Annotated in this window: 52 protein-coding genes (2 of these 52 cut by a window edge); 30 read left to right on the top strand and 22 right to left on the bottom strand. The window is 73.8% G+C overall.

Annotated features, from left to right (window positions below; translation table 11 throughout):
* Positions 1-253, top strand: the 3' end of a protein-coding gene (locus AC07DW_RS20565) for a cellulase family glycosylhydrolase (RefSeq protein WP_478859090.1). 1424 nt of this gene lie to the left of the window's left edge; the window shows 253 of its 1677 coding nt (coding positions 1425-1677); the start codon falls outside the window, past its left edge; its stop codon occupies positions 251-253.
* 78 nt (positions 254-331) lie between these two features.
* On the opposite strand, the gene AC07DW_RS20570 is transcribed toward AC07DW_RS20565, so the two are convergent.
* The 3 genes from AC07DW_RS20570 to AC07DW_RS20580 form a co-directional block, all read right to left on the bottom strand.
* Complete coding sequence (locus AC07DW_RS20570) at positions 332-1672, bottom strand: heparan-alpha-glucosaminide N-acetyltransferase domain-containing protein (RefSeq protein WP_478859091.1); 1341 nt, start codon at positions 1670-1672, stop codon at positions 332-334.
* Positions 1673-1786: 114 nt separating this feature from the next.
* A complete protein-coding gene (locus AC07DW_RS20575; RefSeq protein ID WP_478859092.1) occupies positions 1787-2881 on the bottom strand; it encodes a mandelate racemase/muconate lactonizing enzyme family protein in 1095 nt (364 codons plus the stop codon).
* Positions 2882-2975: 94 nt separating this feature from the next.
* Positions 2976-4268, bottom strand: a complete 1293-nt coding sequence (locus tag AC07DW_RS20580) for a hypothetical protein (protein ID WP_478859093.1) — start codon at positions 4266-4268, stop codon at positions 2976-2978.
* Positions 4269-4400: 132 nt separating this feature from the next.
* Here AC07DW_RS20580 and AC07DW_RS20585 point away from each other — a divergent pair, with 132 nt between their 5' ends.
* The 4 genes from AC07DW_RS20585 to AC07DW_RS20600 are packed head-to-tail and all read left to right on the top strand — an operon-like array spanning position 4401 to position 9151.
* On the top strand, positions 4401-5525 hold the full coding sequence (locus tag AC07DW_RS20585) for a DegT/DnrJ/EryC1/StrS family aminotransferase (RefSeq protein ID WP_478859094.1): 1125 nt from the start codon (positions 4401-4403) through the stop codon (positions 5523-5525).
* Positions 5522-6280 carry a hypothetical protein gene (locus tag AC07DW_RS20590; RefSeq protein WP_478859095.1) on the top strand — a complete coding sequence of 253 codons (759 nt, stop codon included), beginning with the start codon at positions 5522-5524 and terminating at the stop codon, positions 6278-6280. The genes AC07DW_RS20585 and AC07DW_RS20590 overlap by 4 nt, the downstream gene beginning before the upstream one ends.
* The gene (locus tag AC07DW_RS20595; protein ID WP_478859096.1) at positions 6280-7038 is read left to right on the top strand and encodes an amidohydrolase family protein; all 759 of its coding nucleotides are present in this window, start codon (positions 6280-6282) and stop codon (positions 7036-7038) included. The genes AC07DW_RS20590 and AC07DW_RS20595 overlap by 1 nt, the downstream gene beginning before the upstream one ends.
* Positions 7039-7072: 34 nt before the next feature.
* A complete protein-coding gene (locus tag AC07DW_RS20600; protein WP_478859097.1) occupies positions 7073-9151 on the top strand; it encodes a YncE family protein in 2079 nt (692 codons plus the stop codon).
* A 138-nt stretch (positions 9152-9289) separates the two neighbouring features.
* Here AC07DW_RS20600 and AC07DW_RS20605 read toward each other — a convergent pair whose 3' ends face one another.
* A complete protein-coding gene (locus tag AC07DW_RS20605) occupies positions 9290-10261 on the bottom strand; it encodes a dihydrodipicolinate synthase family protein (protein ID WP_478859098.1) in 972 nt (323 codons plus the stop codon).
* A gap of 96 nt (positions 10262-10357) precedes the next feature.
* Here AC07DW_RS20605 and AC07DW_RS20610 point away from each other — a divergent pair, with 96 nt between their 5' ends.
* On the top strand, positions 10358-11326 hold the full coding sequence (locus AC07DW_RS20610; RefSeq protein WP_478859099.1) for an LLM class flavin-dependent oxidoreductase: 969 nt from the start codon (positions 10358-10360) through the stop codon (positions 11324-11326).
* 5 nt (positions 11327-11331) lie between these two features.
* Here the strand turns inward: AC07DW_RS20610 and AC07DW_RS20615 are convergent, their stop codons facing one another.
* The 8 genes from AC07DW_RS20615 to AC07DW_RS20650 all read right to left on the bottom strand — a co-directional run bounded on the left by AC07DW_RS20615 (position 11332) and on the right by AC07DW_RS20650 (position 19150).
* Entirely contained in the window at positions 11332-12678 is a 1347-nt protein-coding gene (locus tag AC07DW_RS20615) for an MFS transporter (protein ID WP_478859100.1), read from the bottom strand.
* Positions 12675-13310, bottom strand: coding sequence for an ArsR/SmtB family transcription factor (locus AC07DW_RS20620; RefSeq protein WP_478859101.1), 636 nt, complete (start codon positions 13308-13310; stop codon positions 12675-12677). Before AC07DW_RS20620 ends, AC07DW_RS20615 begins: the two co-directional genes overlap by 4 nt.
* A gap of 91 nt (positions 13311-13401) precedes the next feature.
* Positions 13402-14532, bottom strand: a complete 1131-nt coding sequence (locus AC07DW_RS20625; protein ID WP_478859102.1) for a DegT/DnrJ/EryC1/StrS family aminotransferase — start codon at positions 14530-14532, stop codon at positions 13402-13404.
* Positions 14529-15305 carry an amidohydrolase family protein gene (locus AC07DW_RS20630; RefSeq protein ID WP_478859103.1) on the bottom strand — a complete coding sequence of 259 codons (777 nt, stop codon included), beginning with the start codon at positions 15303-15305 and terminating at the stop codon, positions 14529-14531. Before AC07DW_RS20630 ends, AC07DW_RS20625 begins: the two co-directional genes overlap by 4 nt.
* On the bottom strand, positions 15302-16009 hold the full coding sequence (locus tag AC07DW_RS20635) for an amidohydrolase family protein (protein ID WP_478859104.1): 708 nt from the start codon (positions 16007-16009) through the stop codon (positions 15302-15304). Before AC07DW_RS20635 ends, AC07DW_RS20630 begins: the two co-directional genes overlap by 4 nt.
* Entirely contained in the window at positions 16006-16809 is an 804-nt protein-coding gene (locus AC07DW_RS20640; protein ID WP_478859105.1) for a carbohydrate ABC transporter permease, read from the bottom strand. Before AC07DW_RS20640 ends, AC07DW_RS20635 begins: the two co-directional genes overlap by 4 nt.
* Positions 16809-17888 (bottom strand): carbohydrate ABC transporter permease, encoded by a 1080-nt coding sequence (locus AC07DW_RS20645; RefSeq protein WP_478859106.1) that lies wholly within the window; start codon positions 17886-17888, stop codon positions 16809-16811. Before AC07DW_RS20645 ends, AC07DW_RS20640 begins: the two co-directional genes overlap by 1 nt.
* Positions 17885-19150 carry an ABC transporter substrate-binding protein gene (locus AC07DW_RS20650; RefSeq protein WP_478859107.1) on the bottom strand — a complete coding sequence of 422 codons (1266 nt, stop codon included), beginning with the start codon at positions 19148-19150 and terminating at the stop codon, positions 17885-17887. Before AC07DW_RS20650 ends, AC07DW_RS20645 begins: the two co-directional genes overlap by 4 nt.
* Positions 19151-19481: 331 nt before the next feature.
* Between AC07DW_RS20650 and AC07DW_RS20655 the strand changes: the two genes are divergently transcribed.
* The 10 genes from AC07DW_RS20655 to AC07DW_RS20700 all read left to right on the top strand — a co-directional run bounded on the left by AC07DW_RS20655 (position 19482) and on the right by AC07DW_RS20700 (position 31429).
* Positions 19482-19880, top strand: coding sequence for a cell division protein SepF (locus AC07DW_RS20655; protein ID WP_478859108.1), 399 nt, complete (start codon positions 19482-19484; stop codon positions 19878-19880).
* Between the two features lie 74 nt (positions 19881-19954).
* Positions 19955-21124: an AAA family ATPase gene (locus AC07DW_RS20660; protein ID WP_478859109.1), complete on the top strand. Its 1170-nt coding sequence runs from the start codon at positions 19955-19957 to the stop codon at positions 21122-21124.
* Complete coding sequence (locus AC07DW_RS20665) at positions 21121-21501, top strand: nucleotide pyrophosphohydrolase (RefSeq protein WP_478859110.1); 381 nt, start codon at positions 21121-21123, stop codon at positions 21499-21501. The genes AC07DW_RS20660 and AC07DW_RS20665 overlap by 4 nt, the downstream gene beginning before the upstream one ends.
* A 125-nt stretch (positions 21502-21626) precedes the next feature.
* On the top strand, positions 21627-22097 hold the full coding sequence (locus tag AC07DW_RS20670) for a DUF6099 family protein (protein WP_478859111.1): 471 nt from the start codon (positions 21627-21629) through the stop codon (positions 22095-22097).
* Positions 22098-22311: 214 nt separating this feature from the next.
* Positions 22312-23235 (top strand): LLM class F420-dependent oxidoreductase, encoded by a 924-nt coding sequence (locus tag AC07DW_RS20675; RefSeq protein ID WP_478859112.1) that lies wholly within the window; start codon positions 22312-22314, stop codon positions 23233-23235.
* Positions 23236-23298: 63 nt separating this feature from the next.
* Positions 23299-24765 carry a 3' terminal RNA ribose 2'-O-methyltransferase Hen1 gene (locus tag AC07DW_RS20680; protein ID WP_478859113.1) on the top strand — a complete coding sequence of 489 codons (1467 nt, stop codon included), beginning with the start codon at positions 23299-23301 and terminating at the stop codon, positions 24763-24765.
* A complete protein-coding gene (locus AC07DW_RS20685; RefSeq protein ID WP_478859114.1) occupies positions 24762-27344 on the top strand; it encodes a polynucleotide kinase-phosphatase in 2583 nt (860 codons plus the stop codon). Before AC07DW_RS20680 ends, AC07DW_RS20685 begins: the two co-directional genes overlap by 4 nt.
* Positions 27345-27503: 159 nt before the next feature.
* Entirely contained in the window at positions 27504-28742 is a 1239-nt protein-coding gene (locus tag AC07DW_RS20690; protein WP_478859115.1) for an arginine deiminase, read from the top strand.
* Positions 28743-28849: 107 nt separating this feature from the next.
* Entirely contained in the window at positions 28850-29848 is a 999-nt protein-coding gene (argF, locus tag AC07DW_RS20695) for an ornithine carbamoyltransferase (RefSeq protein ID WP_478859116.1), read from the top strand.
* A 141-nt stretch (positions 29849-29989) separates the two neighbouring features.
* Positions 29990-31429, top strand: a complete 1440-nt coding sequence (locus AC07DW_RS20700; RefSeq protein ID WP_478859117.1) for an amino acid permease — start codon at positions 29990-29992, stop codon at positions 31427-31429.
* On the opposite strand, the gene AC07DW_RS20705 is transcribed toward AC07DW_RS20700, so the two are convergent.
* Complete coding sequence (locus tag AC07DW_RS20705; protein WP_478859118.1) at positions 31401-31823, bottom strand: ATP-binding protein; 423 nt, start codon at positions 31821-31823, stop codon at positions 31401-31403. The two genes, AC07DW_RS20700 and AC07DW_RS20705, sit on opposite strands and share 29 nt — an antisense overlap.
* A gap of 447 nt (positions 31824-32270) precedes the next feature.
* Here AC07DW_RS20705 and AC07DW_RS20710 point away from each other — a divergent pair, with 447 nt between their 5' ends.
* Together AC07DW_RS20710 and AC07DW_RS20715 are read left to right on the top strand one after the other, a co-directional pair.
* On the top strand, positions 32271-33098 hold the full coding sequence (locus tag AC07DW_RS20710) for an enoyl-CoA hydratase family protein (RefSeq protein WP_478859119.1): 828 nt from the start codon (positions 32271-32273) through the stop codon (positions 33096-33098).
* Positions 33099-33104: 6 nt separating this feature from the next.
* A complete protein-coding gene (locus tag AC07DW_RS20715; RefSeq protein ID WP_478859120.1) occupies positions 33105-35381 on the top strand; it encodes a bifunctional salicylyl-CoA 5-hydroxylase/oxidoreductase in 2277 nt (758 codons plus the stop codon).
* Here AC07DW_RS20715 and AC07DW_RS20720 read toward each other — a convergent pair.
* Both AC07DW_RS20720 and AC07DW_RS20725 read right to left on the bottom strand, forming a co-directional pair.
* Positions 35359-36177, bottom strand: a complete 819-nt coding sequence (locus AC07DW_RS20720) for a PaaX family transcriptional regulator (protein ID WP_478859121.1) — start codon at positions 36175-36177, stop codon at positions 35359-35361. The genes AC07DW_RS20715 and AC07DW_RS20720 overlap by 23 nt on opposite strands.
* Positions 36178-36181: 4 nt before the next feature.
* On the bottom strand, positions 36182-37819 hold the full coding sequence (locus AC07DW_RS20725) for an AMP-binding protein (protein WP_478859122.1): 1638 nt from the start codon (positions 37817-37819) through the stop codon (positions 36182-36184).
* Positions 37820-37916: 97 nt separating this feature from the next.
* Between AC07DW_RS20725 and AC07DW_RS20730 the strand changes: the two genes are divergently transcribed.
* The 10 genes from AC07DW_RS20730 (at position 37917) to AC07DW_RS20775 (ending at position 48061) form a co-directional block, all read left to right on the top strand.
* On the top strand, positions 37917-39029 hold the full coding sequence (locus AC07DW_RS20730; protein ID WP_478859123.1) for an acyl-CoA dehydrogenase family protein: 1113 nt from the start codon (positions 37917-37919) through the stop codon (positions 39027-39029).
* Positions 39026-39424, top strand: coding sequence for a RidA family protein (locus tag AC07DW_RS20735; RefSeq protein ID WP_478859124.1), 399 nt, complete (start codon positions 39026-39028; stop codon positions 39422-39424). The genes AC07DW_RS20730 and AC07DW_RS20735 overlap by 4 nt, the downstream gene beginning before the upstream one ends.
* 287 nt (positions 39425-39711) lie before the next feature.
* Positions 39712-39969 carry a hypothetical protein gene (locus AC07DW_RS20740; RefSeq protein ID WP_478859125.1) on the top strand — a complete coding sequence of 86 codons (258 nt, stop codon included), beginning with the start codon at positions 39712-39714 and terminating at the stop codon, positions 39967-39969.
* An 89-nt stretch (positions 39970-40058) separates the two neighbouring features.
* Positions 40059-42500, top strand: a complete 2442-nt coding sequence (locus tag AC07DW_RS20745; RefSeq protein ID WP_478859126.1) for a collagenase — start codon at positions 40059-40061, stop codon at positions 42498-42500.
* Between the two features lie 75 nt (positions 42501-42575).
* The gene (locus tag AC07DW_RS20750; protein WP_478859127.1) at positions 42576-43748 is read left to right on the top strand and encodes an NAD(P)/FAD-dependent oxidoreductase; all 1173 of its coding nucleotides are present in this window, start codon (positions 42576-42578) and stop codon (positions 43746-43748) included.
* Positions 43745-44038: a (2Fe-2S)-binding protein gene (locus AC07DW_RS20755; protein WP_478859128.1), complete on the top strand. Its 294-nt coding sequence runs from the start codon at positions 43745-43747 to the stop codon at positions 44036-44038. Before AC07DW_RS20750 ends, AC07DW_RS20755 begins: the two co-directional genes overlap by 4 nt.
* A complete protein-coding gene (locus AC07DW_RS20760; RefSeq protein ID WP_478859129.1) occupies positions 44028-45437 on the top strand; it encodes an FAD-dependent oxidoreductase in 1410 nt (469 codons plus the stop codon). The genes AC07DW_RS20755 and AC07DW_RS20760 overlap by 11 nt, the downstream gene beginning before the upstream one ends.
* The gene (locus AC07DW_RS20765) at positions 45434-46330 is read left to right on the top strand and encodes a dihydrodipicolinate synthase family protein (protein ID WP_478859130.1); all 897 of its coding nucleotides are present in this window, start codon (positions 45434-45436) and stop codon (positions 46328-46330) included. Before AC07DW_RS20760 ends, AC07DW_RS20765 begins: the two co-directional genes overlap by 4 nt.
* Positions 46331-46332: 2 nt before the next feature.
* Positions 46333-47334: a proline racemase family protein gene (locus AC07DW_RS20770; RefSeq protein ID WP_478859153.1), complete on the top strand. Its 1002-nt coding sequence runs from the start codon at positions 46333-46335 to the stop codon at positions 47332-47334.
* A 37-nt stretch (positions 47335-47371) separates the two neighbouring features.
* Positions 47372-48061, top strand: coding sequence for a GntR family transcriptional regulator (locus tag AC07DW_RS20775; protein WP_478859131.1), 690 nt, complete (start codon positions 47372-47374; stop codon positions 48059-48061).
* Between the two features lie 125 nt (positions 48062-48186).
* Here AC07DW_RS20775 and AC07DW_RS20780 read toward each other — a convergent pair whose 3' ends face one another.
* The 6 genes from AC07DW_RS20780 to AC07DW_RS20805 all read right to left on the bottom strand — a co-directional run bounded on the left by AC07DW_RS20780 (position 48187) and on the right by AC07DW_RS20805 (position 53616).
* The gene (locus tag AC07DW_RS20780; RefSeq protein ID WP_478859132.1) at positions 48187-49092 is read right to left on the bottom strand and encodes an alpha/beta hydrolase fold domain-containing protein; all 906 of its coding nucleotides are present in this window, start codon (positions 49090-49092) and stop codon (positions 48187-48189) included.
* A 29-nt stretch (positions 49093-49121) separates the two neighbouring features.
* Entirely contained in the window at positions 49122-49682 is a 561-nt protein-coding gene (locus tag AC07DW_RS20785) for a quercetin 2,3-dioxygenase (protein WP_478859133.1), read from the bottom strand.
* Between the two features lie 115 nt (positions 49683-49797).
* Positions 49798-50124, bottom strand: a complete 327-nt coding sequence (locus AC07DW_RS20790) for an alpha-amylase (protein ID WP_478859134.1) — start codon at positions 50122-50124, stop codon at positions 49798-49800.
* A 482-nt stretch (positions 50125-50606) separates the two neighbouring features.
* A complete protein-coding gene (locus tag AC07DW_RS20795) occupies positions 50607-51251 on the bottom strand; it encodes an L-threonylcarbamoyladenylate synthase (RefSeq protein ID WP_478859135.1) in 645 nt (214 codons plus the stop codon).
* Positions 51248-51883 (bottom strand): carbonic anhydrase, encoded by a 636-nt coding sequence (locus AC07DW_RS20800; RefSeq protein ID WP_478859136.1) that lies wholly within the window; start codon positions 51881-51883, stop codon positions 51248-51250. The genes AC07DW_RS20795 and AC07DW_RS20800 overlap by 4 nt, the downstream gene beginning before the upstream one ends.
* Positions 51884-52086: 203 nt before the next feature.
* Complete coding sequence (locus AC07DW_RS20805) at positions 52087-53616, bottom strand: helix-turn-helix domain-containing protein (protein WP_478859137.1); 1530 nt, start codon at positions 53614-53616, stop codon at positions 52087-52089.
* A gap of 480 nt (positions 53617-54096) precedes the next feature.
* Here AC07DW_RS20805 and AC07DW_RS20810 point away from each other — a divergent pair, with 480 nt between their 5' ends.
* Positions 54097-54531: a protein-tyrosine phosphatase family protein gene (locus AC07DW_RS20810; RefSeq protein WP_478859138.1), complete on the top strand. Its 435-nt coding sequence runs from the start codon at positions 54097-54099 to the stop codon at positions 54529-54531.
* Here the strand turns inward: AC07DW_RS20810 and AC07DW_RS20815 are convergent.
* Complete coding sequence (locus AC07DW_RS20815; RefSeq protein ID WP_478859139.1) at positions 54465-55187, bottom strand: class I SAM-dependent methyltransferase; 723 nt, start codon at positions 55185-55187, stop codon at positions 54465-54467. The two genes, AC07DW_RS20810 and AC07DW_RS20815, sit on opposite strands and share 67 nt — an antisense overlap.
* A 278-nt stretch (positions 55188-55465) precedes the next feature.
* Between AC07DW_RS20815 and AC07DW_RS20820 the strand changes: the two genes are divergently transcribed.
* On the top strand, positions 55466-55889 hold the 5' end (the start) of the coding sequence (locus AC07DW_RS20820) for an aconitate hydratase (RefSeq protein ID WP_478859140.1). 2411 nt of this gene lie beyond the right edge of the window; only the first 424 of its 2835 coding nucleotides appear in the window; the start codon lies at positions 55466-55468; the stop codon falls past the right edge of the window.

Raw genomic sequence — 55889 nt, forward strand, 5'->3', positions numbered from 1 at the left:
CCGCAACACCGGCACCTCCGCCATCAGCGGCTGGACCCTCGGCTTCGCCTTCCCGGCCGGTCAGACCGTCACCACCATGTGGGGCGGCACCCCGACCCAGAACGGCTCCGCCGTGACGGTCGCCGCCGCGTCCTACACCTCGACGATCCCCGTCAACGGAACGGTCACGGTCGGCTTCACCGGCACCAAGCTCTCCGCCAACCCCGCCCCGACGGAGTTCACGCTCAACGGCACGGCCTGCGCGACCGGTTGACCGGGCGTTCGACAACCGACCGGCGGGGACCGATCCCCGCCGGTCACCTGCCCGGACAACGGCGCGCCCGCCGGGCCGTCACGGACGACGACCGCCCGGTGTCCGCCCGGACGCCCTCGGCATGAGCACGTGCAGCGCCCACTCCAGCGGCCCGCGCCTCAACGGCGTCGCGCGGAAGGCGAACGCCCAGACGGCGCACGCCACCAGGGACACCCCGCAGAAGGCGCCCAGCGCGGGCCAGCCGTGGTGCGGGTGGAGCTCGGCGCGCGCGACGACGTGGACCGCGTACACCGACAGGCCCATCGTGCCGACGACCGCCAGCGGGCGCAGCAGGGCCTCCATGGCGCCGCCTCGGCACACCGCGACCGCCAGGCCCAGCAGCAGCAGGCTCGCGCCGATGTTGGCGACCGTCTCGAACGGGGTCTGACTGTACGGCCCGTCGACCAGCAGCCACGCCCACGACGTGCTGGGGATCGCCCCCGCCTGCCGGTTCAGGACGGCCTGCACCGGGTCGGGGGCGTTCACGGCGTACGCGTGGCTCTGCGCGACCGCCCGCAGCAGCGCCTCGCGCCCGCCGCCCGGCCCGAGGGCCAGGGCCGACAGGCCGTGCCCGGCGAGTGCGAGCAGCGCCCCCCAGCCGAGGAGCCGGCGCCCCGCACCGGGTCGGCGCAGGTCCGCGAGCCGCCCCAGGGCCATGCCGACGACGACGTACGGGAAGTAGGTCAGCCACGGGTACGCCCCCGACAGCAGCAGCGTGTCCAGCGCGTCGGTGAACCCGGACCAGCTCGTCACGGCCTCGAAGCCCGGGTAGCGCCCCCGGCCGATGACGCGGTAGCCGAAGTGCGGTCCCAGGACGTACGACAGGACGGGTCCGGCGACCACCGATACCGCCGCGACCGCCGTGAGCGCGCGGGTGCCGAGCCTCGCGAGGGGTTCGGCGGCCAGGAAGTACAGCGCGAAGAACGTGAGGATCACGGCGATCCCCGACCGCAGCTCCGTCAGCGCCAGCCCGAGCGCCGCGAGCACCGCGCACTTGACGAGCGTCCCGCGCCACGCCCCGGCCGGCTGCGGGCGCGGCCGGGTGCCGCCACGCGAGAGCGTCAGCGAAAGCCCCGCGATCAGCGTGAAGATGGCGGGCGCGCGCCCGTCGAACGCCACCAGGAGGTGGCCCGCCCCCTCCGGCTCGGCGGGCGGGCCGATGTGTGCGGCGAACATGGCGAACACGGCGACGGCACGCGCCACGTCCACGCTCACCAGCCGCCGCCCCGGCGGCGCGCTCCCCTCGGACGGCGACGCCCCGGTCGTGGCCGGCACCGCGTCAGCCGCGGCCGGTGCCGGAGTCGTTGCCGATGCCGGGTCGGCCGTGGTCGGCGGCTCGCCGGTCGTGGATGTGTGCGTCGCCGACGCCGCCGTGGACATGTGCGTCACCGTGCTGATCCGCCCCCGCGTTCTTCGTCCCCTTGTCGGTTCATTTGTATACGCATGGGCGGGGCCGCCCTCGGCCGGGGTGCACGGCCGGACGCGCGAGGGCCCTCAGCCGGCCGTGCCCTCCAGCCCGTGCCCCAGCCCCGGCGCGAGCGGCAGCTCCACCAGCCCCGTGCCCGGCGTCCCGGCGAACGCCGCCGGTGCCAGGGGCTCCTCCTCCACCAGCAGCGGGCCCACCAGGTCCGCCGGGACCGTGGCGTGCGGCAGCGCCGCCGACAGGTGCGCGGCGGCCAGTGTCGCCACGCCCAGCTCCGGCATGGTGCCGATCTTCACCGCGAGCCCCGCCGTCTGGGCCAGCGCCGCGATCTGGCGCGCCCGGTACAGCCCGCCCACCTTCAGGATCTTGATGTTCAACACGTCGGCCGCGCCCCGGCGCACCACCTCCAGCGCGTCGTGCGCCGACTGCACCGACTCGTCCGCCATCACCCGCACCCCGCCCCGCGCCCGCAGTGCCGCCATGCCCTCCAGGTCCCAGCGGGGCAGTGGCTGCTCCACCAGGTCCAGCCCGGCGTCCGCCAGCCGGCCCACCGCGCGGGCCGCCTCGCTCGGGGCGTACCCCTCGTTGGCGTCGAGCGACAGCTCCACCGACTCGGGCACCGCCTTGCGGACGGCGGCCACCAGCTCCACGTCGAGCGCCGGGTCCTCCCCGCCCTTGAGCTTGATGTGCCGGAAACCGGCCGCCGCGTACCGGGCCGCCTCCTCCGCCATCTCGTCGAGGGTGCCCAGCCCCACCACCCAGGTCGTCGGCACCTCGGCGGTCACCCGCCCGCCGCCCAGCAGCAGGTGGGCCGGCCACCCGGCGTCCCGCGCCGCGAGGTCGTGCAGCGCCAGGTCGAGCGCCGCCTTGGCCAGGTGCTGGCCCCGGATGGCGGTGTCCATCGCGGCATGGGCGCCCGCCAGGTCGCGCGGGTCGCGCCCGACGAGTGCCGGCGCGACATGCTCGGTCACCGCCGCGGCGAGCCCCGCGAGGGTCTCGCCGGTGTACGCGGTCATCGGCGACGCCTCGCCGAAACCCGACGCCCCGTCGGCCGTCCGCACCTCCACGACGAGGCTGACGAGGTCGGGGCTGGTGCCGCTGCTGATGACGAACGGGCGGCGGTAGCGGGCCCGGACGACACGGGTGTGGAACGAGGCGATTCTCACGCGCGAGCTCCTTGGTCTCCGCCGTACGGCGCTCCCACCGCGGCGGCTGCGATGTCGGGATGTGGGGCCCGGGCCGCAAGCGGTGGGGCCAGGGCTAGAGGTGGACCCGGTAGACGATCGGGGGGCGGCCGGTCCGCCCCTCCTGACGGCTTCCGGTCGGTACGGCGACGCCCGCCCGCTCCAGGCGCTTGAGGATGCGGCGGGCGGTGCGCTGCTGGACGGACAGGTGCTCGGCGACACGGTGGGCGGTGATGCCCGTGTCCCCGTCGGCGGCGGCCAGTTCCCGCAGCCGGTCCAGGGTGTTCGGGTGCAGACCGACCCGGCGGGCCAGCAGCGCGGGGTTGTCCGGCGAAGGCGAAGGCGACGGCTCAGGCGACGACGGCGTCCGCGGCCCGGCGGTCTCGGCCCCTGCGTCCGCCCCAGCGGGGGAGTCCGGCGCGATGACGATGTCCACGTCGTCCACCAGCGACACCACCCCGGCCGCGGGGCCGACCGAACGCGCCCGGCCGGCGGCCCGCCGGGCCAGCGCCTCCGCCTCCGCCGCCGTACGCCCCAGGCCGAAGCCCACGTGCGCGGAGCCGTGCCGGGAGGCCAGGGCGTCGAGGAACGGGATGCGGGTGAACCGTTCCGTCGCCGTCTCCAGCACCCCACGGGTCGTCACCACCAGCCGCCGCCCGTCCGGCAGCTCGGCCAGGCTGCCGCCGAGCACCCGTATGTCCTCCGGCAGCCGCGCGTCCACCCCCGTGCCCGGCGGCAGGTCGACGATGCCCAGCGCCACCTGGGCGTCACCGCTGTGCCGCCCGGCCGTGTCGAGGACCAGCGCCTGGAGGGTGGCCAGTATGGAGTGCCGGGACGGGGCGAGGCGTACCGCGTGCGTGTGCTGCTCCAGCACGTGGAACGCCGAGCCGAGACAGGTGATGGCCACCCTGGTCTTCTTCGTGTCCCTGGCGTCCAGGTGGAAGTCGACGATGTCCCCGGACGTCAGCCCCGGCCGGTAGGGCAGCACCCGCACCCGGTCCGTGGGGAGCTTGGCCTCCGCCATCGTCTCCAGCACCTCCTCGCGGCGCAGCGTGTCGATCGACACCCGCGACACGTCGTGCCCGAGCCGCAGCAGTTCGACCAGCGCCCGCAGCAGCGTGGCGCCGTTGTACGGCACGTACATCGCCGGCCGGTCCAGCGCGCCCGCCGCGTCAGCCAGCGCGTGCGGCACGACGCCGGTGAACAACAGTGCGTCCGCCCGGGATCCCGCGCCCGCCACCACTTGGGTCGTCTCGACCTCGTGACGGTACGGCAGCGGCAGCAGCCGGGCGGATCCGGCGCGGCCGGCGACCGCGACCACCTTGTGGACCAGGTCCTCGGGACCTATCACGCCGACCGTGAGCGGCATGGTCCGGTCTCCGTTCTGCCGGGTGGACTCGCGGGTGCGACTTGCTCGGTGACGCCTGATTGACGGCCGTCGACGGGGGTTCTACTTTCGGCCCAGGCCATAATCGCGTGCTGCCGAGAGGATAATCCCCCGATGCCGCAACGGGAAATGCCGCTGCCCACAGTTCTGGATCCCCGGGGAAGGACGTTCGGCGAGGAGGAACGCGCAGCGGTGCTCCGGGTCCTCGACTCGGCCGTCCTGTGCGGGGCGTTCGGCCGGGAGGCCCGGGAGCTGGAAAGCGAGATGGCCCGGCTGTACGGGCGCGCCGGGGCCGTCTCCTCCAGCTCGGGCACCGCCGCCCTGCACCTCGCCGTCGCCGCCGCCGGAGTGGGCCCCGGCGACGAGGTCGTCACCACGCCGATCTCCGACTTCGGCACCGTCGCCCCGATCCTCGCCCAGGGCGGGCGGGTCGTCTTCGCCGACGTACGGGAGGACGACGGGAACCTCGACCCGGACGCCGTCGAGGCGGCGATCACCCCGCGCACCAAGGCCGTCATCGCCGTCCACCTCTTCGGCGGTGCCGCCGACACCGTACGGCTGCGGGAGATCTGCGACCGGCACGGGCTGCTGCTCATCGAGGACTGCGCGCAGGCGTGGCTCGGCGAGGACGGCGAGGGGCGGCTGCTCGGCACCACCGGCGACATCGCCTGCTTCAGCCTCCAGCAGTACAAGCACATCACGGCCGGCGACGGCGGTCTGAGCATCACCGACGACCCCGCGCTCGCCACCCGGATGCGGCTGTTCATGGACAAGGGCTGGGACCGCGCCGAGGGCCGCATCCACCGCACCATGGGCCTGAACTACCGCATGACCGAGCTGGTCGCGGCGGTCGCCCGCGTCCAGCTCACGCGCGTCGCCGGTGTCGTCGCCCGCCGCCGCGCGAGCGCCCGGGCCCTCGCCGCGGCCGTCGCCGCCCTGCCCGGGGTGACGGTGGCCCGGCCGTACCCCGGACACGCCTGGTGGGTCGTCCCGCTGCTCGTCGACGACAACGCCCGCTGGGCCGCGGCACTGGGGGAGCTCGGCGTCCCCGCCCTGCCCGGCTACCTGGAGCGGCCGCTGTACGCCAATCCGGCACTGTCCGGGTACCCACCGGGCCTGTGTCCTCGCGCCGAGCGGCTCATCGACCGTACGTTGCTGGTTCTGCCGTGGAACGAGGCCTACCGCGAGGACGACGTCGAACGGATCGCGCAGGCGCTGGGGAAGGTCGCCGCATCATGAGCGTGTCGCCGCACGGGACGTACGAGTGGCTCAGGCCCGCCCCGGAGGAGCACGTCGGCTGGGACGTCGACGTCCTGTACGGGCCGTGGCCCCGCCACCACCGGGACACCGGCCTCGACGAGGTGCGGGCCCATCTGCGCTCGTCCCCCGTCGCGGGCGCCCTGGCGCTGTCCACGCGCGGCCCGCTCTACGACGACGCGGCCGGCAACGCCGAGACGCTGCGCGACCTCGCCGGCTGCCCCGAACTCCTGCCCGTCGGCACCGTGGACGTGCGTGACGCGGTGACCGCCGAGGACCGGCTGGACGAACTGACCGCCGCGGGCGTCCGCTTCCTGCGGCTGTTCACCCTCGAACAGGCGGCCGAGCCCGGCTTCCCCGGTTACCGGCACGTGGCCCGGCTGGCGATCGACCGCGGCATGGTGCTCCTCCACGACGGCGACCCGCGCCGCTTCGGACCGCCCCTCATGGACCGCGGCGCCGACGTGATCTTCCTCGACCTGCACGCCTACCTGCTCGCCGACTTCCTCCTCATGGCCCGCGACGAGCCCGGTTTCCGGGCCACCACCCGCATGCTGTCCGGCCCCGACTCCATCGAACGGGTCGTCGACACCGTCGGTCCGCGCCACCTGGTCTTCGGCTCCCGCACCCCGTTCATGGACATCTCGCCGCAGACGCTGAAACTGCGGTACGCCGACATCTCGCCCGACGACCGCGCCGCCATCGCCACCAAGAACGTCGAGGAGCTGCTCGCCTGATGCCGATCATCGATGTGCACGCGCACGTGGGCCGCTGGCAGTTCCACCTGACGACCGGCGACGCGGACACCAACCTCGCCCAGATGGACCGCTACGGCATCGACCTCCAGATCGTCTCGGCGTCAGAGGCCGTGGTGTACGACGCGGTCGCCGGGAACGCGGCGCTCCGGAGAGCCCTGGACACCCGGCCCCGGCTGCACGGGTACGCCGTCGTCAACCCGAACCGCGTCGAGGAGAGCGCCGCCGACCTCCGGCGCTGCCTGGACACCGGCCGGTTCGTCGGCGCCAAGATCCACACCCACTACCCGGGGCGGATGCCGGGCACCCGCGAGATGGCCGAGGCGTTCGACGCGGTCGCCGAAGCCGGCGTACCCCTCCTGCTGCACACCTGGGGGCGGGAGGTCACCCTCCTGCCGGAGCTCGTGGACGCCCGGCCCGGACTGCGCGTGATCATGGGCCACGCGGGCGGTGACGCCTGGCGCGAGGCGGCGCACGCCGCGGCCGCCTGCGACCGCCTCTACCTGGAGCACTGCCGTACGGCCACCGACGCGGGACGGATCGCGTACGCCCGCGAGGCCGGCGTCCCGGTCGAGCGGATGCTCTTCGGCACCGACGCGACACTGATCGACCCCTGCGTGTCCCTGGGCGTGATCCGGGACGCGCGGTTCACGGAGGAAGAGCTGGAGCGAGTGCTGTGGCGCAACGCGGCGGAGCTGTTCGGCCTGAAGGTCGGCACGGCACTGCCACCGGTCGTGTGAGGCGATCCGAACCACCGGAACAGGAGAGGGACGCATGGAACGCAGGCGACTGCTCAACGCCGGAGCCGGGGTCACCCTGGCGGCAGTGGCGGGACAGACCATCACCCCCAGCGCGGCACACGCCGCCACGACACCAACGGCCGACACCGCACCGGCGGACGGCACGGGCACGGCCGGTCACCGCTGCTCCGGCGCCCCGGTCACCACGTACGGCGTCGCGTCCCTGACGGCGGCGATCGTGGGCACCACCGTCCTCGGCGACCACGCCTACGTCGTCGCCCGGGGCCAGAACCCCACCCTCGTCGGCGAGATCGACCTGACGACGAGAAAGCTGACCAGAACCTTCCGGCTCGACCGCGGCGACGGCGGCTGGGCGGCCACCGTCTCCGGCGGCCAGGTGTACATCGGCACCTACCCCTTCCCCGACATCCACCGCATCGACCCCACCACCGGCACCGTCACCCGCATCGGCACAGTGGGCCCGGCCGGCGGCTTCGTCTGGTGCCTCACCACCGCCCCCGACGGCACGGTGTACGCCGGCACCAGCCCGCGCGGCGAGGTCTGGGAGTACAAGCCCGGGACCGGCACGCTCCGCAACCTCGGCGCCGCCATGGCCGGCGAACAGTACGTCCGGGCCATCGCCGCCGACGACACGTACGTCTACGCCGGCACCCTGCCGCGCGGGTTCATCGTCGCCTACGACCGGGCCACCGGCGTCAGACGGAACATCACCCCGACCCCGTACGGCGGCGCTTCCGCGCTCCTCGCGCGCGGCGGCCGGGTTCTCGGCTCCTTCGGCCGGTCCATCGTCGACCTCGCCCCCGACGGCAGCGACGCCCACGTCATCCCCATCCCCGCCCCCGAGCGCATCGCCGACGCCATGGCGGTCACCGCCGACGGCACCCTGTACTGCGTCGGCCGCCCCACCGGCACCGTCTACCGGCGCGCCGGCGACACCCTCGTCAAGGTCGCCGCCCCCGCCACCGGCGACGAACACCGCGCCCTCGTCCCCCTCCCGGACGGCAGGATGCTGGGCGCGGTGGGCAGCGGCCGGCTGTGGTGGCTGGACCTGGCCACCGGGAAGTCGGAGATCGTCGAGCTGATCGACATCGGCCTGTCCGGCCCCGACCCCGTCCAGTCCATCGCGTACGAGTCCGGCGGCACCGTCCACGTCGGCGGGCACTACTCCCTGACGACCCACCGGCCCGCGCACGGCACCTCCAAGCGCATCCGCATCCCCGGCGAGCCCAAGCAACTGCGCGTGGTCGGCGGCAAGGTGTACGCGGCGATGTACCCGAGCACCGAGTTCCTGGAGATCGACCCCCGCCGGGGCAAAGTCCGCTCCATGGGCTTCATCGAGAGCGACCAGCAACGCCCCACCGACATGGCGTACGTACCCGAACAGGACCTCCTGCTGGTGGCGAGCGCGCCCCCGGCCGGCGGCCTCAAGGGCGCCCTCACCCTGGTGGAGCGCTCACGCGGCCGGCTCACCGTCCACAAGGACGTCATCACCGACCAGAGCGTGATGTCCGTCGCGGTCGACGACCGCATCGGCCACCGCACCGCCTACCTCGCCGGCGACACCTGGGGCGGCGGCAGCGTCACCCCGACCCGGCCCAACGCCACCGTCGTCGCCTACGACCTGCGCCGCCGCACCGTGCTGTGGGAGGTCACCCCCGTCGAGGGCAACGCCAGCTTCCAGCACATCGAGGTCCACAACGGCATCCTGTACGGCCTCTACAAGCGCCAGTCGGGCAACTGGTTCGCCATGGACATCGAGTCCCGGACCATCCTCAGGACCGGCAAGCTCCCCAGCTACGGCGAGATCAGCGTCCACTTCGGCCAGGTGTACGCCTCCGTCTTCGGCGGCTCCGTCTACCGGCTAGGGCCGCTGCAGTCCGGCGACGCCGAGGCCGAACTCGTCCTCGGCGGCCTGGGCGACGGCTGGTACAACCCGCCGCAACTGGCGTGGGAACGGGCCACGTGGCACGCCTGGGGCGTCGCCACCCGCGCCCTCGCCCGGCTCCGGCTCGACCCGCTGTGCCCGTCGGGAACCCCGTCGGAGCTCACCGCGCAGTACGAGGCGGTCCTGAAGGGCCTCCTCGCCAACTGACGGCCCCACGGTGCCCCCGGCCACGAGCCGGGGGCACCCGCCGCTCACCGGCGGCCCGGGGAAGACGCCGGGGACGCGCGGGGGACACCCCGGGGCGGCCCCGGGAATCCGCCGGGGACACGCCCGTTCACCGGCGGCTCAGGCGCGGTCCGGGACCGGCTCCTCGGCGAGCGCCTCCAGGCAGTCCTCGACCGCCCGCCGCTCGCCCTCCGGCAGGCGCGGGCCGTACGGGTCGTGCGCGGCCCCCTCCGGGATCAGGCCCTCCCACACCGCCGCCCACAGCATCCGCTGCACATAGCCCTCGATGGGCGCGAGGAACGTGACCGCCGCGAACCGGTCCAGCCGCGCCGACGCCCGCACGAACCCCTCGTGGTCACCCGCCCGCCAGCACGCGAGCACCGCGCTCGTCAACGGCACCCGGGCCGCCGCGATCCCCACCAGCGCCGTGTCCGCCCCCCACATCAGCGACGGCCCGAACATCCGGTCCTCGCCGGTGACGACCAGGCGGCCGCTCGGCCGGGCGGCGCCGATCGCGTCCTGACAGGCCATCGCCCGGTCCAGCGTCGCCAGCTTGATCCCCACCGCGGACGGCAGCGCCAGCAGCCGCTCCACCAGCCGGGACGGGTACGGATACCCCCCCGCCTCCCCGTGCAGGAAGAACCCGAGCACCGGCAGCCCGCTCACCGCCGCCACCCGCTCGTGCAGCTCCACCGCGGCGTCGTCGTCCCCGTCCAGCTGCGCCAGCGGATAGACCATCACCGCGTCCGCGCCGCCCTCCGCGGCCGCCACCGCCATCGCCACCGTCGCGTCCACCGCGTCCGCGAGGCCCACCGCCCCGGCCGCGCGCGGCACCCCGACGCCCGCCACCACCGGCGCGTCCACGGCCGCCCGCCACACCGCGAGGACCCGGCGCCGGTCCCGCTCCGACAGGTACAGCCCGCGCCCCGTGTGGGCCCACACCGCCACCCCGCCGACCGGCTCCGCCGCGATCCGCTCCGCGTACCCCCGCAGCGCCCCGGCGTCCACCACGCCGGCCGCGTCCATCGGGGTCGCCACCGCCGGAACGACGGTCCCGCGCAACCGCCGTACCAGGTCCTCGCAAGCCGACATGGGTGCGCTCCCGTCTGTCGCGGCCGTCCTCGACACGCTAGCCTTTACGGTCCGGACCGTAAAGGAAGGGCCACCGACGAAAGGGACGGCGCTCTGATGCGACTCGGTCTGTACGTCAACCTCTACGCCGACCGGGCCGACCGGCCGCGTCTCGCCGACGCCGTCGAGCAGGTGCGCCTCGCCGAACAGGCGGGCTTCGCCTGGGCGGTCCTCGGCGAACGCCACCTCCACCGGCCCGGTTACCACGAGGCGCTCACCTCATTGGCCTACCTCGCCGCCCACACCGACCGGATCGGGCTCGCCACCGCCGGCCTCATCGCACCCGTCCACCACCCGGTGATGCTGGCCGAGACGCTCGCCCACATCGACGTCCTGTCGGGAGGCCGCCTCACCGCCGGGTTCGTCCTGGGCTACCGCCCCGAGGAGTTCGCCCTGTACGGCACCCGGCCGCAGGAGCGCGTGTCGCGCTTCGAGGAGTGCCTGGAGCTCGTCACCCGGCTGTGGACCGAGGAGAAGGTCACCCACCAGGGCCGCCGGTACGCGGTCGAGGACGCCTTCCTCTCGCCCCGGCCCGCGCAGCGCCCCCGGCCCCGCATCTGGAACGGGGGCCGTGTACCCGCCGCCCTGGAGCGCACCGCCTGGACCTGCGACGGCTGGACGACCTCCTTCAACGAGACCGACGAGGAACTGCCGAAGAAGATCGCCGCCTACCGGGCCTTCCCCCGCGGCCCGCGCTCCCTGGGAGCCGAGGTCATCGTCTGCCGCGAGGGGTACGCCGCGCCCACCACCGCCCAGGCCCGCTCCGCCCTGGAGGGCCCGCTGCGCGGGCTGTACGACGCGTACGGCGACTGGAAGCGCACCTCCGCCGACGCCGCCCGCTACGCCCAGCCGTGGGAGGACATCGCCGCCCGGTCGGTCATCGGCTCGGCCGCCGAATGCGCCGAACGGATCGGCCGCTACGCGGAGATGGGCGCCGACGGGATCGTCCTGCGCGTCCAGCCGCCCGGCATGCCGCAGGCGGACGCGCTCCGCGCCATCGAGGCGTTCGGCGCGTTCACGTCGTAGTGGCCTCAGCGCCCCGGCAGGGCCTCGCCCGTGGGAGGCGCGTGCCCGGCCCCGGCCGGCGGCGCGGTCACGGGCTCCACCCGTACGGCCCACAGGGCCGCGCCCGCCAGGAGGGCGAGGGCCGCCACGAGCCACGGCAGCGGACCGATCGGCAGGGACCCGGCGACCAGGCCGGCCGCCGCCCCGGCCAACTGGAGGGCGAGGGACTGCGCGGACAGCGCGGTGGCGCGGGTCGCGCTGCCCACCGCGCGGTGCAGCAGGTCGTTCTCGTTCGGGCCGGCGGCACCCATGCCCAGGTACACCAGTGCGTAACCGGCCGCGGCGAGGACCGCCGGAACCGTGCCGCCGAAAGCGGCCGTAGCACCGAGCAGCAGCAGACCGGCCCCGCTCACCGCGAGGCTCGCCAGGGCGGCGTGCGCGCTGCCGCCGGTCAGCCGGGCGACGAACGGCGCGCCGTGGCTCCCGGCCGCCGTGCACAGAAAACCCCCACAGGCCAGCGCGGCGAACAGCACGGCTCCGGACTCCGGCGTACCGGTGAACCGGGCCGCCCGTACCGGAGCGAGGAGTTCGACGGTGGCGAGCGCGGCACCGGCCGCCGCCGCCGTCAGCAGCACCCGGCGGACCAGTGACTCCCGTACGCCCAGCCGAAGTCCGCCCGCGATCGTCGCCGGTACGCCGCCCAGCACCGTCCGCAGGGTCGCGGGCGGGCGAGGCGGCTCCGGCAGGGCGGTCAGCACGTAGACGACGTACCCGGCGCAGACGGCGGCACCGAGCAGCCCGGGCACCGAGAGCGGCAGGACGAGCCCGTCGGTGGCGCGGGCGAGCCGGCCGCCCGGGCCGGTGCCGGTGCCGGGGCCGAGCAGGAACGGCAGAGCGCCGCCGGCGAGCGTTCCGGCGGCCAGCGCCACGGCGCAGGCGGTACCGCCGCGGGCCAGGCCGCCGCGCAGCTCGGCACCGGCGCCTGAGTGCGCCTGGACCGTGTCGACGTACCACGCCTCGGCGGGCCCGCTGGCCAGGGCGCGGCCCCCGCCCATCAGGAGCATGGCGGCGGTCAGGGTCCACAGGGTGGTGCCGAGCACCAGCAGGGTGAGGGCGCAGACGTTCAGCAGTCCGGCGGCGGCCAGCACGGCGCGGCGGCCGACGACGTCGGACAGGCCGCCGGTGGGCAGCTCCATGACGGAAACGGTCACCGAGTAGACGGCGTACAGCCCGGCGACGGCGGTGAGGCCCAGGCCGCGCTCCGTCAGCAGCAGTACCTGTGAGGGCAGGTAGAGCCCCACCGGCAGCCAGAAGAGGAAGGTGACGGTGGCGAAGCGACGGCGAGCGGCGGTCGGATCGAGGAGCCGCCTCACGCCCCGTCACCCGCCGGGTCGGGCTGCGGCGGAGGCGCGCCGAGGGGGAGACCGGCGAGGAAGAGGACGACCTGCTCGGCTCGCGGATCGTCTCCGTCACGGGCGGCCAGTTCACCGATGGTGCGCTCGACCACCTCGAACAGCTCGGCGAGGGACTCGGGCGTCAGCCGGACCAGGAGGTCCGTCACGCCGGCCGGCTCCAGCCACTCCGGTGCGACCCGCCCGGCGTCCAGGTTGCGCTGGTGGAGCGCGAGGGACCGCTCGAAGTGGTCCGCCTGGGCGCGGTGGACCGCCGCGAGGAAGGCCCGTCCCGTGTCGTCCGAGCCCGCCATGGCGGAGTTGCTCCAGGTCGTGACCTCGTGCACCGCCCTCCAGCGCCGCTCGCGGCCGTCGCGGTGCTCCGCCTCGGCGATGAAGTCGTACTTGGCCAGGACGCGCAGGTGGTAACTGGTCGAGGCGGACGACTCGCCCGTCCGCGCGGCCAGCTCGCTGGCGGTGGCCGGGCCGTCCTGCCGCAGCAGCCCCAGCAGGCGGATGCGCAGAGGGTGGGTCAGAGCCTTGAAGGCGGCCGTGTCCTTCCGGGGATCGAGGGCACGGCGGCCGGCCGGGCCCGGGAGGGCTTCGTCGGTCATGCGGGCGAGAGTAGAGCGGCGCTTCCGCTCCGCCAACAGTTTTTTGCAGAACTTCCTCGGCGAACGCGGGAGGGTCCCGGGCTGCGGGGGGCTAGGCGGGCCGGCCGGGACGCCGGCGGACCGCGAGCGCCGCACGGGCGATGTACGCGATCGCCGCCCCGTCCGCCATCAGCATCGGCTGCCGCACCCAGACCACGCCGGCCTCCGCGGCCTCCGCGACCGGGCACGGCGCGCGCGTCACCACGTACGGCAGCCGGCTCAAGGACCGGTACCCGGCGTCCAGCGGCACCCCTTCGGCGGCCATCGCTGCCAGGAACGCCTCCTTGGGGCGGCCGCCGAAGGACCTCGCGTCGTACCGCAGCATGGCCAGGTGCCAGGTGTGCCGCGACGTCCGGACCGGCGCCGGGACCAGGTCCAGCCCCGGTACGGCGTCCAGGGCCTCGGCGAGCACGGCCGCACCCCGCGCACGACGGTCGGTCCAGCCGTCGAGGAGGGCCAGCTGCGGGTGCAGCACCGCCGCCTGGAACTCGGTCATCCGCAAGTTCCAGCCCAGCTCGGGATGGTCGTACCAGCCGCCCTCCGGGCTCCGCCCCACGTTGTGCAACGACCACACCCGCTCGTACAGGGCCCGGTCGCCGGTCACCACGATGCCGCCCTCCCCGGCGGTCATCGCCTTGCTCGACTGGAAGCTGAAGCACGCCACGTCCCCGAGCGACCCCGCCGGACGGCCGTCGCGCGCCGCTCCGTGCGCCTGTGCCGCGTCCTCCACCACCGGCAGCCCCAGCGCCCGCAGCGCGTCCGTGTCCGCCGGCGCCCCCGCGAGGTGCACCGCCACGACCGCCTTCGTACGCGGCCCGGCGACCGCGCGTACGGCCTCGGGGTCGAGGTGGAGGGTGTCCTCGGTGACGTCGGCGGCCACCGGGGCGGCGCCGGCCAGCACCACGGCCGTCGCGGTGGCCACGAACGTGTACGCCGGGACGACCACCTCGTCACCGGGGCCGACGCCGAGCGCCCGCAGCGCCAGGAACAGCGCCACCGTGCCGTTGACCGTGCACACGCCGTGCGCCGCCCCGACACGCCGGGCGAAGGCGGCGGCGAACTCCTCGGTCGCGGTGCCGGACGTGGCCCCCCAGCGTCCGCTGTCCAGCACCCGCAGCAACGCCCGGCGCTGCTCACCGGTCGCGGGCGGCGGCCAGGCGGGCCACCGGGGCGGCCCGTTCACGCGATGCCCTTGAGCAGCTCGTCCATGGTGCCGTGCAGGACCTGCTCCCGGTCCTCCTCCGACAGGTCCGCGAGCAGCACCCGGCCGAGCCCGGCGCGCAGGTCCAGGAAGACGGCGTCCGACCCGAACGCCACCCGGTCCGCCCCCACGCCCGCGACCATCCGGGTGAGGTGCCGTGCCGTCATCCGGGAGCCGGAGGTCTCCAGCACCAGGCCGGGGCAGCGCGCCGCGGCGTCCACGGCGGCGCGCAGCCCCTGCGGGAACAGCCCCGCGTGGCCCATCAGCAGGGGGACGCCCGGGTGGCGGGGGGAGACGGCCGCGAAGTGGCGGGCGTCCGACCAGGCGCCGCCGTGCTGGCTGTGCGCCAGGACGAGCCGCCTCCGCTCGGCGGCCGCCTCGAAGGCGGCGGTGTACGCGCGGTCGTCGAGCGCCGTTTCGTGCACCTCCGGGTGGAGCTTCACCCCGATCACCCCGGGCACCTCCAGCAGGTCCCGCAGCCGTGCGGGGCCCTGCGGGTCGTGCGGCTGGTACACGGCCCAGCCCAGCAGCCGGCCGGGGTGCGCCCGGAGGGCCTCGACCAGCAGGGCGTTCCCGGCGCGGGCGTCGGGGCCCACCGCCAGCAGGTGCGACACGCACGCGGTGGCCACGCCGCAGCGGTCCATCATGTCGACCAGGCTCCGCGCCGAACCGTCGGTGACGGCGAACGCCCCCCACCGCCCGATGTGCCCGTGCGCGTCGATGACGTCCATGGCCGTGCGCCCGGCCGTGCTCACGGCCCGCCGCCCATGAGCTCCAGCGCGTTGCCGCCCGCGATGAGCGCCGTGTCGTCCGCCGGCAGGTCCAGGGTGTCCAGCAGGTACCGCGGACCGGCGTCGTCCGTGACCGGGGCGCCCGTCCCGAACAGCACCCGGTGCGCGCCGTACCGCTCGGCGACCCACTCCACCTGGCGGTGGCCGCAGAGCGTCGAGGTGTCAACGTACAGCGCCGGGTGGGCCTCCAGCAGCTCGGCGAGCCGCCGCAGCGCGCGGTACCCGGTGCCGGTCAGCACGATCCGCGGGGCGGGCGCGGTGGCGGCCAGCCGGTGCACCTCCCCGGTCGTCACCTCGTCCCACGGGAGGAGCGCGGTCGTGCCCCTGGCGGCCAGTTCGGCGAGCAGCCTCCGGGCGTGCGGCCCGGTCACGGCCCAGCCGTGCCGGCCGGGGCACAGCCGCACGAGCGGCGCGTCGCCCGCCCACGGGCCGGTGCCGAGCGGCCCGGGAACGAGGACCGGCACGGGCCACAGCCGCGGGTCGGCGACGTGCGTCAGCTCGGCGTTGCCGTCGCGCGGGTCGCCGTGGAGGGCGTACGAGTGGCTGACGCAGGCGGCGTCGATGCGCAACCGGTCCAGCTCGGCGACGAGGCCGGCCTCGTCGCGGCTGGGGACGTCGTCGTGGGGGAGGGGACCGAGGGTGCGGTTGATGTCGACGACCGCGGTCATGACTTCATGCCGCTGGTGGCGACGGAGTCGGTCAGGTACCTCTGGAGCAGGCCGAAGACGAGCAGGCAGGGGATGACGGTGATGGTGGCGCCGGCCATGATCTGGTTGATCGTCACGTTCTCGCCCTCCAGGGTGGCGAGTCCGACCGTGAGCGTACGCATGGCCTCGGACTGGCCGATGACGAGCGGCCACAGGAAGTCGTTCCAGTGCCAGAGGAAGACGAACACGCCGAGGGTGGCGAGGACCGGCCGGATCAGCGGCAGCACGACGGTCGTGAACACCCGCCACTCCGACGCCCCATCGATCTTCGCCGCCTCGAACAGCTCGTCGGGCAGCTGCACGATGAACTGCCGCATCAGGAAGACGGCCTGCGAGTTGGCCAGGGTCGGCACGATCAGGCCCCAGTACGTGTCCACGCCGCCCATCTCGGAGACGAGGATGTAGTACGGGATGAGGGTCGCCTGGAACGGCACCATCAGGGTTGCCAGGAACGACCAGAACAGCACCTCGCGCCCCGGGAAGCGCTTCTTCGCGAAGGCGTACCCGGCCATCGACGCGAACAGCAGGATCAGCAGCACCGACACCAGCGAGTAGACCAGCGAGTTGAGCGCCCAGCGCGCGATGTCGGCGCTGCGCAGCACGTCGGTGAAGTTCCGCAGGGTCGCGCGGGTGACGTCGAACGCGCCCGGCAGGGTCCGGCCGCCGGGCGGCGCGAACGCCACCAGCACCATGACGACGAAGGGGGTGACGGTCACGAACGCGACCAGGACCAGCAGGACCGGCAGCCTCAGCCGCGCCATCAGTCCTCCTCCCTTCCGATGAGCCGCCGCTGGATCAGTGAGAAGACGAGGACGACGAGGAACAGGACCAGGCCGACCGCGCTCGCGTAGCCGAAGTCGAAGAACTTGAAGCCCGAGTCGTAGAGGAAGTACACCAGGGAGTAGCTGGCCCGCACGGGGCCGCCGGCGGTCATGACGTACATCGCGTCGAAGACCTGGAAGGCCTGGATGGCCTCGATGACGAGGACGAAGAAGAGCACGGGTCGCAGCAGGGGCAGGGTCACCCAGCGGAAGCGCTGCCAGGCGCTCGCGCCGTCGATGGTGGCGGCCTCGGCCACCTCGCGCGGAATGGACTGGAGCCCGGCGAGAAGGATCAGCATCGAATAGCCGAAGCCCTTCCAGGCGGTGGCGGCGGCGATGGAGGGCAGCACGAGGGACTCGTCGCCCAGGAAGTCGACGGGGCCGGCACCGAGGACGCCGAGCGCCGCGTTGAGCAGCCCGTCCTCCACCTCGTAGATCCACTTCCAGATGACCGCGGCCAGCACGACGCTCGTGACGTACGGCAGGAAGAACAGGCCCCGGAAGAAGCCGCGCAGCCACAGCGTGCGGTGCAGCAGCACCGCCGTGCCGAGGGCGAGCAGCACGGTCATCGGCACGTACAGGGCGGTGTAGACGGCGGTGACGCCGAGGCTCTCCCAGAAGAGGTGGTCGTCGAGGAGCCGGGTGTAGTTGGCCGCCCCGATGAAGGTCCACTCACCGCTGAGGCGGTAGTCGGTGAGCGACAGGAACGCGGCCCCGAGCGTGGGACCGAACCGGAACACCAGGAACAGCACGAGCATCGGCGCCACGAACGCCAGCCCGACCAGCGCCTCGCGCCGCCGTACGGCGCCGCGCCCCCCACGCCCGCGCGCCCCCCGGGGCGGCGCACCCGGCGGGGCGACCACGGGGCCCGGCACGGGGCCCGGGAGGCTCTTCGGTGCCGCCACCGGGGGCGGGCCGCCCGGCGGCGCGGGGCGCGCGGCCACACCGCGCCTCGCGGTGGAGCCCGGTTGCGGCTCCGGCTCGTCGGGGGTCGCCTCGCGCGGCTCGACCTTGCTCAACGCTGCCGCGCCAGCAGGTCGTCGCCCTCCTTGGCCGCTGCCTCCAGCGCCTGCTCGGGTGTCTTCTTGCCGGTGAGCGCGGCCTGGATCTCGGGCGTGATGAGCGCCATCAGCTGGCGCGCGGCGGGGTGCGGCTCGCCGGGGAAGGTGTGGGCCAGGGCCGCTTCGTACTCCTTGGCGAAGGCACTCTCGTGGGGGACGGAGACGTCCGTGCGCGGCGAGAAGAACCCGCCCGCCTTGCCCATGGAGGCGATCTGCGCGGGCTCGGTCATGTAGGCGATGAACTTCTCCGCTCCCGCCAGGTTCTTCGTCCGGGCGTTGATGCCCAGGCCGCCCGGCATGCCGAAGCAGACCTGCTTCCTGGGTCCGGTGAGGGCGGGGCCGACGATCGCGTTGCCCTTGCCCCAGGTCTGCTCGGCGAGGGCGGCGTCGGAGGGCGTGTTGGTGTACCCCATCGCCACCTGCTCCTTGCCCAGCGCGTGGTCGGTGAACAGGTTGGCGTTCGTCAGCGCCGACCGGGGCACGGAGCCGCTCTTGTAGAGGTCGACGAGGAAGGTGAGCGCCTCGACGCCTTCGGGGCTGGAGAACGCGGTCTTCTCGCCGCTCTCGTCGAACACCCGGCCGCCCGCCTGCCACAGCAGTGGGTAGAAGCTCATGTTGAGCGACGCCTCGTTGCTCGCCGAGTAGTCGAGGGTGGCGACGCCGGCCTGCTTCAGCTTCGGCGCGGCGGCCCGCAGGGCGTCCCAGGTGGCGGGGGGCTCCTTTATCCCCGCCTTGTCCAGCAGCTTCTTGTTGTAGAGCGTGCTGGTGACGGTGTGGTAGATCGGGGCCGCGTAGACCTTGCCGTCCTGCGTCATGGCTTCCAGGGCGGCGGGGCGGAAGGCGTCCCGTGACTTCTCGATGGCCCGGTCGACGGGCTGCACCGCGCCGTTCGCCTGGAACTGGGGGATCTGGTCCGGGCCGAGCAGCACCACGTCGGGGCCCTTGCCGCTGCCGAAGGCGGTGGCCAGCTTCTGGTCCCGGTTCTCCCAGGGCAGCTGCTCGACGGTGAGGTCGAGATCCTTGTGGACCGCCTCGAAGCCCTTCTCCACGCTGTCCCAGTACGCGGTATTGGCCTTCGGATCCATGATCACCGGGTACATCCAGACGGTGACCTTGTTCGCCGCCGAGCCGCTGTCGCCGCCGTCGCAGCCGGCCGCGGTGAGCGCGGTGAGGGTGAGGAGTGCGAGAGGAACGGTGGCGCGCTTGAACCCTGTCTTCATGCTGGGCCTCCGGAAGGCCTGTCAAAACCTGGACAGTTTCGGCCTGGGCCGAAAGTAGCTGGGCTGTTTTGCACTGTCAATGCTGCGCGGCCGTGCCGTCCGTGGCCACCCGGCGAGCCACCGTGACGGTCCTGGTGCCGTCCCCCCACTCGTTCGGACGACACGTCACGGCGCATGCGGGGCACACGACAGGACGAGGTGTCAGATCCGTCGGCGGCGATCGCGCCACCGCGTGCTCCGGCCGCGTGCTCCGGCCGCGGGCCGGAGGGCCGGTACGGGTGGCGTCGTGTCGCAGTTGGGCCGAACGGGTGAGGGAGGCGAGGATAGGCGTATGAGTAGGTACGAGAGGTACGACGTCACCGACGAACAGTGGGAGGGCCTGGCGCAGGTCGTTCCGCTGAGGGGGCGCAACGAGTGGCCGTCCCGGGTCGACCACAGCACGATCCCGCAGGACTACGAGGCCGTCGAGCAGCGCCGCATGATCGTCCTCCGGGTGCAGGTGTTCGCCGACGCGCGGGAGGTCGCCGAGTACCTGATCGCGCAGATCCCGGTGCTGCTGGACCTGACCGCGGCCGACGCGGACGTCGCCAAGCGGATCCTGGACTTCAGCAGCGGTGTCGTCTTCGGGCTCGGCAGCGGGATGCACCGCGTCGACCGGAACGTCTTCCTGCTGGCCCCGGCCGGTACGGAGGTCGAGGGCGCCGCCGCGGCGGCGGTTCCGCATTCCTAGGCGGTTTCCCTCATTCGTAGGAAGGCTGTTCGGGCGGAACGGTTCAGCATGACCCGTCCTCGTACGGTCCGAGCATGCACGCAACCCGCCCCGCGCCCTCCTCGGCGCCCTCCGCATCACCCACCCGTCCCGTCGTCACGGAACTGCGGTTGTCCGCCTTCAAGGCACACCGCGGCGCCGCCTTCCGGCTCGCGCCGGTGACGCTCTTCGCCGGGGCGAGCGGCGCCGGCAAGTCGAGCGCGTTACAGGCGTACGAAGCCCTCGCCCTCCTCGGCGCGGGCGCCACGCTCGGCAGCGCCTTCCCCGATCCCGTCGCCTGTGTTCCCGCACGGGCCGAGGCCGACGCGGAGGGGCGGCGAGGCTTCCGGATCGGCTGCACGGTGGACGGCCCGGCCGGGCCGGTGCGCCTCGACCTGGCCGTCCAGGCCGAGCCGGAACTGCGGGTCGTCGGCGAACGGCTGACGGGTGGCGACGGGCGGACGCTGCTCACCACGGCGCTGCGCGACCCGGGCCGGGGCACCGTCCAGGCCGAGTGGCACACCGCCGGTTCGGTGCCGGTCACCCGCGCCCCGCTCCCCGGGGACCGGCTCGGTACGGCGCTGCTGCCGCTGCGGGTGGCGGGCAAGACCGAGGGGCAGCGTCACGTCCTGGCCGCCGCCGAGCAGGTCGTCGTGGCCCTCCGGTCGGTGTTCCCCTGCGACCCTCAGCCGCAGCGGATGCGGGGCCCCGTGCCGGTGGGCGAGGGGCGGCTGCGGCGCGGCTGCGACAACCTCGCCGAGGTCCTCCACCGCACCCGCACCGGCTGCCCGCGCCGGCACGCCCGGCTGGCGGCCGTCGCCCGGGCGGGCTGCGCCGGTCCGGTGCGGGACCTGGACGTCGAGGAGCTGGCCGACGGGACGGTCCGGGCGGTGCTGGGCCGCGGCACCGACGGCGGGAACATGCCCGTCGGGCGGCTCGGCGAGGGCGAACTGCGCTACCTGGCCCTCGCGCTGGTACTGCTCACCGGTCCGGGCGTGCTGGCCATGGACCCGGCCGCCGAGGTGCCGCCCGCCATGCAGACGCTCACCGTGCTCGCCGACGGGTTCGACCGGGGCCTGGACCGCCGGCAGGTCCGGGAACTGGCGGGCCTGGCCGCCCAGATCTGCGCCGACGGACACATCCGGCTGGTGGGCACGGTCGGCGAGGCGGGCGCGAGGGCCGCGCGCGGGCGCGCCGGAGTGACGGTGGTAGACCTGAACCCGTGACGGAACCGGATGTGCAGGGATTGCAGCGCAGGCTCGCCGAGTTCGCGGCCTCGCGGGAGTGGCAGCCGTACCACACGCCGAAGAACCTGGCCGCGGCGCTGAGCGTGGAGGCGGCGGAACTGCTGGAGATCTTCCAGTGGCTGACGCCAGAGGAAGCGGACCGGGTGATGGACGACCCGGAAACGGCGCACCGGGTGGCGGACGAGGTGGCCGACGTCCTGGCCTACCTGCTCCAGTTCTGCGGTGCGCTCGGCGTCGACCCGCTGGCGGCCCTGTCCGCGAAGATCGACCGGAACGAGGTGCGATTCCCCGTCGGACGGCCGCCGGGGAGGGCCGCCAGGGCGTCGAAGGAGGCCGATCGTCACTCTACGGAGTGATCCACTTATTCACACTGAGCTTCCTGTCCACAGATTTCCGAATTCCCCTGGCTTTTGGGTCGGTTCACCTTCACTCTGGGTAGTGAGTATATGGGCGGACAGTCGTACGAACGGGGGCGGCGTGCATGGAAGCGGAGCGGCTCATCGCGACCGGTCGGCGCGCCCTGGCGGACAGCCGGGTGGCGCTGGACATCGTGGGGGAGGCATGGCAGGCGCAGATGCTCGCGCAGGCGATCGGGAACCATCTGGCGCTGACCGGGCCTCCCGAGCTGAGGGGCGAGGCGCGGGAGCTCGGTGAGACGGGCAGCCGGGGTGGAACCGGCCCGTCCCACCCGGCGAGGGCGCTGCGGCTCACGGGGGTCGGGAACGTGCGCGGCACCTTACTGGGCCTGCGCGCGCTGCTGGGCGAGGTGGGCATCGCCCTCGTCGGCGTCGCCTGCGCCACCGACGAGGAGGGGCTGTACTGGCAGTGCGTCGAAGCGATCGACGCCGCGGACGAGGCGGGTGACCGGGTGCGCGTGATGCTCCGCCGCCTCGTCGTCCGGGAGCACGCCAGACCCCCCGACCCGGCCGACTCCCCGGCGGGCTCGTTCTGACGGCGAGGGCGGCCGCGATGCGCGGGCGACAGGAGAGGGCGGCGCGACGGTATCCGTCGCCGGCGCGCGGGCCGGGTGGTCCGGCACCGCCCGAGCCGACGACGCGTCCGGGCCGGGGGTCACCGGCGGCGCGGCCCCGGGCGCCGGCTCCCGGCAGGTTCACCCGGCCGGGCAGGGAGGGGCCGGCGTTCGCCGGACGGTGCAGGATGGGGGTATGGATCTTCGAATCTTCACCGAGCCCCAGCAAGGGGCCGACTACGACACCCTGCTGACCGTCGCCAGGGCCACCGAGGACCTCGGCTTCGACGCCTTCTTCCGCTCGGACCACTACCTCCGGATGGGGTCCGCCGACGGACTGCCCGGACCGACGGACGCCTGGATCACCCTGGCCGGGCTGGCCCGGGAGACCAAGCGGATCCGGCTCGGCACGCTGATGACCGCCGGGACGTTCCGGCTGCCCGGCGTGCTGGCCATCCAGGTCGCCCAGGTCGACCGTATGTCCGGCGGCCGGGTCGAACTCGGTCTCGGCGCGGGCTGGTTCGAGGAGGAGCACAAGGCGTACGGCATCCCCTTCCCCAAGGAGAAGTTCGCCCGCCTGGAAGAGCAACTGGCGATCGTCACGGGCCTGTGGGCCACCGAGACCGGGAGGACCTTCTCGTACGACGGGACGTACTACCAGCTCACCGACTCGCCCGCGCTGCCCAAGCCCGCCCAGGCCAAGGTGCCCGTCCTGATCGGCGGGCACGGGGCGAAGCGCACGCCGCGGCTGGCCGCGCGGTACGCGGACGAGTTCAACATCCCGTTCGCCTCACTGGAGGACAGCGAGCGGCAGTTCGGCCGGGTCCGGGCCGCCGCCGAGGAGGCCGGGCGCAAGGCGGACGACCTCGTGTACTCCAACGCCCTGGTGGTCTGCGTGGGCAAGGACGACGCCGAGGTGGCCCGTCGCGCGGCGGCCATCGGACGGGAGGTCGAGGAGCTCAAGGCGAACGGTCTCGCCGGCTCGCCCGACGAGGTCGTCGACAAGATCGGCAGGTACGGGGCGCTCGGGTCCTCGCGGATCTACCTCCAGGTCCTGGACCTGGACGACCTCGATCATCTGGAGCTGATCTCCGCCCAGGTCATGTCCCAGTTGAGCTGAGGCCCACGGCCCGGCGTGGAAAACCGCTGGTCGGGCGGTGGGCACCAGGCGATACTCGGACGTGTGTTCCTGACGATCAGCACGACCGGTAACCCACGGCGTCCCGCCACCGACCTCGGTTTCCTGCTGCACAAGCATCCCGGCAAGGCGCAGGCGTTCTCCACCTCGCACGGCACGGCGCACGTCTTCTACCCGGAGGCGTCCGCCGAGCGCTGCACGGCCGCGCTGCTGCTCGAGGTGGACCCCGTCGCGCTGGTCCGGCGCGGCCGGGGCAAGGGCCGGGGCGGCGCACCCGACTCGGCGCTCGCCCAGTACGTCAACGACCGGCCGTACGCCGCTTCGTCGCTGCTGTCCGTCGCGATGAGCACGGTCTTCAAGAGCGCGCTGCGCGGCGTGTGCGCCGCGCAGCCCGAGCGGGCGGCCGAGCCGCTGCCGCTGCGGATCGAGATCCCGGCGCTGCCCGCGCGGGGCGGTGCCGATCTGGTGCGGGCGCTCTTCGGCCCGCTGGGCTGGACGTCCGTCGACGCGGAGCCGGTCGCGCTGGACGAGCGGTTCCCGCGGTGGGGCGACTCACGCTACGTACGCCTGGTGCTGGAGGGGGAGCTGCGGCTCTCCGACGCCCTGCGGCACCTGTACGTCCTGCTGCCCGTCCTGGACGACGCCAAGCACTACTGGGTGGCGCCCGACGAGGTCGACAAGCTGCTGCGGGCCGGTGAGGGCTGGCTGGCCGACCACCCCGAGCACAAGCTGATCACCAGCCGCTACCTCTCCCGCCGCTGGGGCCTGACCCGCGAGGCGATGGAGCGCCTGGAGCTGGTCCGGCTCGCCGAGGCCGACGACCTCGACGTCGAGGACGTCGACAACGCGGTCGACGAGAGCACCGACACGGAGGAGAAGCCGGTGCCGCTCGCCGAGCAGCGGCGCCGGGCGATCCTCGGGGCGCTGCGCGCGGCGGGGGCGACCAAGGTGCTCGACCTGGGCTGCGGCCAGGGTCAGCTGGTGCAGGCGCTGCTGGGGGACGTCCGGTTCACCGACATCGTGGGTGTCGACGTGTCCGTACGGGCGCTGACCGTCGCCGCGCGCCGGCTGCGGCTGGAACGCATGGGGGAGCGGCAGGCCGCCCGGGTCAAGCTGATCCAGGGCTCGCTCACGTACACCGACAAGCGGCTCAGGGGCTACGACGCGGCCGTGCTCAGCGAGGTCGTCGAGCACCTCGACCTGCCGCGCCTGCCGGCCCTGGAGTACGCGGTGTTCGGCTCCGCGCGGCCGGCGACCGTGATCGTGACGACGCCCAACGTCGAGTACAACGTCCGCTGGGAGACCCTGCCCGCCGGGCACGCCCGCCACGGCGACCACCGGTTCGAGTGGACGCGCGAGGAGTTCCGCGGCTGGGCGGGGCAGGTGGGGGAGCGGCACGGGTACGGAGTGGAGTTCGTACCCGTCGGCCCGGACGACCCGGAGGTCGGACCGCCCACGCAGATGGCCGTCTTCACCCTGACGAGCGGCCCGAAGGAGGAGAAGGCCGCATGACCGACACCACGACCACGACGTCCGCGCACACCCCCCGCAGGCTGCCGGTCACCGACCTGTCCCTCGTCGTCCTCATCGGCGCCACCGGATCCGGGAAGTCGACCTTCGCGCGCAAGCACTTCAAGCCCACCGAGGTCATCTCCTCCGACTTCTGCCGCGGGCTCGTCGCCGACGACGAGAACGACCAGAGCGCGAGCGGGGACGCCTTCGACGTCCTGCACCACATCGCCGGCAAGCGGCTCGCCGCCGGCCGGCTCACCGTCGTGGACGCGACCAGCGTGCAGCAGGAGAGCCGCAGGCAACTGGTGCGGCTGGCCCGCGAGCACGACGTCCTGCCCATCGCCATCGTCCTCGACCTGCCCGAGGAGGTGTGCGCCGAGCGCAACGCCGCCCGGCCCGAACGCGCGCACCTGCCCCGCCACGTCATCCAGCGCCACCGGCGCGAGCTGCGGCGTTCGCTGCGCGGCCTGGAACGCGAGGGCTTCCGCAAGGTGCACGTGCTGAGAAGCGTGGCGGAGGTGGAGTCCGCCGAGGTGGTCCTGGAGAAGCGGTTCAACGACCTGCGTCACCTCACCGGCCCCTTCGACATCATCGGTGACATCCACGGGTGCAGCGCGGAGCTGGAGACCCTGCTCACCAAGCTCGGGTACGAGGACGGCGCGCACCCCGAGGGGCGTACCGCGGTCTTCGTCGGCGACCTCGTCGACCGGGGCCCGGACAGCCCCGGCGTGTTGCGCCGCGTCATGGGCATGGTCGCGTCCGGCAACGCGCTGTGCGTGCCCGGCAACCACGAGAACAAGCTCGGGCGCTGGCTCAAGGGCCGTCAGGTGCAGCGGACGCACGGGCTCGCCGAGACGATCGCCCAGCTGGAGGGCGAGAGCGAGGAGTTCCGCGAGCGGGTGCGCGAGTTCATCGACGGGCTCGTCAGCCACTACGTCCTGGACGAGGGCAGGCTCGTCGTCTGCCACGCCGGGCTGCCGGAGAAGTACCACGGGCGCACATCGGGCCGGGTGCGGTCGCACGCGCTGTACGGCGACACGACCGGCGAGACCGACGAGTTCGGGCTGCCGGTGCGCTACCCGTGGGCGGAGGACTACCGGGGCCGGGCCGCGGTGGTGTACGGCCACACACCGGTGCCCAGTACGTCCTGGGTCAACAACACCATCTGCCTGGACACCGGGGCGGTGTTCGGCGGGCGGATGACCGCGCTGCGCTGGCCGGAGCGGGAGCTCGTCGACGTACCGGCCGAGAGGGTCTGGTACGAGCCGGTCAAGCCGCTCGCCGTCGAGGCGCCCGGCGGGCACCAGGGCCGGCCGCTGGACCTGGCGGACGTGCACGGGCGGCGGATCGTGGAGACCCGGTACGCGGGCAACATCGGCGTGCGCGAGGAGAACGCGGCCGCCGCGCTGGAGGTGATGAGCCGCTTCGCGGTGGACCCACGGCTGCTGGCGTACCTGCCGCCGACGATGGCCCCGACGGCGACCTCCAGGGGGGAGGCCCGCGGCGGAGCCGCTGACGGACACTTCCTGGAGCACCCGGCGGAGGCGTTCGCGCAGTACCGCTCCGACGGTGTCGAGCGGGTCGTGTGCGAGGAGAAGCACATGGGTTCGCGGGCGGTGGCGCTGGTGTGCCGGGACGCGGAGGCGGCGCGGGTCCGGTTCGGCGCGCAGGGCCCGACGGGCGCGCTGCACACCCGTACCGGGCGGCCGTTCTTCGACGACGCGGCCCTGACCGAGCGGGTCCTCGACCGGCTGCGCGCGGCCGTCGGCGCCGCCGGGCTGTGGGATGAGCTGGACACCGACTGGCTGCTGCTGGACGGCGAGCTGATGCCGTGGTCGCTCAAGGCGTCCGGTCTGCTGCGCACCCAGTACGCGGCGGTCGGCGCGGCGTCGGGCGCGGTGTTCCCGGGCGCGGTCGCGGCGCTGGAGGCGGCGGCGGGCCGGGGTGTCGACGTGGCCGGGCTGCTGGGCAGGCAGCGCGAGCGGGCGGCGGACGCGGCGGCGTTCACCGAGGCGTACCGGCGCTACTGCTGGGACACGGAGGGGCTGGACGGCGTGCGGTTCGCGCCGTTCCAGATCCTCGCCGGGCAGGGCCGGTCGCTCGCGGACGTCCCGCACGACGAGCAACTGGCCTGGCTGGACCGGCTGGTGGAGCACGACCCGACCGGGCTGCTCCAGGTCACGCGCCGGCTGGTCGTCGACACGGGCGACGACGCGTCGGTCCGCGCCGGTACCGACTGGTGGCTGGACCTGACGGGCGCCGGCGGTGAGGGCATGGTCGTCAAACCGCTCCGGGCCCTGGTGCGCGACGGGAAGGGCCGCCTGGTCCAGCCGGGCGTCAAGGTGCGGGGCCGTGAGTACCTGCGGATCATCTACGGTCCGGAGTACACCCGCCCGGAGAACCTGGCCCGGCTGCGCGAGCGTCACCTCGGCCACAAGCGGTCGCTCGCCCTGCGCGAGTACGCCCTCGGGCTGGAGGCCCTCGCCCGCCTCGCGGACGGCGAACCCCTGTGGCGCGTCCACGAGGCGGTGTTCGCCGTGCTGGCGCTGGAGTCGGAGCCGGTCGACCCCCGGCTGTGACGCCCGGGACACCGGCGCGGCTCGCCAGCGGCGGGTGACGCGCGGCCCGTGCCCGGTCGCCCCGGCGCCCGCGGTCGCCGGGGCGGGGGCGGGGGCGGGGCGTGCGGGATGTCCGACCGTTCGTGGGTGAAGTGGGGCTCGCGCGGTGAGGATGGAGGCATGGGATTCCATGTCGATTCCGAGACCGGGCGGCTCCGCCGCGTCATCCTGCACCGGCCCGATCTGGAGCTGAAGCGGTTGACGCCCACCAACAAGGACGCGCTGCTCTTCGACGACGTGCTGTGGGTGCGGCGGGCGCGGCAGGAGCACGACGGGTTCGCCGACGTACTGCGGGACCGGGGCGTGGAGGTGCACCTCGTCGGCGACCTGCTGCGCGAGGCGCTGGAGACTCCGGCGGCCAGGAAGCTCGTCCTGGACCGGGTCTTCGACGAGAAGGAGTACGGGCCGCTCGCCACCGACCACATAAGGGCCGTCTTCGACGGCATGGACACCGCCTCGCTCGTCGAGGCCCTGATCGGGGGGATGACCAAGCGTGACTTCCTGGCCGGTCACTCCGAGCCGACGTCCGTGCGCTTCCACGTGATGGACCTGGACGACTTCCTGCTGCCGCCGCTGCCGAACCACCTCTTCACCCGCGACACGTCGGCCTGGATCTACGACGGCGTGTCCATCAACGCCATGCGGTGGCCCGCCCGGCAGCGCGAGACCGTCCACTTCGAGGCCATCTACAAGCACCACCCGCTCTTCACCGGTCCCGAGGCGGGCACCTTCCACCACTGGTCGGAGGGGCAGGACGACTACCCGTCCACCATCGAGGGCGGAGACGTCCTGGTCATCGGCAACGGCGCGGTGCTGATCGGGATGAGCGAGCGCACCACGCCCCAGGCGGTGGAGATGCTGGCCCGCGGGCTGTTCGCCGCCGGCTCCGCCCACACCATCGTGGCGCTGGACATGCCGAAGAGCCGGGCTTTCATGCACCTGGACACGGTCATGACGATGGTCGCCCACGACACGTTCACCCAGTACGCCGGGCTCGGCATGCTCCGCTCGTACACCATCGAGCCGGGCGACGGCCACCGCGCGCTCAAGGTGACCGACCACCCGCCCCAGCACATGCACAGCGCCATCGCCGCGGCCCTCGGCCTGCCCGCGATCCGGGTGCTGACCGCGACCCAGGACGTCCACGCGGCGGAACGCGAGCAGTGGGACGACGGGTGCAACGTCCTGGCCGTGGAGCCGGGCGTCGTCGTCGCGTACGAGCGCAACGTCACCACCAACACCCACCTGCGCCGCGAGGGCATCGAGGTGATCGAGATCCCGGGCAGCGAGCTGGGCCGTGGGCGGGGCGGCCCGCGCTGCATGAGCTGCCCGGTGGTGCGCGACGCCGACCCGGGTTAGAACCGTGATCGGGGACGGCTCTTCGGAGTGGCCCCGCCTGTATATAAATGTGGGCGCTCGTATAGAGTTCCATGAGTCCCCGTATTCGGAATCCCAGGAGCGCCCCCATGGCCACCGACCTCACCGGCCGCCACTTCCTCAAGGAGCTGGACTTCACCGCCGAGGAGTTCCGCGGCCTGATCGATCTGGCCGCCGAACTCAAGGCCGCCAAGAGGGCGGGCTCCGAGGTGCGGCGGCTGCGCGGCCGGAACATCGCGCTCATCTTCGAGAAGTCGTCGACCCGTACCCGCTGCGCGTTCGAAGTGGCCGCGGCCGACCAGGGGGCCTCCACCACCTACCTCGACGCCGCCGGGACCCACATCGGCAAGAAGGAGTCCGCCAAGGACACCGCCCGGGTCCTCGGCCGGATGTTCGACGCCATCGAGTTCCGGGGGGACGCCCAGGCCACCGTGGAGGAGCTCGCCGCCCACGCCGGCGTTCCGGTCTACAACGGTCTCACCGACGACTGGCACCCCACCCAGATGCTCGCCGACGTGCTCACGATGACCGAGCACACCGACAAGCCGCTGGAAGCCGTCGCGTTCGCCTACCTCGGCGACGGCCGCTACAACATGGGCAACTCCTACCTGATCACCGGGGCGCTGCTCGGGATGGACGTCCGGATCGTGGCGCCCAGGGCGTACTGGCCCGCCGACCACGTCGTCGCCCGCGCCCGCGAGCTCGCCGCGGCCAGTGGCGCCCGGGTCACGCTCACCGAGGACATCGCCGAGGGCGTCCGGGGGGCCGACTTCGTCGCCACCGACGTCTGGGTCTCCATGGGGGAGCCGGCGGAGGTGTGGGACGAGCGCATCTCCGCCCTCGCCCCGTACGCCGTGACCATGGACGTGCTGCGTGCGACCGGCAACCCGCGCGTGCGGTTCCTGCACTGCCTGCCCGCCTTCCACGACCTGGGCACCGCCGTCGGCAGGGAGATCCACGAACGCCACGGCCTGACCGAGCTGGAGGTCACCGACGAGGTCTTCGAGTCGGAGCACTCGGTCGTCTTCGACGAGGCCGAGAACCGGATGCACACCATCAAGGCCGTCCTGGTGGCCACCCTGGGATGACGCCCGGACGGCGAGGCGCCTGATGGGGGAAATATGCGGTGTTGCGGCTAAAATCGCTGCACATGGTGGGGTTCGGGCTCGCACGCTCGGACCCCGCTTCGTTTGTGCCCGCCCTCTCGGCCCAGAGAAGAGAACCACCCCATGCGTCCCAGCGGACCGCCGCGTATCAAGAGTCCCGCCCAGCTGATCGCCGACTCCGGCGCGGACCTCGAGGGGCACGGCCTCAAGCGCACCATGGGCCTCTTCCAGCTCGTGTGCTTCGGCGTCGGCGCCATCGTCGGCACCGGGATCTTCGTCGGGCTGTCCGACAGTGTGGCCGAGGCCGGCCCGGCGGTCGTCGTCTCCTTCCTCCTCGCCGCGATCACCTGTGTCTTCACCGCCTTCTCCTTCGCCGAGCTGGGCAGCGCGATCCCGGTGTCCGGCAGCTCCTACTCGTTCGCGTACGCCACCCTCGGCGAGCGCGTCGCGTTCCTCGTCGGCTGGTGCCTGCTGCTGGAGTACGGGGTCTCCGTCTCCGCCGTCGCCGTGGGCTGGGGCCAGTACCTCAACGAGCTCCTCGACAGCCTCGTCGGATGGCGGCTGCCCGACGCGCTGTCCAGCCCGCCCGGCGACGGCGGAGTCGTGAACATCCCGGCCGTGGTCGTGATCGGTCTCGCCGCGGTCCTCCTGGTGCGTGGCGTCCGGGAGAGCGCCCGCGCCACCGCCGTCATGGCCGTGGTGAAGATCGCCATCCTGGTCCTCTTCTGCGCGATCGCCTTCCGCGCCCACCAGAGCGACAACCTCACGCCCTTCGTCACGCACGGCGTCGCGGGCGTCACCTCGGGCGCCTCGGTGGCCTTCTTCTCGTACATCGGCTTCGACGCGATCACCACGGCCGGCGAGGAGGTCAAGAACCCCCGTAAGAACGTGCCCCTGGCGATCATGATCTGCATCGGGATCGTCACCGTGCTCTACTGCCTCGTCGCGGTCGCCGCCATCGGCGCGCTCTCCGCCGACGAGGTCGCCGACCAGCCGGCCGCGCTGTCGCTGATCGTCGACCGGGTGACCGAGTCGGCGGTGGGCGGCGGCATCATCGCCTTCGGGGCCGTGGTCGCCATCGCGTCCGTCGTCCTGGCGGTGATGTACGGCCAGACCCGCATCCTGATGTCGATGTCCCGGGACGGGCTGGTCCCGCACGTCTTCGAGAAGGTCTCGCCGAGGACGGCCACTCCCGTCGCCAACACCTGGATCGTCGCCGTCGTCTTCGCCGTCCCGGCGGCCGTCGTCCCGCTCGACGTGGTGCTGAACCTGACCACCATCGGCACGCTCGCCATCATGGTCGTGGTCAACATCGCGGTCATCGCGCTGCGCCGCCGCTACCCGGACACGGACAGCGGCTTCCGGGTGCCGCTCTACCCGCTGAGCCCGGTCCTGGGCGTCGCCATGTGCCTCTACCTGATCTGGGGGACCGGCTGGACGACGTGGGTGCAGTTCGCCGTCTTCCTGGTCGTGGGCGCCCTGGTGTACGCGCTGTACGGGCGGCGCAAGTCGCGGCTGGCCGGCGCCGGTGCGGCTACGGGGCCGGCAGCTCCGGGAGCGTGAACCAGACCGCCTTGCCCCGGTCGGTCCGCCGGTGACCGCACGTCGCGCTGAGCGTGCGGATCAGCAGCAGGCCCCGCCCGTGCTCCTGCCAGGGGTCGGGCGGGGTGTCGTGCTCCGGCACCAGGTCGCCGGGCGGCTCGGGGTCCCGGTCGTGGACCTCGACCCGGCAGCCGCTCGGCAGCAGGCGGACCACCAGCTCGATGGGGCCCTTGCCGGCCGTGTGCTCCACCGCGTTCGCCACCAGCTCGGCCGTCAGCAGCTCGGCCGTGTCCCGGTACGCCGAGGCGTCCAGGTCCACCAGTGCCGTCCGTATCAGGGCGCGGGCCAGCGGCACCGCGGCCGTGGTGTGCGGCAGCGCGATGCGCCAGGAGGAGGGGCCGGATGCTTCGGGCAAGGCGGGGATCCGTTCGGTGAAGCCGGTTCCGTTCGGGAGCAGGGAAGGCGGGCGGGGCGGACGGGGTGGGCGGGAGCGGCGCCGGGCGGGCGCGGGGACGCCCGGACGGCGGGGGAGCCACCGGGGTACGGCGGGGAGCCACCGAGTACGGCGGGGGAGCCGGCGGGGAGGGCGGGAGCGGCGGGGAGGGGGAGGGGCGAGTAGCGGTGTGACGGAGGAGACCGCTGAGGTCTGCGTTCCACCATACGTAGGCCCGCCCGCCGCACCAGAGGCCCCCACCCACCCACCGGGAGACCTGTGCCACAGCCGGTACGGGACCTCCGTCGATTACGGACTGCTGTTACCTGGTCACCGCTCAGCGTATCGCGCATACGTGACGGAAGTCACGTACAAGTGATAGCTTCGAGAGGCAGGCATCTGCGCAGGCACCGAGGGAGGCCGCACCTCATGAGCCCGTTCTCCAGCTCCGCGCCCCGCACCGAGGAGTGGCACCACGTGCGGCTCGCCGTCGACGACGGAGTGGCCACCGTGACCCTCGCCCGGCCCGCCAGGCTCAACGCCCTCACCTTCGGCGCCTACGCCGACCTGCGCGACCTGCTCGCCGAGCTGTCCCGGGAGCGCGCCGTCCGCGCCCTGGTCCTCGCGGGCGAAGGACGGGGGTTCTGTTCCGGCGGCGACGTCGACGACATCATCGGCGCCACCCTGGCCATGGACACCGCCCAGCTCCTCGACTTCAACCGGATGACCGGCCAGGTCGTCCGGGCGCTGCGCGAAGCCCCCTTCCCGGTGATCGCCGCCGTCCACGGGGTCGCCGCCGGCGCCGGCGCCGTCCTCGCGCTGGCCGCCGACTTCCGGGTGGCCGACCCCTCCGCCCGCTTCGCGTTCCTCTTCACCCGGGTCGGTCTCTCCGGCGGCGACATGGGTGCCGCGTACCTCCTGCCCCGGGTCGTCGGCCTCGGGCACGCCACCCGGCTGCTGATGCTCGGCGCACCGGTCCGCGCCCCCGAGGCCGAGCGCATCGGCCTGATCAGCGAGCTCACCGAGGAGGGCGCCGCCGACGCCCGCGCCGCGGAGCTGGCCCGCCGGCTCGCCGACGGCCCGGCCCTCGCGTACGCCCAGACCAAGGCGCTGCTGACGGCGGAGCTCGACATGCCGCTGGCCGCCTCCGTCGAGCTCGACGCCGCCACCCAGGCCCTGCTGATGAACGGTGAGGACTACGCGGAGTTCCACGCCGCGTTCACCGAGAAGCGGCCGCCCAAGTGGCAGGGGCGGTGAGCCGCCGTGCGCGTGGCCGTCATCGGGGGAGGGCCCGGCGGGCTGTACGCCGCCGCCCTGCTCAAGCGCCTCGATCCCACCCGTGACATCACCGTCTGGGAGCGCAACGCCCCCGACGACACCTTCGGCTTCGGCGTCGTCCTCTCCGACGAGACCCTCGGCGGCATCGAGCACGCCGACCCCACCGTCCACGCCGCCCTCCAGCGGGAGTTCGTCCGCTGGGACGACATCGACATCGTCCACCGCGGCCACGCCCTCACCTCCGGCGGCCACGGCTTCGCCGCACTCGGCCGCCGCCGGCTCCTGGAAATCCTCCACGCCCGGTGCGCCGACCTGGGCGTGACCCTCCGCTTCCGCTCCGAGGCCCCGCCCGCCGCCGAGCTGGCCGCCACGTACGACCTCGTCGTCGCCGCCGACGGCGTCCACAGCCGCACCCGTCAGGCGCACGCCGACGTGTTCGCGCCCCACGTCACCACCCACCGCTGCCGCTACATCTGGCTCGCCGCCGACTTCGCCTTCGACGCCTTCCGCTTCGAGATCGCCGAAACGGAGCACGGGGTGATGCAGCTGCACGGCTACCCGTACGCGGCGGACGCCTCCACCGTCATCGTCGAGATGCGCGAGGAGGTGTGGCGGGCGGCGGGCTTCGACGAACTGGACGAACAGGAGTCCGTCGCCCGCTGCGCCAAGATCTTCTCCGAGCCGCTCCGGGGCCGGCCGCTCGCCTCCAACCGCTCCTCGTGGACCGCGTTCCGCACCGTCGTCACCGAGCACTGGTCCCACGGCAACATCGTGCTCCTCGGCGACGCCGCCCACACCGCGCACTTCTCCATCGGGTCCGGCACCAAACTCGCCGTCGAGGACGCCCTGGCGCTCGCCGCCTGCGTCGGGGAACACCCCCGTCTCGACCGTGCGCTCGCCGCGTACGAGGCCGAACGCCGCCCCGTCGTCGAGTCCACCCAGCGCGCCGCCGCCGCCAGCCTGCGCTGGTTCGAGGACCTGGCGGGCTACCTCGACCAGCCGCCCCGCCAGTTCGCGTTCAACCTGCTCACCCGCAGCCGCCGCGTCACCCACGACAACCTGCGGCTGCGCGACGCCCGCTTCACCGACACCGTCGAACGCGACTTCGGCTGCCCGCCCGGCACCCCGCCGATGTTCACCCCGTTCCGGCTGCGCGGCCTGACCCTGCGCAACCGGGTCGTCGTCTCCCCCATGGACATGTACTCGGCCAGGAACGGTGTGCCCGGCGACTTCCACCTCGTCCACCTCGGCGCCCGCGCGCTCGGCGGCGCCGGACTCGTCATGACCGAGATGGTCTGCGTCAGCCCCGAGGGCCGCATCACCCCCGGCTGCGCCGGACTGTGGACCCCCGGCCAGGCCGCCGCCTGGCGCCGCGTCACCGACTTCGTCCACCAGCAGTCGCCGGGCACCGCCATCGGGGTCCAGCTCGGTCACTCCGGCCGCAAGGGCTCCACCAAGGTGATGTGGGAGGGCATCGACCAGCCCCTCGACTCCGGCAACTGGCCCGTGGCCGCCGCCTCCCCGATTCCGTACCGCCCCGGCGTCAACCAGGTCCCGCACGAGCTGCACCGGGCCGCGCTCACCGACATAAGGGAACAGTTCGCCGCCGCCGCCCGGCGGGCCGCCCGCGCCGGGTTCGACCTGCTCGAACTGCACTGCGCCCACGGCTACCTGCTGTCCGGGTTCCTCTCACCGCTCACCAACCGCCGCACCGACGCCTACGGCGGCTCCCTCGCCGGACGGCTCCGGTTCCCGCTGGAGGTCTTCGACGCGGTACGCGCCGCCTGGCCGGGCGAACGGCCCATGACCGTGCGCGTCTCCGCCACCGACTGGGCGCCCGGCGGCACCACTCCCGAGGAGGCCGTCGAGATCGCCCGTGCGTTCGCCGAGCACGGCGCCGACGCGATCGACGTGTCCACCGGCCAGGTCGTGCCCGACGAACGCCCCGAATACGGCCGCTCCTACCAGACCCCCTACGCGGACCGGATCCGCAACGCCCTCAAGGTCCCGGTGATCGCGGTCGGCGCGATCTCCTCCTGGGACGACGTCAACTCGCTCCTGCTGGCCGGCCGGGCCGACCTGTGCGCGCTGGCCCGCCCCCACCTGTACGACCCGCACTGGACTTTGCACGCCGCCGCCGACCAGGGCTACGAAGGCCCCGGCGCCCCCTGGCCCGCCCCGTACCGCGCGGGCAGCCGCAAACCCCCGACGGGCCGCACCGACGCGCCGGAACCGCGCCTCACCCCGGCCCCGCGCCCCTGACGAACCGCTCGCCGATGTCCCGCAGCAGCCCGTGCAGGCCGCCGAAGACCGCGGCCGCCCGGCCGCCCGGCCAGCCCGCCGGGAGCAGGGCGGCCGGCAGGCCGGGGTCCGCGTAGGGCAGGCGCCGCCAGGAGTCCAGCGCGAGCAGGTAGTCCCGGTACGCCTCCTCCGGCGACGGCTCACCGGTCGACCAGGCGCGCAGCACCGGCTCGTGAAGGTCCAGGAACTCCTCGTACAGCTTGGCGATCGCCGCCAGGTCCCACCACCGGCCCACCGCCTCCGCGGTGGCCGCGAAGCCCAGATGCTCGCCGCGGAAGAGGTCCACGTACGGGTCGAGCTGGAGCCGCTGGAGGGTGTGCCAAGTCTCCTCGTACAGCGCGGCGGGCGCGATCCACACGCCCGGCGCCGCCGTCCCGAAGCCCAGGCGGCCCAGCCGTGAGCGCAGCAGGTGCCGCTTGTGCCGCTCGGCCTCGGGCACCGAGAAGACCGCGAGCACCCAGCCGTCGTCCTCGTGCGGCTCGCCCGCCGCGTAGATCCGCCGGTCGCCGTCGTCCAGCAGCTGCCGGGCGTCCCCCGAAAGGGCGTACCCGGCGGCTCCGTCGGCCGTGCGGCGCGGCTCCAGCAGCCCGCGCCGCTTGAGCCGGGACACCGAGGAGCGCACGGACGGCGCGTCCACCCCCAGCACCGCCAGCAGCCGGATCAGCTCGGCCACCGGCAGCGGGGCGTTGTCGGCCGTCCGCCCGTACGCGCCGTACAGGGAGACGATCAGGGAACGCGGGGTGTGCTGCTCGGCCACGTGATCACTTTACGGGCGCGCCCTCGGGCGTGTCCTGGCCGCGCAGCCGGAACCGTTGCAGTTTCCCGGTGGGCGTGCGCGGGAGCGCGTCCAGGAACACGATCCGGCGCGGGCACTTGTACGGGACGAGACGGTCCTTCACGAAGGCGCGCAGGGCGTCGGCCGTGGAGTCGTCGCGGGGCAGGCCGTCGCGGAGCACCGCGTACGCCACGACGACCTGGCCGCGCACCTCGTCCGGATGGCCGACCACCGCCGCCTCCAGCACGTCGGGGTGCGCGAGCAGGGCCTCCTCGACCTGGGGTCCGGCGATGTTGTACCCGGCGGAGATGATCATGTCGTCGGCGCGGGCGACGTAGCGCAGGTAGCCGTCCGGTTCGCGCACGTACGTGTCGCCCGTGACGTTCCAGCCGTGCCGGACGTACTCGCGCTGGCGTGGATCGGCCAGGTACCGGCAGCCCACCGGTCCGCGTACGGCCAGCAGCCCCTCCCGCCCGTCCGGTACCGGCTCACCGGAATCGTCCACCACGCGCGCGTGCCACCCGGGGACCGGGACTCCCGTGGTGCCGGGGCGGATGGCGTCGTCGGCCGCCGAGACGAAGATGTGCAGCAGCTCCGTCGCGCCGATGCCGTTGATCAGGCGCAGCCCGGTCCGCTCGTACCAGGCCCGCCAGGTGCCCGCGGGCAGGTTCTCGCCGGCCGAGACGCAGCGGCGCAGCGAGGTGGTGTCGTACCCGTCGAGCTCGTCCAGCATCACCCGATAGGCGGTCGGAGCGGTGAACAGCACGGTCACCCGGTGTTCGGCGACGGCGGGCAGGAGCTGCCGGGGCCCGGCCTGCTCCAGCAGCAGAGCCGACGCGCCCGCCCGCATCGGGAAGATCACCAGCCCGCCCAGCCCGAAGGTGAACCCGAGCGGCGGGCTGCCCGCGAACAGGTCGTCCGGCCCGGGACGCAGCACGTGCGCGGAGAACGTGTCGGCGACGGCGAGCACGTCGCGGTGGAAGTGCATGCACCCCTTGGGCCGGCCGGTCGTCCCCGAGGTGAACGCGATGAGCGCGACGTCGTCGGCCGCCGTGCCGACCGCCTCGTAGGGGCCGGTGTGCCGGGCCGCGAGGCGCAGCAGGTCGTCGGGCGCGTCGCCGCCGTACGCGGTGACCCGCAGTCCGGGCACCTCGGCCTTCACCAGGTCGTCCACCGCCCGGACGTCGCACAGGGCGTGGCCGGCGCGGGCCATCTCGCACATGACGGCCAGCTCGGGGGCGCGCGCCCCGGCCAGGACGGTGACGGCGACCGCGCCCGCCTTCATCACCGCCAGCCAGCAGGCGGCCAGCCAGGGCGTGGTGGGCCCGCGCAGCAGCACCCGGTTGCCGGGGACGACGCCCAGGTCGCGGGTGAGCGCGTGGGCGATCCCGTCGACGCGGGTGCGCAGCTCGCCGTACGTCCAGACGCGGCCGGCGCCGTCCCGGAAGACCGGACGGTCCGCGCCGAATCGTTCCACCGTGCGGTCCAGCAGTTCCGCGCCGCAGTTGAGCCGGTCGGGGTAGCGCAGTTCCGGGAGGTCGAAGAGGAGTTCCGGCCACTGCTCGCGTGGCGGCAGATGGTCCCGGGCGAAGGTGTCACGATGCGCCGATGGCGTGAGCTCCATGGTTCGCCCCCTTGTCGTGGTGGGAACGCTCATCGAGCGTATCGTTCATGTGACGACAGTCAACGGCCCGCGATAGATGACTTTTGAGGGGGCATGAATGCCCGTATTCTCACTCGATCCGGCCCAAACCGCCTGGTGTGCCGAGTTGCGCGCCCTGGGTGCCGAACGGCTGCGGCCACTCGCCGAGAAGGGCGAGCCGGGGCACGTCAACCGCCCGCTCGTCGCCGCGCTCGGTGAACTGGGCCTCATCGGCCGGCTCTTCGACGCGGGCGCCCTCGACCTGTGCCTGATGCGCGAATCACTCGCCCGGACGTGTACGGAGGCGGAGACGGCCCTCGCCCTCCAGGGCCTCGGCGCCCACCCGGTCGCCGCGTTCGGGACCGCGGTGCAGCGGACGCGGTGGCTCCCGGAGGTCAGAGCGGGGCGCGCGGTCGCCGCCTTCGCGCTGAGCGAGCCGGACGCGGGCTCGGACGCGGCGGCGCTCGCCCTGGAGGCGGTGCCGGAGGGGGACGGCTGGCGGCTGAGCGGCGAGAAGCGCTGGATCTCCAACGCCCCCGAGGCCGACTTCTCCACCGTGTTCGCCCGCACCACCCCGGGTGCCGGGGCGCGGGGCGTCACCGCGTTCCTGGTGCCCGCCGACCGGCCGGGCCTCACCGGCGGCCCCCTGGACATGCTGTCCCCGCACCCCATCGGCAGCCTCCTGTTCGACGGCGTCCCGGTCGGCCCGGCCGATGTGCTCGGGGAGGTGGACCGGGGCTTCCGCGTCGCCATGACGACCCTCAACCTCTTCCGGCCCAGCGTCGGCGCCTTCGCGGTCGGCATGGCCCAGGCGGCCCTGGACGCGACGCTGGCCCACACCGCCGGGCGGGCGGCCTTCGGGGGCGTGCTGAAGGACCTTCAGGCCGTCTCCCACCAGGTCGCCGAGATGGCGACGCGCACCGAGGCCGCCCGCCTCCTGGTGTACGCGGCGGCGGCGGCGTACGACGCGGGCGCGGCCGACGTGCCCAAGCGGGCCGCCATGGCCAAACTGCTGGCCACCGAGACCGCCCAGTACGTGGTCGACGCCGCCGTCCAGCTGCACGGCGCCCGGGCGCTGCAGCGCGGGCACCTGCTGGAGCACCTCTACCGGGAGGTGCGCGCGCCGCGCATCTACGAGGGCGCGACCGAGGTCCAGCGCACCGTCATCGCGAAGGAGCTGTACGCGTCATGAGCCTGGAGCGCCACAATCCGGCCGAACTGTCGCCGCCCTCCGGCTTCTCCCACGCCGTCACCGCGACCGGCTCCCGCCTCGTGTTCCTCGCCGGGCAGACCGCCCTCGACGGGGCCGGGCGGGTGGTCGGGGACACCCTCCCGGAGCAGTTCGCGACGGCGCTCGGCAATCTGCTGGCCGCCCTCAAGGCTGCGGGCGGCACCCCCGCCGACCTCGCCCGCGTCACCGTGTACGCCACGGACGTCGGCGACTACCGCGCGCACGCCGCCGAACTGGGCCGCCTCTGGCGCCGGCTGGCGGGCCGCGAGTACCCGGCGATGGCGGTGATCGGCGCCGCCCGCCTGTGGGACGAACAGGCGCTGGTGGAGCTGGACGGGATCGCCGTTCTGGACTGACGGTCAGAGGCGGGTGCGAGCACCGGGACCATGACCGCTCATGAGGCCGCCGATGTCGATGTACCGGGGGATGGGCCGCCCGCTCGCGGGCGACGCCCCCGCCCCGCCCCCGACCGCCGCGCCGAGCCCCGCCCTCCCGGCCGCCCTTCCGGCCGCTCCGGCGGCCGGTCCGGCCGCCGTGCCGGGATCGCCGCCTACCGGGACGCCGCCGCGTCCTTCGACGACGAGCCCGACCACGGTCCGCGCGCGGCCGGGACCCGCGCCGCCCGGGCCCGGCTGCCGCGGTCGTGGCTGCCGGCCGGACCGGCCGACGTCCTCGACGTGGGCTGCGGCACCGGATCGCTGCCCCTGCTGCCGGCCGAGGACGGCCACCGGGTGACCGGTGCGACCTGGCGCCGCGCCTGGTCGGGCGGGCCCGCGCCAAGCTCGCGACCGCCGGGCGCGAGGGCCTGCGGAACTGGGTGGCCGAACCGCTCGGCGGCGAGGCGGAGTTGTGGGGCGGGCCGGTGGACGACCAGCGGTACGCGCTGATCGCCGACGTGTGAGGCGTGAGGGGCGCCGCGGGTCCCACCGGGAAGGCGGCGCTCCGGATCCCATCGCCACTGAAGGGTTGTCAGTGCAATGTCACATTACTATGTTGCACGTCACACGGCAGTGGCATGCACTGAACAATCCCACTCGCCGTGCGCACCGCTGCAAGGACCATCCCCCACCTCCGACACAGGAGCCGCAGGTGTCCCAGCGATCCCCAGGCAGTCGCCGTCCCGTGCGCAGAGCCCTCCTCGCCGCAGCCGTCGCCACCGCGACGCTGCTCGGGGCGAGCGTCTGCGGCGCGCCCCCCGCCGAGGCGTACACGCCACAACCGGCCCCCGTCACGACCGGCACCGGCGACAGCCGTCCGCACGACGAGGTCGAACGCCTCGCCAGCGCACCGAAGTCCGTCCCCAAGGCCGCCCCCGCCCCCGGGGCGCGCGGCGGCACCCGCGTCCCCGGCCCGCACCCGCCGGCCACCCCGGCACCGGCCCCGTCGCTCTCGGCGCCGTCCGCGACCGCCGCGTGCGCCCTCGACGACGTCACCCGGCTCGGTCCGGAGGGGTTCGCCGACTTCCTCGCGGATCCCGCCGTCACCGCCGACGGCTGCCTGCGCGGCCTCATCTGGGCCTGGGACGCGCGCCTCGCACCGGTCATGTCCGACGCCCACGTCCAGGCCGTCTCCCGCCGCATATCCGCCCTCGCCGCCGCCCATGACGGCAGGAACGGCAGCCACCTGCTGGAGATGCTCACCTACCTGCACGCGGTGGCGTACCACGACTTCTCACGCGGCGAGATCGACGTCACCGACCCGCCCACCACCGAAGCCATGCGCCGCGCCGTTCACGCCTTCGGCACGGCACGCCGCTCATTCGACGTGACACGCGCCAACGCCGAGTCCCTGCGCGAGGCGCTCTACGCGGGCAGCGCACCCGGACTGCGCCACTCCCAGCTGGACCTCATCCGCAAGGTGCTGGCCACCATGGACCGGTACCACACCACCACGTACAGGGACCCGGCCTGGGGCGGGGCCGCCCTCGCCGGGCTGTCCGTCAACTACCTGGGCGTCTACCCGGGCAACAAGGACACCGCCTTCCACACGCTCGTCGCCCGCAACGCCCCCTACCGCGACGCCTTCTGGAAGTTCTCCACGTACACCCACCTCAAGGGCACGCCCAACGAGTGGGTGGTGCGCGACGCCCTCGCCGAGTACGGCCGCTTCGGGCAGATCGCGCCCCTGACGTCCACGATCGTGCCGGACCTCGGGGCGCTCCTGACCCCCGTCGTCCGTGACTTCGGCCGCGGCAGCGCGCCCTGGGCGCGGCTCGCGTCCTGGCTGGACTTCTACGGGGCCTGCAAGCCCTACGCCGTCTGCAAGGACGACATCGAGCGGGAGATCTTCCCGTACACGTACCGCTACGACAACGCGGCCATCAACGTCCGCACCGGCCTCGGCCGCGCCACCGTCGACCAGCTGTACTACGCCGGCAAGCAGGTCAAGGCCCAGTACCACCGGGTGCTCGGCACGCAGCAGCCGCTCGCGGGCGACGGCAACACCAGCCTGAACATCGTCCTGTACGCCTCCCGCGCCGACTACGAGAACTACCACCCGCTGCTGACCGGCATGGGCACCGACAACGGCGGCGTCTACATCGAGCGCGGCGCGACCTTCTACACGTACCAGCGCCGTGTCCCCCAGGACTCCTCGCTCACCCTGGAGGAACTGTTCCGGCACGAGTACACGCACTACCTCAACGGTCGTTTCGCCGTGCCCGGATACTTCGGCGAGGGCGCCTGGTACGAGCGTGACCGCACCACGGCGATGGACGAGGGGACGGCCGAGTTCTTCGACGGGGCCACCCGCGACGACGGGGTCGCGGCCCGCAAGTCCCTGGTCAGGAGCATCATCGCCGACACGGCGAACGGCCGTCCGCGGATGACGGTGGACCAGCTGCTGCACGCCACCTACGACGGCGACGGCTTCCGTTTCTACGCCTACGCGGGCACGTTCTTCACCTATCTCTGGACCGAACGGCCCGGGCTGCTGCGGGAGATGTACCGGCACCTGCGCGCCGACGACCCGGCCGCCTTCGACGCCTGGCGCGTCCGGCTGGGCCGGGACGCGGCGGTCCAGCGGGCCTACGACGCCTTCCTGGACGCGCGGATCGCCCAGGTGGACGAGCTGTTCGTACCGGACACCCGGTACACGCCCAACGACCGGCTGAGGGACACCACCGCCGAGGCGGTGCGCGCCTCCTTCGCCGCCGCCACGGGGGCGACCCCGGTCTGCGCCGACAACGGCGACGCGGGCATGCGGCGGTTCGTCTGCACCGGCCGGATCACCGCCCGCCTCGGTGACGCCGCCAGCGAGGACCGGGTCTTCCAGGACATGTCCGGGACGGTCGACCGGTTCCTGCTCGAGCGGGCGGCCCCCGCCTCGCCCAACCTCGCCGACATGAACTGCTCGTTCGGCGAGGTGGAGATCTGGTCCGACCGCCGGGCGGGCACCTCGGACTACGTGTGCGAAGGCCCGCTGCGGAGCTGAACGGGCCCTGAGGGCAACGGCTTTGCCCCGGACGGCGGCCTGTACAGCGGCAGTAACATGTGAAATATTACTGCCGTGCCCACGAGACACGTGAGTGATCTGCCGGACGCCGTGATCGTCGGAGCCGGCGTGGTCGGAGCGGCCTGCGCGTACTACGCGAGCCGCGCCGGCCTCGCCGTCACCGTCGTCGACCGCGGCCCCGTGGCGGCCGGCACCACAGGTGCCGGAGAAGGCAATCTGCTCGTCTCCGACAAGGAGGCGGGTCCCGAGCTCGACCTCGCGCTGCTGTCCACCCGACTGTGGCGCGAACTCGCCGAAACGCTCCCACTGGAGACCGAGTACGAGCGCAAGGGCGGTCTCGTCGTCGCACCCGACGCGGCCGCCCTCACCGCACTGCGCGCCTTCGCGCGGGGGCAGGCGGAAGCCGGCGTCGAGACGCACGAGATCCCCGCCGACGCCATCGGCGCCCTCGAACCGCACCTCGCCCCCGGCCTCGCCGGCGGGTTCCTCTACCCGCAGGACGCCCAGGTGCAACCCGCCATGGCCGCCGCCCAACTGCTGCGCGCCGCACGGGTGGACGTCAGGCTGGGCGAGGAGGTCACGGCCGTGCTCACCGACCGGCGCGGCGCCGTCCGCGGCGTCCGCACCACGCGCGGCGACCTCCCCGCGCCCGCCGTCGTCAACGCGACGGGCACCTGGGGCGGCGCCTTCGCCGAACTGGCCGGCGTCCACCTGCCCGTGCTGCCCCGGCGCGGCTTCGTCCTCGTCACCGAACCGCTGCCGCCCCGCCTGGTGCGCCACAAGGTGTACGCGGCGGACTACATCGCCGACGTCGCCAGCGGATCGGCGGACCTCCAGTCCTCCGCCGTCGTCGAGGGCACCCCCGCCGGGACGGTCCTCATCGGCGCCACCCGCGAGCGCGTCGGCTTCGACCGGACCCTGTCCACCGAGGCCCTGCGGCGGCTCGCGGCGCAGGCCACCGCCCTGTTCCCCATGCTCTCCGGCGTACGCGCCATCCGCGCGTACCACGGCTTCCGCCCCTACCTGCCCGACCACCTCCCGGCCATCGGCGCGGACCCCCGCGTCCCCGGCCTCCACCACGCGTGCGGCCACGAAGGCGCGGGCATCGGCCTGGCCCCGGCGACCGGCCTGCTCGTCGCGGCCGCGCTCCGCGGCGAGCGGACGCCGCTGGACACCGGGCCGTTCCGCCCGAACCGCTTCGACGACACGGAAGGAGCCGCCCCGTGAGGAGCCGCCGCCCTCGCGCGACCCCGGCGCCGTTCACGTTCACCTTCGACGGGCGCCGCGTCACCGCCCTGCCGGGCCAGTCGGTGGCCGCCGCCCTGTGGAGCGCCGGCATCCTCGCCTGGCGCACCACCCGCCACGGCGGCGCGCCGCGCGGCGCCTTCTGCGCCATCGGTACGTGCTACGACTGCCTCGCCACCGTGAACGGCCGCCCCAACCGGCGCGCCTGCCTCCTGCCCGTCCGCCCCGGCGACACGGTCACCACGCAGGAGGGGACCGGCCATGACCGCTGACCTCGCCGTCGTGGGCGCCGGCCCCGCCGGGCTCGCCGCCGCCGCGACCGCTGCCGGGCTCGGGCTGCGCGTCACGCTGCTGGACGCCGCCGAAAGGCCCGGCGGCCAGATATACCGGCACCCGGCGGGCGGCCCCGTACCCCGCGCGGCGCGCCGACTGACGCGGCGGCTGAACGGCGCCCCCGGCAACGGCGCCCACGACGGCGACGACATCGGCAACGGCGTCACCCACCTGCCCGCCCACCATGTCTGGACCGTCGTACGCGACCGCGACACCTGGCTCCTGCACGCCGTCGTGGGCCCCGACGAGACCCCCGCCGCCGTCCGCGCCCGCGCCGTGCTCCTCGCCACCGGCGCGTACGAACGCCAGCTGCCCTTCCCCGGCTGGACGCTGCCAGGGGTCGTCGGGGCGGGCGGCGCCCAGGCGATGCTCAAGGGCGGCCTCGCCCTCCCCGGCACCGGGGCGTCCCCCGCCCGGGCGAAGCCGAAAGCGCGGACAAGGGTCGTCGTCGCGGGCAGCGGCCCCCTGCTGCTCGCCGTCGCCACCACGCTCGCCGCCGCCGGCGCCCGGGTCCCCGCCCTCGTCGAGGCGGCCGACTACACCGCGTACGCCCGGCACGCCGCCGCCCTCGCCCGCAACCCGGCCAAGCTCCTCCAGGGCGCCCTGCACGGCGGCGCCCTCCTGCGCCGCACCACCCGCCTCCTCACCCGCCACGCGGTCACCGCCGCCCACGGCACCACCCGCGTGGAGGCCGTCACGGTCACCCGGCTCGACGCCGACTGGCGCCCCCTCCCCGGCACCGGCCGCCGTGTCCCGTGCGACGCCCTCGCGGTCGGCCACGGCCTGGTGCCGCAACTGGAGCTCGCCACCGGCCTCGGCTGCGCCACCCGCCGCACCCCCGACGGCACCCCGGCCCTGGAGGTGGACGCCGAGCAGCGCACCTCCGTGCCCGGCGTCTGGGCGGCCGGCGAGATTTGCGGCGTCGGCGGCGCCGAACTGGCGGAAACGGAAGGGGAGATCGCCGCCCTTTCCGTGACCGGCCGGCACAGCGCCGCGCTCACCCGCCGCCGGGACCGCCTGCGGGCCTTCGCCGACGCGATGTCCGCCGCCCACCGGCCCGGCCCCGGCTGGACCGACTGGCTGGACGGCGCCACCGAGGTGTGCCGCTGCGAGGAGGTCACCGCCGGGAGGATCCGCGAAGCCGTCACCGACCTGGGCGCCCGGGACGCCCGCAGCGTCAAACTGCTCACCCGCGCCGGAATGGGCTGGTGCCAGGGCCGCGTGTGCGGACCGGCCGTCGCCCGCCTGGCGGGAGAGGACCCGGCGCCCGACCGGCGCCCGCTCTCCTGCCCCGTACCGCTCAGTCAGCTGGCACAACCACCAGGAGCCGAACGATGAACCAGCGTCCCCACCCCTGGCACGGCGTCATGGTCGCCACCGCCCTGCCGCTGCGCGACGACCTCACCATCGACTACGACGCGTACGCCGAACACGTCGCCCGGCTCGTCGCCCAGGGCTGCGACGGAGTCGTCCCCAACGGCTCGCTCGGCGAGTACCAGACGCTCACCGAGGACGAGCGCGCCCGCGTCGTGCGGGTCGCCGTCGAGGCGGCCGGGGACGGGGCGCGCGTGATGCCCGGCGTCGCCGCGTACGGCAGCGCCGAGGCCCGCAGATGGGCCGAGCAGGCGGCCGAGGCGGGCTGCGGCTCCGTCCTGCTGCTGCCGCCCAACGCCTACCGCGCCGACGCCGCCGCCGTACGCGCCCACTACGCCGAGGCCGCTCGGGCCGGCCTGCCGGTCGTCGCGTACAACAACCCCTTCGACACCAAGGTCGACCTGACCCCGGAACTGCTCGCGCGCCTGCACGGCGACGGCAGCATCGTGGCCGTCAAGGAGTTCAGCGGGGACGTGCGCCGCGGCTACGAGATCGCCGAACTGGCGCCGGACCTCGACCTGCTGATCGGCGCCGACGACGTGCTGCTGGAGCTGGCCCTGGCGGGCGCCGTCGGCTGGATCGCCGGCTACCCCAACGCCCTGCCGACCGCCTCCGTCGCCCTCTACCGGGCCGCCGTCGCCCACGACCTGGACACCGCCCTGCCCCTCTACCGCGCCCTGCACCCGCTGCTGCGCTGGGACTCCAGGCCCGAGTTCGTCCAGGCGATCAAACTGTCCATGGACATCGCCGGCCACCACGGCGGCCCGTGCCGCCCGCCCCGCACGCCGCTCACCGACGCGCACGCCGCCGCCGTCCGCGCCGCCACCGAGAAGGCGCTCGCGGAAGGGCTCGGGTGACCATGCGGACCCGCCACGTCCTGCACGCCGTCGACTCGCACACCGAAGGCATGCCGACCCGCGTCATCACCGGCGGTATCGGCACCGTCCCCGGCGCCACCATGGCCGAACGGCGCCGGCACTTCATCGATCACCTCGACCACGTACGCACCCTGCTGATGTACGAGCCGCGCGGCCACTCCGCCATGAGCGGCGCGATCCTGCAACCGCCGACCCGGCCGGACGCCGACTACGGCGTCCTGTTCATCGAGGTCTCCGGGCTGCTGCCGATGTGCGGGCACGGCACCATCGGCGTCGCGACCGTCCTGGTGGAGACCGGCATGGTGCCCGTCACGGAGCCGGTCACCACCGTCCGCCTCGACACCCCAGCCGGGCTCGTCACCGTGGAGGTCCAGGTGGCGGACGGGGCGGCGAGGTCCGTCACCCTCACCAACGTGCCCGCCTTCTGCGTCGCCCTCGACCGCGAGGTCGAGGTGCCCCGCTACGGCACGGTCACCTATGACCTCGCGTACGGCGGGAACTTCTACGCCTTCGTCGAACTGGACGCCCTCGGGCTGCCCTTCGACCGCGCCCGCAAGGACGACCTGCTGGCGGCCGGGCTCGCCGTCATGGACGCCCTCAACGCCACCGACCGGCCCGCCCACCCCGAGGATCCGTCCATCGGCGGTGTCAAGCACGTCTACCTGGCCGCCCCCGGATCGGACGCAGGCCACTCCCGGCACGCCATGGCCATCCACCCGGGCTGGTTCGACCGTTCGCCCTGCGGCACCGGTACCTCGGCCCGCATGGCCCAGCTCCACGCACGCGGACTGCTGCCGCTAGGCCGCGACTTCGTCAACGAGTCGTTCATCGGCACGCGCTTCACCGGGCGGCTCACCGGCACGACGACGGTCGGCGGCCTGCCCGCGGTCGTCCCCGCCATCACCGGCCGCGCCTGGATCACCGGCACCGCCCAGTACTTCCTCGACCCGGACGACCCCTTCCCCGCGGGCTTCCTCCTCTGATCCCCTACGATCCCTACGACCCCCGGGAGGCAGCGCCATGGCCGGCCAGCACCTGAAGAACCTCATCACCAGTCAGGAACGCCTGCGTGACCAGGTGGCGCACGCCCTGCGCGCCGCCCTGATCGCCGGCGAGCTGCAGCCCGGCACGGTCTACTCCGCCCCGGCCCTCGCCGCCGACTTCGGCATCTCCGCCACGCCCGTACGGGAGGCGATGCTCGACCTGGCGGGCGAGGGTCTGGTGGAACCCGTACGCAACAAGGGATTCCGGATCACCGAGGTCAGCGAGCGCGACCTCGACCAGTACACCGAACTGCGCGCGCTGATCGAGGTGCCGACCATCGGCGCCATCACCGCCACGGCCGACCGTGCGCTGCTGGAGGAACTGCGGCCGGTCGCGGAGGAGATCGTCACCAGCGCCCGCGAGCACGACCTCATCCGCTACCTCGACGCCGACCGGCGTTTCCACCTGACCCTGCTGGCCCTCTCGGGCAACGACCGCCTGGTCGAGACGGTCGGTGACCTCCGCAAGCGCGCCCGCCTCTACGGCCTGACCGCCCTCGCGGAGCGCGGCCTGCTGGTCGCCTCTGCCCAGGAGCACCACGAGCTGCTCGACCTGATGCTGTCCGGCGACGCGGCGGCGGCCGAGGCGTGCATGGCCCGGCACCTGGGACACGTGCGCTCGCTGTGGGCCGAGAGGAGCGAGCGGGTCCTCGACCGCACCCCCTGAGGGAGTACGGAATCCGGAACCACCGGGTCCGAGCCGCGGGCGGACCGGAGGGACGGCTCCGATCCGGGTCCGCGACACCGGCGTCCTGCCGGCGCCCCGCACGGTGACCGGTGCGGCGCGCCGGCTCACCGCGCGGCCACCGCCGTGCACCTTTGGGCGAAGTCCAGCGAGTCGGTGAAGCACCGCTCGACGGCCTCCTCCGGCAGCCCCGCCCACCCGTGGTCGGCGCCCGGCACGGGCCGGAAGTCGACCCGGACCCCCGCCTCGCGCAGGGCGGCGGCGAACTGCTCGCCCTGGGCCAGGGGGATGAGCGAGTCGTCGGTGCCGTGCAGGACGAGGAAGGGCGGCGCGCCGGGCTTCACGTGGGCCACCGGGCTGGCCGCCCGGGCCAGAGCGGGTGCCTCGCCGATGGCCGCCCCGATCAGCAGTGCCTCGCGGGTGGTGGGATCGGCCGCGTCGTAGGTGCCCGGCCGGGACTGGGCGGGCAGCGTGGTCAGGTCGGTGGGCCCGTACCAGGAGACGCAGCCGCGCACCGGGGTGGTGAGGGCGAGCAGCGAGGCGAGGTGGGCACCGGCGGACTCGCCCCAGGTCACCGTCCGCGCGGTGTCCAGGCCGAGTTCGCCGGCGCGCGCCTCCAGCCAGGCAAGGGCGGCGGTGACGTCCGCAAGCTGGGCCGGGTGGACGGCCTCGCCGCTGAGCCGGTAGTCGGGACTGGCGACGGCGAACCCGGCCTGGGCGAGACGCGCGAAGGGGTCGGGCCGCCAGTGGCGGAACGCCGGGCCCATCTCGGTGCGGGTGCCGGCGCGCCAGCCGCCGCCGTGGACGCAGACGACGACCGGCAGCGGGCCCCGGGGTTCGTCGGGCAGCCACAGGTCGAGTTCGAGCGGGCGTACGCCGGCGCGGTGGGCGTAGGGGACGCCGCGCAGCAGCCGCACCCCCGGTTCGGGGTGCGCGGCGGGCGGAAGGGGCAGCCGCACGGGGTCGGGCGGGGCGAGGAACGCGGCCAGGTCCGGGCCGGGTGTGGGCGGCATGGGGGCTTCTCCGGCGGTGTCGCGTGCCGTCAGGCGCCGGTGCGCCACTGGTGGTCGGGCAGGAACCGCACGTCGTACCGGAGCGGGACGGTGTCGAACGCGTGCGGTTCGGGCACGTACGGCTCCCGGGGGAGGCCGAGTTCGTCGGTCGGGGTCCCGAGGTTCTCGAAGAACCGCTCGAAGGTCCCGCCCGGCCCGGCGGCCACCCCGACGACCCGGCTGTGGTGCCGCTCGATGCGGTAGGCGTGCGGGCAGTTCTTCGGTACGAAGCCGAAGTCGCCCACGGTGAGCAGCTTCTCCTGCTGCTCACCCGCCAGGTCCTCCACGAACAGCCGTACCGCGCCGTCGGTGACGTAGAAGACCTCGTAGGTGTCGGGGTGGAGGTGGGCCGGGATGACGTCGCCCTTCGGGCCCTCGACGGTGAAGAAGTTGAAGCCGTTCTCGGTCTGCTCGCCGCCCGCGTAGACGGTGACGAGGTCACCGAAGAGGTGGGCCCGGTCGCCCATCCCCTTCTCGACGAAGTACGGCGTGCCGGGCGTGGCCGGTATGGCGGAGTGCGAGCGGTACGGACGGGCGAACTCCATGGTCATGCAAACCTCCGGCACGGGAGCGGCACGGGAAACGACGAACAAACGTCAGGCTACCTGACAAGTGTTCGTGCCGGAGGGACGGCTCGGCGGCTCGGCGGCTCAGCGGCTCAGCGGTTCACAAGGAGACGGTGGAGCAGCGGGCCACCCCCAGCACTTCGTTGTCCCCGGTGCCGTAACCCGGGAAGGTCAGCGTGTCGCCCGGCTCCGCCGTCCGGCAGGGGACCGTGGTGCCGTCCCGGTACTCGACGGTGACGTGCTGGGCGGACGTGCAACCGTTGGTGACGAACGTGTAGCGCCAGCTCGTCGACAACTGAACACAGGAAGGCGCCGCCTCGGCGGCGGCAGCGACCGTGCCGACCGCGATCACCTGCGTGAAGCATGCGACTACCGCAGCGGACGCGGCGATGACGACGCGGTTAATTGAACGCTTAATGGGCTTCATCGGTGATCATCCCTTCAGATCTCGAACTCAACGGGTCCGAGCGTAGGAAGGAACGGGCGGCCGGACGACGGAATCCCGCCAACCGGCCGTGTGCCGAGGGTGTTTCACGCCGGGGCGCACCCGCGGCCAGCCCGGTGGGGCCGGAGCCCGGCCCACCGGGGCGCCAGAGCCGCTCCCGGGCCCTCCGTACGGCCGCCGGTCGTATACGGCCCGGCGGGCACACGGCCGTCCGGCGCGGCGCTCCGCCGCAGGAAGAACGCCCTCGCCGCCCCGGTACGGGACGGCGAGGGCAGAACGCTCGGAAATCGACCACGGGCGCGGACCGACTTCCGTGCGCGGGTTCCGGTATCCGGTGTGATCACGGGGCGGGATCGCTCGCGGGGCGATCCGCTCGCGCGCTCGATCGGGCGTCACCGCTCGGCTCGCCGGGCGCGGCCACCGAGCGCAGGCCGGGGGTCACCCCGGCCTGCCGCTGGGAGGCCTCAGCGAACGACGAGGTCGGCCACCACCGCGCGGAGGCGTGACGCCGGCAGCACGCCGTCGCGCACGAGGACCGGCGTGGTGCCGCTGAGGTCGATGATCGAGGACGAGACCGCACCGGCCGTGCGGCCGTCGTCGAGGTAGACGGAGACGGAGTCCCCGAGCATGCCCCGAGCCGCGGCGCAGTCCTGGGGCGAGGGCCGGTCGGTGAGGTTGGCGCTGGAGACGGCCAGGGGACCGGTGGCGGCGAGGAGCTCCAGAGCCAGGGGGTGATCGGGCATGCGCACCGCCACGGTCCCTCCCGTTTCCCCCAGGTCCCAGCCCAGGGAGGGCCGGTGCCGCACCACCAGGGTGAGCCCGCCCGGCCAGAAGGCGTCGATCAGGCCGAGCGCCTCGCCGGGAAGGTCGTCCACCAGTTCACGCAGGGCGTCCACGGAGTCGACCAGCACGGGAGAGGGCTTGTGCCGGCCGCGGCCCTTCGCCGCGAGCAGAGCGGCGACGGCCCTCGGGTCGAACGCGTCGGCCCCCACGCCGTAGACGGTGTCCGTCGGCAGGACGACGAGTCCGCCCCGGCGTACCGTGGAGGCCGCTTCTTCGAGCCCCGCCGAGCGGGCCGCCGGATCCGAGCAGTCGAAGTACCGCGTCATGAGCCCGCCCGGTCCCCTCCCGGGATGTCACCACGCGTGGTCACCAGCCGGGCGTCGCCCCCGGTGAGTTGGTATCCCAGGCCGACGACGGCGACCTCCCCCGCCTCGACCTGTCCCGAGAGCAGACGGGAGCGGTCGAGCAGCAGGTCGACGGTGTGCCGGATGTGTTCGTCCACGATGTCGCCGTCGGAGGTCAGACCGGCCGAGCGGGCGGCGAGGACGCTGGGGGTGACGCGCTCGACGACGTCGCGGACGAAGCCGCCCGCGGCGAATCCCTCCTCCACCGCCGCTCGGGCGGCGGCGACGGCGCCGCACGAGTCATGTCCGAGGACCACGACCAGGCGGGCACCGAGGACGCTGGTGGCGTACTCGACGCTGCCCAGCACCTCCGCCCCCAGGACGTGTCCGGCGGTCCGCACGACGAAGAGGTCCCCGAGACCCTGGTCGAAAATGATCTCGGCGGCGAGCCGCGAGTCGGAGCATCCGAGGACCACGGCGAACGGGTTCTGTGCCGGGGCGAGCTCGGCGCGGCGGGCAGCGTCCTGGTTGGGGTGCTCCGGCGTACCCGCGACGAAGCGCTTGTTACCGGACATCAGGGCGTCGAAGGCGACGGCAGGTGAAGTTCTGGGCATGAAACCAGCCTATAATCCGGCCCTTCGCCGCGCGTGCCCGGGGACCGTTGTCCGGCCGGCGACCACCGCCCGCGCCCGCGCCCGCGCCGGCGCCCGCGCGGTGCCGAGGGCGAGGCAGGGCGGTGCCGCGCCGGTGCACCGCCGCACCCTTGCCGACCGGTGTTCCCGGAGGCCGGCCGGGGTGGGGCGGTGCCGTCGCGCTCTCAGATGTCCCGGAAGATCTCGATCTGCGCGCCCACCGAGTTGAGGCGCTCCGCCAGGTCCTCGTAACCGCGGTTGATGACGTAGACGTTGCGCAGCACGGACGTGCCCTCGGCCGCCATCATGGCGAGGAGGACGACCACCGCGGGCCGCAGGGCCGGCGGGCACATCATCTCGGCCGCGCGCCAGCGGGTCGGGCCCTCCACCAGCACCCGGTGCGGGTCCAGGAGCTGGAGCCGGCCGCCGAGGCGGTTGAGGTCGGTGAGGTAGATGGCCCGGTTGTCGTAGACCCAGTCGTGGATGAGGGTCTGGCCCTGGGCGGACGCGGCGATGGCCGCGAAGAACGGCACGTTGTCGATGTTCAGGCCGGGGAACGGCATCGGGTGGATCTTGTCGATGGGCGCCTCCAGCTTGGAGGGCCGCACGGTCAGGTCCACCAGCCGCGTACGGCCGTTGTCGGCGGCGTACTCCGCCGTGCGGTCGTGGTCGAGGCCCATCTCCTCCAGGACCGCGAGCTCGATCTCCAGGAACTCGATCGGGACGCGGCGGATCGTCAGCTCCGACTCGGTGACGACCGCCGCGGCCAGCAGGCTCATCGCCTCGACCGGGTCCTCGGAGGGGGAGTAGTCGACGTCCACGTCGATGGAGGGGATGCCGTGCACGGTCAGCGTGGTCGTGCCGATGCCCTCCACCCGTACGCCCAGGGCCTCCAGGAAGAAGCACAGGTCCTGGACCATGTAGTTGGAGGAGGCGTTGCGGATGACGGTGACGCCGTCGTGGCGTGCCGCGGCCAGCAGCGCGTTCTCGGTCACGGTGTCGCCGCGCTCGGTCAGCACGATCGGGCGGTCCGGGGTGACCTGGCGGTCCACCTCCGCGTGGTACAGCCCCTCGGTGGCCGTGATGTCCAGGCCGAAGCGGCGCAGCGCGATCATGTGCGGCTCGATCGTGCGCGTGCCGAGGTCGCAGCCGCCCGCGTACGGGAGCTTGAACTGGCGCAGCCGGTGCAGCAGCGGACCGAGGAACATGATGATGGACCGGGTGCGGCGCGCGGCGTCCGCGTCGATGGCGGCCATGTCGAGGTGCGCGGGCGGGACGATCTCCAGGTCCATCCCGTCGTTGACCCAACGCGTGCGCACACCGATGGAGTTGAGCACTTCGAGGAGCCGGTAGACCTCCTCGATCCGGGCGACGCGCCGCAGCGTCGTACGGCCCTTGTTGAGGAGCGACGCGCAGAGCAGCGCCACACACGCGTTCTTGCTCGTCTTGACGTCGATGGAGCCGGACAGCCGGCGCCCGCCCACTACGCGGAGATGCATGGGACCCGCGTACCCGAGTGACACGATTTCACTGTCGAGCGCCTCACCGATTCGGGCGATCATCTCAAGGCTGATGTTCTGGTTGCCGCGCTCAATGCGGTTGACTGCGCTCTGGCTTGTGGCCAGCGCCTCGGCGAGCTGCGTCTGAGTCCAGCCGCGGTGCTGCCGGGCGTCACGGATGAGCTTGCCGATGCGTACGAGGTAGTCGTCTGCCATGGGGGCAGGCTATCTCAGATATGAGATGGCACCCTGTCGGGGGCCGCCGTCAGGGTGACGGGCCCCGGATCGTGGGGCGTCGCGGCTCGTGGAGCGGGAGTTCACCGGCGCCCGGCAGCCGCACCGCCTCCGGCAGCCCTCACCGCTGGTCGCCCACCGGCCGCGAGACCTCCGCCCCGCGGTCCGCCGGGGTGCCCCTCGACGCCGCCGCCCACCAGGGAGAACCGTGGCGCGGCCCGCCGGGCGCCGGGGGTACGGCGACCCCGGCGGGCGGCGGCCCGGACACCGGCCGGCCGCGCCCCGCGCCGACGTGGCCGGAGCCCGGCACGTCACCGGCGAAGGCCCGGCCGGCGTCGGCGTCCGCGGTACGGAGGGCGACGTGTGCGCCACGGGGACATGCTCCGATGCTCGGAGCCGCGACCGCGCCCGGCGACTCCGGTTCCGCCGCCCGGACGCGAACTCGTCGACTACGGTGAGCCGATGACCCGGACCTGGAACGCCGCCGAACCGGGCGTCCTGCGCCTCCCGTCCGGTCGCCTGGTCCGTGGCCGCGGTCTTCGCCGGCCGCTGCCGGCCGGCCCGGCGCCCGACTTCGCCGTGTACCTGCTCGGCAGGCGACCGCCCGGCGTCCCGTGGGAGGCCCGCTGGTTGCGCTGGCCGGACTTCCGGCTGCCCGCCAGTCCGGCGGACGCCCGCGACGTCCTGTGCGAGGCGTGGGAGCGTGCCGCGGGTGAACGCGTCGAGGTCGCCTGCGGCGGCGGTCGCGGCCGGACCGGTACGGCCCTGGCCTGCCTGGCCGTCCTCGACGGCGTACCGTCGGACGAAGCGGTGGAGTTCGTCCGCCGGAACTACGACCGCCGCGCCGTGGAGACCCCGTGGCAGAAGCGTTTCGTCCGCCGGTTCGTGCCCCGCTGACGCCATACCAACGTGTACCGCCAGAACAGCCGGCGCCGCAGTCGCGCGCCCGGCAGCGCGAGCCGGGCCGCGCGGGCGATGTCCGCGAAGGCCGTGTTGGCCGGCCGGGTCGGGGCGGTCATCGAGACCGGCCGGGGCGCCGCGCGGCCCCGGTTCCGGAGCAGGCCCATGGCGGTGTTGAGGGGGACCGCCGCGGCGCCGAGCAGGTGGTCCACCGGGGTCCGCGGGCGGAACAGACCGACGACCACCAGGGTCCCGCCGGGCGCGAGGTGGCGGCGGAAGGCGGTCAGCGCGTCGGTGAGCGGCAGGTGGTGCAGGGCGGCGACACAGGTGATGACGTCGTAGGTGCCCGCGGGGATCCCGTCGGGCGCGTGCGCGACCGTGAAGGTCACCGGCGCCGAGTCCGCCGCCCGGGGCGTCCGCTCCCGCGCCCGGGCGGTGATCACGGGGTCGGCGTCGATCCCGTGCACCCGGTCCGCGCGGGTGGCGAGGAGCCGGGCCAGGTCGCCGGTGCCGGAGCCGACGTCCAGGGCGCTGCCGAAGCGCCGGGGGAGCCGCCGCATGATCCACCGGTGGTAGTGGGCGTTGTGGTCCCAGGGGTGGGCGGCGTTGAACCGGTCGAGTGCCGCCACGAGGCGGCGCGGTGGTGCCGTCATCCTCCCAGCCCATCAGGGATCGCCCGCCCCCGGCCACCCCCGCCACCGGTGTTTTCCCGGGGCGGCGCCCCGCCCGGACGGAGTACCGGCGGGCGCGCCTCGTCGCCGGGCGCGGTCATGTACTAGAGTTATCTCGACATCGAGATATCTGCCGAGAGACGCACCGCAGCCGCGCCAGCCGGTAAGGGTTACCTAACTAAGTCTTACCTTAGCGGATCGGCGAGGAGCCCACGCGGCAGGATGCGGTAAGAACGCGCACATTGATGAAGGAGACTGTCGTGTCGGCGAACAGCTTCGACGCCCGCAGCACGCTGCGCGTGGGCGACGAGTCGTACGAGATCTTCAGGCTGGACAAGGTCGAGGGCTCCGCGCGCCTCCCTTACAGCCTCAAGGTCCTCCTGGAGAACCTGCTCCGTACCGAGGACGGCGCGAACATCACCGCCGACCACATCCGGGCCCTCGGCGGCTGGGACTCGCAGGCTCAGCCGAGCCAGGAGATCCAGTTCACGCCCGCCCGCGTGATCATGCAGGACTTCACCGGTGTGCCGTGTGTCGTCGACCTCGCCACCATGCGCGAGGCCGTCAAGGAGCTCGGCGGCGACCCGGCGAAGATCAACCCGCTGGCCCCGGCCGAGCTGGTCATCGACCACTCCGTCATCGCCGACAAGTTCGGCACCGCGGAGGCCTTCGGCCAGAACGTCG

Source organism: Streptomyces sp. NPDC045701 (assembly GCF_056432045.1).

What these genes read in the sequence shown, in the direction of transcription:
- AC07DW_RS20570 (WP_478859091.1), bottom strand. Translation starts at nt 1,672, where the DNA reads ATGTCCACGGCGGCGTCGGCGACGCACACATCCACGACCGGCGAGCCG.
- AC07DW_RS20580 (WP_478859093.1), bottom strand. Translation starts at nt 4,268, where the DNA reads ATGCCGCTCACGGTCGGCGTGATAGGTCCCGAGGACCTGGTCCACAAG.
- AC07DW_RS20585 (WP_478859094.1), top strand. Translation starts at nt 4,401, where the DNA reads ATGCCGCAACGGGAAATGCCGCTGCCCACAGTTCTGGATCCCCGGGGA.
- AC07DW_RS20590 (WP_478859095.1), top strand. Translation starts at nt 5,522, where the DNA reads ATGAGCGTGTCGCCGCACGGGACGTACGAGTGGCTCAGGCCCGCCCCG.
- AC07DW_RS20595 (WP_478859096.1), top strand. Translation starts at nt 6,280, where the DNA reads ATGCCGATCATCGATGTGCACGCGCACGTGGGCCGCTGGCAGTTCCAC.
- AC07DW_RS20600 (WP_478859097.1), top strand. Translation starts at nt 7,073, where the DNA reads ATGGAACGCAGGCGACTGCTCAACGCCGGAGCCGGGGTCACCCTGGCG.
- AC07DW_RS20605 (WP_478859098.1), bottom strand. Translation starts at nt 10,261, where the DNA reads ATGTCGGCTTGCGAGGACCTGGTACGGCGGTTGCGCGGGACCGTCGTT.
- AC07DW_RS20610 (WP_478859099.1), top strand. Translation starts at nt 10,358, where the DNA reads ATGCGACTCGGTCTGTACGTCAACCTCTACGCCGACCGGGCCGACCGG.
- AC07DW_RS20620 (WP_478859101.1), bottom strand. Translation starts at nt 13,310, where the DNA reads ATGACCGACGAAGCCCTCCCGGGCCCGGCCGGCCGCCGTGCCCTCGAT.
- AC07DW_RS20635 (WP_478859104.1), bottom strand. Translation starts at nt 16,009, where the DNA reads ATGACCGCGGTCGTCGACATCAACCGCACCCTCGGTCCCCTCCCCCAC.
- AC07DW_RS20640 (WP_478859105.1), bottom strand. Translation starts at nt 16,809, where the DNA reads ATGGCGCGGCTGAGGCTGCCGGTCCTGCTGGTCCTGGTCGCGTTCGTG.
- AC07DW_RS20650 (WP_478859107.1), bottom strand. Translation starts at nt 19,150, where the DNA reads ATGAAGACAGGGTTCAAGCGCGCCACCGTTCCTCTCGCACTCCTCACC.
- AC07DW_RS20655 (WP_478859108.1), top strand. Translation starts at nt 19,482, where the DNA reads ATGAGTAGGTACGAGAGGTACGACGTCACCGACGAACAGTGGGAGGGC.
- AC07DW_RS20660 (WP_478859109.1), top strand. Translation starts at nt 19,955, where the DNA reads ATGCACGCAACCCGCCCCGCGCCCTCCTCGGCGCCCTCCGCATCACCC.
- AC07DW_RS20670 (WP_478859111.1), top strand. Translation starts at nt 21,627, where the DNA reads ATGGAAGCGGAGCGGCTCATCGCGACCGGTCGGCGCGCCCTGGCGGAC.
- AC07DW_RS20675 (WP_478859112.1), top strand. Translation starts at nt 22,312, where the DNA reads ATGGATCTTCGAATCTTCACCGAGCCCCAGCAAGGGGCCGACTACGAC.
- AC07DW_RS20685 (WP_478859114.1), top strand. Translation starts at nt 24,762, where the DNA reads ATGACCGACACCACGACCACGACGTCCGCGCACACCCCCCGCAGGCTG.
- AC07DW_RS20690 (WP_478859115.1), top strand. Translation starts at nt 27,504, where the DNA reads ATGGGATTCCATGTCGATTCCGAGACCGGGCGGCTCCGCCGCGTCATC.
- argF (WP_478859116.1), top strand. Translation starts at nt 28,850, where the DNA reads ATGGCCACCGACCTCACCGGCCGCCACTTCCTCAAGGAGCTGGACTTC.
- AC07DW_RS20700 (WP_478859117.1), top strand. Translation starts at nt 29,990, where the DNA reads ATGCGTCCCAGCGGACCGCCGCGTATCAAGAGTCCCGCCCAGCTGATC.
- AC07DW_RS20710 (WP_478859119.1), top strand. Translation starts at nt 32,271, where the DNA reads ATGAGCCCGTTCTCCAGCTCCGCGCCCCGCACCGAGGAGTGGCACCAC.
- AC07DW_RS20725 (WP_478859122.1), bottom strand. Translation starts at nt 37,819, where the DNA reads ATGGAGCTCACGCCATCGGCGCATCGTGACACCTTCGCCCGGGACCAT.
- AC07DW_RS20730 (WP_478859123.1), top strand. Translation starts at nt 37,917, where the DNA reads ATGCCCGTATTCTCACTCGATCCGGCCCAAACCGCCTGGTGTGCCGAG.
- AC07DW_RS20735 (WP_478859124.1), top strand. Translation starts at nt 39,026, where the DNA reads ATGAGCCTGGAGCGCCACAATCCGGCCGAACTGTCGCCGCCCTCCGGC.
- AC07DW_RS20745 (WP_478859126.1), top strand. Translation starts at nt 40,059, where the DNA reads ATGTTGCACGTCACACGGCAGTGGCATGCACTGAACAATCCCACTCGC.
- AC07DW_RS20760 (WP_478859129.1), top strand. Translation starts at nt 44,028, where the DNA reads ATGACCGCTGACCTCGCCGTCGTGGGCGCCGGCCCCGCCGGGCTCGCC.
- AC07DW_RS20765 (WP_478859130.1), top strand. Translation starts at nt 45,434, where the DNA reads ATGAACCAGCGTCCCCACCCCTGGCACGGCGTCATGGTCGCCACCGCC.
- AC07DW_RS20770 (WP_478859153.1), top strand. Translation starts at nt 46,333, where the DNA reads ATGCGGACCCGCCACGTCCTGCACGCCGTCGACTCGCACACCGAAGGC.
- AC07DW_RS20775 (WP_478859131.1), top strand. Translation starts at nt 47,372, where the DNA reads ATGGCCGGCCAGCACCTGAAGAACCTCATCACCAGTCAGGAACGCCTG.
- AC07DW_RS20780 (WP_478859132.1), bottom strand. Translation starts at nt 49,092, where the DNA reads ATGCCGCCCACACCCGGCCCGGACCTGGCCGCGTTCCTCGCCCCGCCC.
- AC07DW_RS20785 (WP_478859133.1), bottom strand. Translation starts at nt 49,682, where the DNA reads ATGACCATGGAGTTCGCCCGTCCGTACCGCTCGCACTCCGCCATACCG.
- AC07DW_RS20790 (WP_478859134.1), bottom strand. Translation starts at nt 50,124, where the DNA reads ATGAAGCCCATTAAGCGTTCAATTAACCGCGTCGTCATCGCCGCGTCC.
- AC07DW_RS20795 (WP_478859135.1), bottom strand. Translation starts at nt 51,251, where the DNA reads ATGACGCGGTACTTCGACTGCTCGGATCCGGCGGCCCGCTCGGCGGGG.
- AC07DW_RS20800 (WP_478859136.1), bottom strand. Translation starts at nt 51,883, where the DNA reads ATGCCCAGAACTTCACCTGCCGTCGCCTTCGACGCCCTGATGTCCGGT.
- AC07DW_RS20805 (WP_478859137.1), bottom strand. Translation starts at nt 53,616, where the DNA reads ATGGCAGACGACTACCTCGTACGCATCGGCAAGCTCATCCGTGACGCC.
- AC07DW_RS20810 (WP_478859138.1), top strand. Translation starts at nt 54,097, where the DNA reads ATGACCCGGACCTGGAACGCCGCCGAACCGGGCGTCCTGCGCCTCCCG.
- AC07DW_RS20815 (WP_478859139.1), bottom strand. Translation starts at nt 55,187, where the DNA reads ATGACGGCACCACCGCGCCGCCTCGTGGCGGCACTCGACCGGTTCAAC.